We start from the raw sequence: 42,563 nt of genomic DNA, 5'->3' as shown, positions 1-42,563 counted from the left end.
GAGCTTCATGACACGGAACATGCCGCTCAGCAGCCCCTCGCCTGAGTGGCGGAATTGGTAGACGCGCCAGACTTAGGATCTGGTTGAGCAATCAGTGCAGGTTCGAGTCCTGTCTCAGGCACCACGCGGCGAGCGCTGGCAGTTCAGGCGTTTGCCTCAACTGGCAGCGGTTTCCCGATGCTGTACACCTTGAAGCCGATTTGGCGTAGCTTCGCATGATCCAGCAGGCTGCGGCCGTCAAACACCCAGGCCGGCTTCACCATGGACTTGTAAATGGCCTCAAAGTCGAGGGCGCGGAACTCATCCCACTCCGTGAGGATGAGCAACGCATGTGCGCCGGCGGCGGCCTGCGCGGCGCTGGTGGCAAATTCCACATTGGGACTGTCGGGCTGCACGCCCAAATCCTTGCAGATTTGCGGCACTCCCACCTTGGGGTCGTAAATGGACAGGCTGGCACGTTCCTCCAGCAGATCACGGCACACATAAATCGAGGCCGACTCGCGTGTGTCATTGGTGTCCTTCTTGAACGCGAAGCCCAGCACAGCGATGCGCTTCCCGGTCACCGTATTGAACAAAGTGCGCAGCACCCGCTCGGCAAAGCGGTGCTTTTGCCAGTCGTTCATCCGGATGACCTGGTCCCAATACGCCGCGACCTCGGGCAGGCCGAAGTGACCGCAGAGATAGACGAGGTTGAGCACATCCTTTTGGAAGCAGGAGCCGCCGAAGCCCACGGAGGCCTTTAGGAACTTCGGACCGATGCGTGAGTCGGAACCGATGGCTCGCGCGACTTCATCGACATCCGCGCCGGTTTTTTCACACAAGGCGGAGATGCTGTTGATGGAGGAGATGCGCTGGGCCAGGAACGCGTTGGCGACGAGCTTGGAGAGCTCTGAAGACCATAGGTTCGTGGTGAGGATGCGGTCGCGGGAGACCCAGTTGGCATACACACTGACGAGCGCCTCCACGGCGGCGAGACCGGCCTCGGTCTGCTCTCCACCGATCAGGATGCGGTCAGGATTGCTGAGATCCTTCACCGCCGTGCCCTCGGCGAGAAACTCAGGATTGGAGAGCACCTGATGCTTCAGGCCTTTCGAGTCGGCTCCAAGAATCGACTGAATGGCCTCGGCGGTTTTCACCGGAATGGTGCTCTTTTCGACAATGATCTTTGGATTCTCGGCCACTTCCGCGATGGTGCGCGCCACAGACTCCACAAACCGCAAATCTGCCGCCTTATGCGCCCCGACACCGAAGGTTTTCGTCGGGGTGTTCACACTGACGAAGATGATGTCCGCCGCGTGGATGCCCTCCTTCACCGCCGTGGAGAAAAACAGGTTCCGACCCCGCGCCTCGCGCACAAGGTCGTCGAGACCCGGCTCATAGACGGGCAGTTCATCGGAATTCCAGGCCGCGATGCGCTCGGCATTGAGGTCCACCACATCGACACGGATGTGCGGGCATTTGGCGGCGATCATCGCCATCGTGGGGCCGCCGACATAGCCGGCGCCAATGCAACAAATTCTCATGGCTGGGGTGAAAGGGTGGGGTTGGGGCTGTTTTCCGAAGAAATGGGTGATTGGCAGCCAATGAAGCAGGTGAATCCACCGCACAAAAGCACTTTCAACGCTTCTTTCGCGTGCCGAAAACAACGACATGCAAGCGACGAGATCGAAACACGTTCTCATCGCGCCATGCGCCCCTTGCTTTTGCTTCTCCTCGCTCTTTGCCCCGCGCTCTCCGCCGCGCCGCCCAACATCATTTTCATCCTCGCGGATGACTTTGGCTACGGAGACCTTGGCTGCATGGGCTGCACGGACATCGCCACGCCCAACATTGACCGTCTGGCGAAGGAAGGCGTGAAGTTCACCGACTTTTATGCCAACGCCCCCGTCTGCACGCCGACGCGCGCCGGGTTCATCACCGGCCGCTGGCAGCAGCGCTGCGGGCTGGAGTTCGCGTTCGGCTATCAGGTGGAGCAGTTCCGCCGTGTGAACGGTGCATGGGTGCCGGAGAAGGATATCCACGGCCTCGGTCTGCCGTTGGGCGAGGTCACCCTCGCGCAGAAGCTCAAATCAGTCGGCTACGCCACCGCTGCCTTCGGCAAATGGCATCTCGGCTTCAAAGACGAGTACAACCCGGTGAATCGTGGCTTCGACGAGTACTTCGGGGAACTGCTCGGTCATGCCGACTTCTACCGGCACGCCTACTACGACGGCACTTACGCGCTACGGGACGGCCTCCAGCCCGTGAAACGCGAGGGCTACTTCACCGACCTGATCAACGAGCGTGCGGTAAAGTTCATCCGCGATCACCAAACCAAGCCGTTCTTTCTTTATGTGCCTCATCTGGCCGTCCACTCCCCTTTTCAGCCGCCAGACGCGCCAGAAACGCCGATGGTCACCAAAGAGTCGATGCACCATGGCAGCCGCGCCATTTACAAGGCCATGGTTGAGCGCATCGACCTCGGTGTCGGCATGATTCTGGCCGAGTTGGAGAAAACCGGCCTCACGGACAACACACTCGTCGTTTTCTCCAGCGACAACGGCGGTGAACGCTATAGCCGCAACGCCCCGCTCTTCCATCACAAGGCCACCGTCTGGGAAGGCGGCATTCGCGTGCCCTGCCTCATGCGCTGGCCTGCCAGGCTGCCGAAAGGCAAGGTCACCTCTCAAATGGCGATCACGATGGACCTGCACGCAACATTTCTGGCAGCAGCCGGTGCCCAATCACCACCCGAAAAGCCGCTCGACGGCATCGACCTCGTGCCGTTGCTCCTCAGTGACGCCAACCCGCTCGAACGCACGTTTTTCTGGCGCATCGACCGCTCAAATCGCAAACAGAAGGCCATCCGCCACGGGAAATGGAAGTACATCAACGATGGCAACACGATGGACCTGCTCTTCGACCTCGACGCTGACATCGGCGAGCGCATGAACCTCGGTTACAAGCACCCCAAAGTGCTCGAAGACCTCAAAGCACGTCTCAAAACCTGGGAGACCGAGATGGACGCCAGCGAGCGCGAGATCTGGGTGCGCTGAAGCAGCTTACTTGAACAAGCGACGCACCGAATCGACGGCGCGGTCGAATGTCTTCTCCACGACGCTTTTCGGCGGTGGCGGCGGTGTCCTTTTCTTCACGGGAGCCGATTTGGACGAAGACGATTTCTTCACCGTGCTGGTCTTCGGTTTCGACGTTGGGATTGATTTGGGCTTGGCTTCAGCCACCACGGGCTTTTTGGGCTCCACTTTCGGTTCCGCCGGTTTTGCCTCAGTTTTTGGCTCCGGTTTTGCCTCAGTCACCTTCGCGACCGCTTTGCGCACTTCTTCCTTGGGAACCTCTGGCTTGACGACCACAACCGGCACCGGTGGGGGGGCGGGTGGTGCCGCGACCACCGGTGGCGCGGCAGGGAGCAGACCGGGCGCCGGGCCATAACCGTAAAACTTCGTCGGGCTCTCCGCTTTCGGCAGATGAAAATCAAACACGCTCACACCGCTGCGGCGCTGGCCCTCGTAACTGCGGCCGTCGCTGGCACCAAAGACGACACGCTTGCCGTTCTTCTTGAGTTTGCCGAGGTAGATCATGACATGGGTCACCGGCAGCTTGCGCTTCGTCTCCGTGGTGTTTGTCCAGAATAGCAGATCGCCGGGCTTTAAATCGGCGAATTCAGCGTCATCGAAGGCTGAGGCGGTGGGGGTCAGATGAAGCTGCGTTTTCTTTTCCACCCAGTTGCACATCTCATCCGATTGCCGCGGCACATCCTTCAGACCTTGGAAGCGCAGCACATGATACACGGAGCCGGAGCAGTCCATGCCGCCCTTGTTCGGTTCGTGGGAGCCGTAAAGGTACCCCAGCTCCAACCGCGTGAGCGCCAGGGCGCTTTGCACCAGGCTCTGAATCTGCTTGGGATAGTTTTCAAAGCCGCTGAGCTCGTCAATGCCAACGGTGGAAACGACCGGAAGCGGCGGCATGGGTGCTTTCGCGTCTCCCTTGACCGCAGGCTCGGATTTTTTCGTCACTTCGGCATGCGAGATGGAAATCACGCACAGCAGGATCATGGAAAGCCGAAGTGACGCAGACATAGGGTTGAAGAAGCAACCGTTTGACGCCTTTGCAGCCGATTTAATCAAAGGAATCACTTCATCCGGGCGATCACCGCGCAAACCACGCCTGCCATAAGCAGGGTAGCGGCGGCGATGCGGATGCCATACGCGCGGCCGGATTCGAGACGCTCATGGTTGCCCAACAACGGGCCGAGCAGGGCCACCACCGCCAGACTCCACATGCCGCGCGTGGCATAAACAACATTCACGCCGATGGCATCATGGTAGAACGCCAGCGCGATGCCCAGAGCCATCGCCTGCGCGGCGATCAGCACACTGCCGCCGATCGCCCACTGCGTCGCATGGTCCCATGCCAGCCGCGGCGCCTTCGGCAGCAGCGTCATGGTCAGCAGTGAAAGCAAACCCGTGGTGACGGACAGGAGCGCCAGAAACGTCTTCGCGCCGAACTCCGGCGCCCAGCGTTGTAGCAAAACGTCCGACAACGCGAAAAAAGCCGCGCTGATGAGCGCCATGACGACCGGACCGGCAAGGCGCGAGCCTTTGGGGGTCTTGAAATCCGTCGCGCTCATCAGAAAGATGCCCGCCGTGGTGATGATGGCCGCGACCCACATCAGCGGCTTCATGCTGCCAGCGATGAGGACGCTGGCACCCAGCGCCACAAACACGACTTTCGATCCCAGCACCGGCGTGACGAGCGACACATCTCCACGCTGCATCGCCAGGAAGGTGAACCAACCACCGATGTAGAAGAGCGCCCCCAACCCGGCCGGGATATACCACAGATGCCAGGCCACGGGCTGCGTTTCAAACAAGGCCAGCGGCAGGAACACGAGCGTGCCGGTCCAGTTGTTGATATGAAAGCAGGCCATTGGATGCGCGCCTTCGGTGAGCGCCTTTTTTAGCAGCAATGAGGCGATGGAATAACCGATGGCGGAGACCAGCGGGAGCAGCAGATACCAAGGCAGGCTCATTCGCCGACGAGCTTCAACCCCCAGGCGATGACCAGCGGTGTGGTGATGCAGCTCACGACCGTGGTCGCCATCACCACCTGCACCGCTGTGGACGCATGACCGCCGTAAAGCCGTGCGATCATGATGTTGAAGACAGCGGAGGGCATGGCCGCCTGCACAACGATGACACGCTTTAATTCCGTCGTGATCGGCAGAACATAAGCGGCCGCAAGGAAAACCAGCGGGATGAGGCCCAGCCGCAGCACCGGACTAAACACCGCCACTTTCCACTGCATCGCCCCCTGGCCCCACAGATCCGCGATGGACGCGCCGATGAGCAGCACCGCCAGCGGCACCGCACAGGCTCCGAGCATGGCAAAGGTGTTGTGCGCGATTTGCGGCACATGCACATGCAGGCCGGTGAAGTTCAGCAGCAGTGAGAACAAGATCGTCATCACCGGCGCGTTGAGCGCCAGGCGCCATGGGGCTTTGTCCAAACCGGTGAGCAGGCCCACACCGGCCGTCCAGCAGGCCAGCTCAACCCCGAGCGTGAAGGTGAACAGCACGCCGAGCGTGCCCTTGTCAGGAAACAGCGCCGTGACGATGGGGATCGCCACGAAACCGTAATTTTGCAGCCCACAGGCCACGCTGAACGTGCGGCGGCCCTCGCCTTTCTTCAGTCCGATCAGCGGAGACACGAAATAGGCGAACGCGATGCCGAGCGCGACGAGCGAGTAACCCAAACCGGCCGCGATCAGCACCGGCCCGAGCTTCATCACCGCCGGATTGCCCACCACGCGCTCGATGATCAGCGCCGGCGTCAGCATCATCACCGAAAGTTTCATCAGGCTCGTGTCCGACTCCGGCTTCAGCAGCCCCGTCTTGCGGGCCAGCACCCCGGCCGCCATCGTCAGATAGACGGGCACCGCCACGGAGAGAATGCTGAGGTAATCGAGCATGGAACGCCCTCCCGCTAGGTTGTGAATGGCCGGTGTGCAAGTGCCGCGACATTCAGCCGCGTTTCCACACCATCCACAGCTCTGGTGGCGCGGCGGCACGATTGATCGGCCGCAGGTGCTGCACCTCAAACCGCCGAGGCTCCAGCGCCACCGCCCATTCGGCGATGCTGCGCCCCTCCTCCGCCCCGCCTTCGTGTCCCGGATAAACCGCAATCGTGAGCAGTCCGCCCGGTTTGAGCAGCTCCAACGCCTCCCGCACCGCGACCATCGTCGTTTCGGTGCGTGTGATGAGTGTTTTGTCCGTGCCAGGCAGGTAGCCGAGGTTGAACATGATCGCGCTGATCTTCCCATGCAGCTCCATCGGCACATGCGCGCGCATCGTCTCGTGCCCGGAGTGAACCAACGTCGTCATCTCTGCCGGGACACGCTTCGCCGTCTCCACCAAAGCCGCCGCCTGCACATCGAAGGCAAACACATGCCCGCCCGGACTCACGCACTGCGTCAAAAACAGCGTGTCATGTCCATTCCCCATCGTCGCATCCACCACGACATCACCAGGTCGTAGCCGGTCCTTCAACATCAACTGCGCCCACAGCACTGAAGATGGCAGGCCGCCATTCGGGCTGGCGAGGAGGGGTTTGGGTTCGCTGCTCATATCGAATTCTGCTGCAAATCCATCTCAGCGTCGATGGTGGTGCCATCAAGCAGATGCTCAATGAGATGACGGGCCAGCCAAGGGCTACGGAGAGAGCCTTTGGAGCCGAGGCCGTTGAGGAAGGCGACGCGGGGATGGGTGGGATGCGTACCCATGAGAGCCTGGCGGTTTTTGATGATGGGGCGCACGGCGGTTTGCGCGGCGGTGATCTGAGCCGGAGCTTTGAGCAGGCTGTGCAGGGTGGCTTCGAGCTTCTGCACTTGATCGGCGGATGGCGTGTTTGGATCGTTGAACTGCCATTCGTAGGTGGAGCCGACGCGCAATGTGCCGTCATTGCGCGGCAGCAGCCAGCAGCCGCGATTAAGGATGCGTGTTTCGCCCCGGAGATCGGCTTTGACGGTCAAAATGGTACCGAGGGCAGACTGAAACGGCACCCAATGGAAGAGCGGATGCTTCTCCGCGCTCCAGCCCTGCGCCCAGATGACGTGGGAGAAGCGCTGGCCGCTCCATCCGACGCCCTCGGCATCGTCACGCACGTCGGAGGGCTTCACATCGGCGGTGGTGCATGAATTGAGGGATTCGAAGAAGCCGCGGCTGGCTTTTAGGTAGGCGGTGGTGTCGAGCCAAGCTGCGTGACGTTGTTGAAAGCCGTTTTGCGGATCGTGAAACACGTCGGAGTTCAATCCCGGCGCTTGGCGATGCAGAAATGGCTGCATGTCGGGATCGCGGCGACGTTTGTGCCATTTGGCGATCTCCGGCTCGTTCTTGAGCAGACGCACATAGCCGCGTGGGAAGAAGAAGCGCTGCTGCAATCGTTTGCCGCAGGCGCGGTAGAAGCGCAGGGCCTCACGATAAAAAACATCGTAGCGCCAGCTCACCGTGAGGCGCATGCCGGTAATGGGGGTGATCAATCCGGCGGCCACTTTGGAGCAGGTGACGGCCTCGTTGCGATCCACGATGAGAAACGGTACCTGACGCTCCCACAAACGCCACGCCAGCGCTGTTCCGGCGAGTCCCTGTCCGATGATGAGGAAGCGGGGTGACATTCTCGCGCCGACTCGAGATTACTTGGTGATCATCTCCTGCATCAGCCCTTTGAGCTTGTCATTGGTCTCGGCGGCCTGGGCCTGGGTGAGCGGTGTTTTGTCCGCGTCCTGCCAGAGCTGTCCGATTTCATGGATGAGCGCGCTGACACGCAGCATGAGTGCCTCGTCGCGTTTCGGAGCACTGATGTGGCTCCAGTCATCGCGCATGTCCCGCAACAGGGCGGGCGAAGTGCCGCAAAGAAGGCCGACATCCGCCTCCGGGGCGGCGACGATGATGGCGGTGGCGATCTCAAAAAGGCGCAGTCCGACACCGATGTTGATGAGCAGCGCGAGATCCTCGTCCATTTGATCACGCAGCAGTTGCAGTGCCTGCTGGTGGCCGTCCACGATCTCCTGGCGCAGATCCTTCCAGGCGTTTTTCTCGGCCAGGTTGCCTTGGGTCATGAGGCGTGGCAGAAGTTTTTCACCAAGGCCGAGCGTGCGGCAGTAGGTGAGCACGTCCTGGTTGTTGTTGCGGAACTGCTGCGCGTCGCCGGCCTGGAGCACAAGGAAGCTGTCTCCCATCAGGGTGCCGAGGATGAGCGCCGTGCGGCCGCGGTCGGTGGGCGGTGTGGGCGGCGGCGGGCGGAACAGCAGGCGCCAGCGCGCTTTGGTTTTTTGCGCGATCGAGTCGAGAAAATCGGCGGGCGAAGGATCTGAAGCGGCAACAACGACGGCTTTCGGCTCAGTCGTGCCCGCCTCGGCGGCGGCCGACGAAAGGCAGGAGCTGAGCACCACGAGGCCCAGCAGGCGGCTCAGGCGGAAGGAAATGGCAGACATGTGGGGTCGAGTAGTGATGACCACTATTACTCCACCGTGACGCTTTTCGCCAAGTTTCTTGGCTTATCGACATCACAGCCGCGCGCCAGGGCGGTGTAGTAGGACAATAGCTGCAGCGGCACCACATTGAGAAGCGGCGTCAAGTAGGACGGGCAGTCCGGCACATAGATCACATCCTCGGTCAGTCGCTCCAGCTCCGTGCGGCCCTCGGTCGTCACGGCGATGACGGGGCCTTTGCGGGCGAGCACTTCCTCAATGTTGCTCACGTTCTTGTCGAAAACGGCATCGTCAGGCGCGATGAAGACGCTCGGCATGTCCGGCTTCACCAAGGCGATGACGCCGTGTTTCAGCTCCGCGCTGGGATGGCCGCTGGCGTAGATGTAGCTGATCTCCTTCATCTTCAGCGCCCCTTCGAGCGCCACAGGGTAGTTGGCCTGACGCCCCAGGAATAGCATGCCCTCCACATGCGCGTGCTTTTCGGCGATGGCCTTGATCTTGTCCGCCTGCTTCAAGATAGTGGCGATCTTGTCCGGCAGCGCCTCGAGCTGGTCGATCATCTCCAAACCATCAACGCTGGACAGGTGATGGATGCGGCCGAGCAGGAGGCTGAGCAGTGTGAGGATGGTGACCTGCGAGGTGAAGGTCTTCGTGGCCGCCACGCCGATTTCCGGCCCGGCGTAGATGTAAACGCCACCGTCGCTCTCGCGCGCAATCGTGCTGCCGACGGTGTTGACGATGCCGAGGCAGCGGATGCCCTTGCGCTGGCCTTCGCGCATCGCAGCCAGCGTGTCGATGGTCTCGCCGCTCTGGCTCATGACAAACAGCAGCGTGTTTTTGTTGGCCGGAACGTTGCGGTAGCGGAACTCGCTGGCGATCTCGACCTCCGTGGGCACGCGGGCGAGCGTCTCGATCAAGTACTCGCCCACCATGGCCGCGTGATAGGCTGTGCCACAGCCGGCGAGTATGATGCGGTCGATCTGGGCCAGCTCACGCGGCGTCATGTTCAGCCCGCCGAGCACGGCGGTGCATTCATCGCGGGAAAGACGGCCGCGCATCGCGTTGCGGAGCGAATTCGGCTGCTCATAGATCTCCTTGAGCATGAAGTGCGGGAACTCGCCCCTTTCGGCATCATCCGCCGTGAACTCCACATGGCTGACTTTGACTTCAGCAGGTCGGCCCTCATGCGACTGCACACTATAACGCTCCTTCGTGATCGTGACGATGTCGTAGTCGTTCAGATAGACCACATCACGCGTGTGCGCGACGATGGCGGACACATCGCTGGCCAAGAAATGCTCCTGTGCCCCGAGTCCGATGATCAACGGGCTGCCCAGCCGTGCGCCGACAATGACGCCGGGCAGGTCCGCATGCATCACCGCGATGCCGTAGGTGCCTTTAATGCGGCCCAGCGCGGCCTTGACCGCGTTCACGAGCCGCACCGTGCCATCCTTCTCCTTGGATTCGTCAAAGTAGGTACCGACGAGGTGAGAAAGCACCTCCGTGTCAGTTTGTGAATGGAACGTGTGTCCCTTGGCGGTGAGCTGATCGCGCAAGGTCTGGTAGTTCTCGATCACCCCGTTGTGGACGAGCACCAGCTTGCCGCTCTGGTCGGCATGAGGGTGGGCGTTTTCATCCGTGGCCGGGCCGTGCGTGGCCCAGCGGGTGTGGGAGATGCCCATGGTGCCCTTCAGGTCCGCCTCTGTCACGGCAAGGCGCAGATTATCGATGCGACCGGCACGCTTCACGATGCGAAGACCCTGGCCGCCGCCATTGAGTGCCAGCCCCGCCGAGTCATAACCGCGATATTCCAAACGACGCAGCCCGTCCAAAAGGATCGGGCTGGCCTGACGATTGCCGATGTATCCAACGATGCCGCACATGTGAAAAGAAAGGGGTGAAAGCCATCCTGTCGAATGACAGGGCGGTACGATACCGCCACGAAGAACCCACGCCAGCAGTTCATTCCCTGGCTTTTATCTTTATTGAAAAGAAGTCCGAGCGGTCACGCCATGATCCCGCCCACCAGCTCTCCATGCACGTCCGTGAGGCGGAAATCGCGGCCTTGGTAGCGGAAGGTCAGGCGCTCGTGGTCGAGTCCGAGCAAATGCAGCACGGTGGCGTTTAGATCGTGCGTGTGGACCGGATTCTCGGCGACGTTGAAACCGAAGTCGTCGGTTTTGCCGTAAACCATGCCCGGTTTGATGCCGCCGCCTGCCATCCACATGGTGTACGCGTCTTTGTGATGATCGCGACCGGGTGAGGTCTTGGTGCCATCGCCATTGATGCCCTGGCGCAGCGGGGTGCGGCCAAATTCAGCCCCCCAGATGATAAGCGTCTCGTCCAGCAGCCCGCGCTGTTTTAAATCGCGCACGAGCGCGGCCATCGGGCGGTCCACATCCTTCGCTTTCGCGGTGAGTCGTTGTTTGAGGCCGCCGTGGTGGTCCCAGTCGGAATCAAAGAGCTGCACCATGCGCACGCCACGCTCCACAAGGCGGCGGGCGAGCAGGCAGTTGTTAGCAAAAGACGCCTTGCCTGGTTGCGCACCATACATGTCGAGCGTGGCTTTGTTTTCCTCTTTGATGTCCATCAGCTCCGGCACGCTCGTCTGCATGCGGTAGGCCATTTCATACTGGCTGATGCGCGTGGCGATCTCGGGATCGCCCACGACGCCGAGCTGCTGCTCGTTGAGCGCCTTGACCGCATCGAGGACACGGCGGCGGTCTTTCGTGCTGTGACCTGGCGGATTGCCGAGAAAAAGCACCGGCTCGCCACTGCCGCGAAATTGAATGCCCTGATACACGCTGGGCAGAAAGCCTGTGCTCCACAGCGTCGATCCCGCTCCGCCAGGCGGGCCGGAGAGCAGCACCACATAGGTTGGCAGATCGCGATTCTCCGCACCGAGGCCATACGTCAACCACGCGCCCAAGCTGGGCCGCCCCCCCTGGCCGAAGCCGGTGTGCAGAAACATCTGCGCCGGAGCGTGATTGATCTCGTTCGTGTGCAGGGACTTCACCATGCAAATGTCATCCGCCACACTGCCTAGATTCGGCAGCAGCTCGCTCAATTCGAGCCCGCTCTGCCCGTGGCGCTGGAATTTGAACTCCGTGCCCGCCAGCGTCATCTCGCCGCCGATGAAGGCGAAGCGTTTGCCCTTGGTCAGCTCCTCAGGACACTTCTGGCCGTCCATCTTCTGCAACAGCGGCTTGTAATCATAGAGATCGAGCTGCGACGGCGCGCCGATCATGTGCAGGTAGATGATGTTCTTCGCCTTCGGCGCAAAATGCGGCCGTGGTGCCACCGCAGCAGGCAAATCACGCGCCAGCAGCGATCCCAGCGCCGCCGAACCCAGTCCGAGACCGGACTGCCGGAAAAACTGGCGGCGGGAAACGTGGAGAAAATCAGGCGGTGTCATACACGGCGTCTAAACGCCATCCCAGGACTCAAATTTCCCTCAACTACTCGAAGACCCTGTCGGCGAAATATAAACCTCTGCTTAGTCGCGGCCCGGGAACTCCTTTTCAACATGCGTCGTGTTTGTGATGCCAGTCGGTCATAGAAACCTCCTCTTCGAAAGCCATGACAGCCACCTCTGCGATCAACCTGCTGCACCGAGCGCGAAACAAGGAACCAGTGGCCATGCTCTGTGAGGTTTTGAAACACCCTGAAGAATGGCAGTTGCAACCCGGCCGCCTGCGCCATCAGTCCGGCATGGAGCTGTGCCACCGGCTGGGTCTGGCGTATTTTTCCGAAAAGAGCCGGATCGTGTTTCCTCTGAGCCTGTGGGATCGCTGGCTTCTGGGTCGTGCCGCCCGAAAGCTCGTTTGCACAAACGTGGCGCAGGTGTTCATCAACGATGAGGAACGTTCGGCGTTCAGCGCGATGTGTCTTTCCATCCGGCTGAAACCCCAGGATTGGGAGGTCTGCTCCAGATCCGCCGTTCACCGCCCCAGCGGCACCGCGCTGGTCACCGGGGATGGGTTTTGGTTTCTGCGCTTCACGCCTGACAGCAGACTCCGTTTTCGACTGGGGCCGCTGAACCGCATCTGCCTTTGGGTTTTTCTCAAAAGGCTGATCCTGCGGGCCTGATGCCGGAAGATCAGATCTTCCAGTCCACCTTGGCAAGCTGCTCGCGACCGTTGCGGTCGTGATATTTCACATGGCCGTGCCTGGCACCGTATTCGTGCACGCATTTGGTCACCTTCACGTCGTAGCAGCAGTATTCGGCGATCTTCGCCACCTCGCCCTGCTGCCACCATTTGAGCGCGTCGAGACCATCGGCGGTCTTGCCCATGCCGAGCGTGGCGGCAGCCACGGCGTCGAGCTTGATGCGATGGCCGAGGACTTTTTCGAGATCGATGAGCAGATCCAGGCTGTGCGGCAGGTCGGCCGCGTCGAAGAGCAGGTCGTGCCCTTTGAGCACCTCGTAGTCGAAGCCGATGTGGTTGAAGCCGACGACTAGATCCGCGCCTTTGAGCTGCTTGATGAGCGCGGCGGTCTCGTCCTGGGTGTAGATGCTGTACTCGTTCTGCTTCGTGCTGAACGTGCAGGCCACGGAGATGCCCATCTTGTGCTTGTTGCCCCAGCCGCCGACGTCATTGGCCGTGCGGCGTGTTTCGAGGTCGAAATAAACAATGTCTCCGGCCATGATCGCGGTGCGTGGCGAAGAGATCAGCCGATACGGTAAACGATGCGCGCCTTGTCCATGTCGTAGGGGGACATTTCGATCTTCACCGCGTCGCCGATGACGAGACGGATGAATTTTTTGCGCATCTTGCCGGAAATGTGGGCGAGAACCTCGTGGCCGTTGCGCAGCTTGACGCGAAACATGGTGCCAGCAAGCACGGCGGTGATGACGCCGTCGAGCTCAATGGCCTCTTCCTTGGCCTTGCCCGGTTCCGGCTCCGGCGGACGTGGCGGGGGAGCAAAACGTTGCTGCGGAGGACCGCCGCGATTGGGAGGGCCGCCCCGTGAAGGGCCGCGGCTGGGGCCGCTGCGTGAAGGACCGCGATTGGGAGGACGAGACATGCTTGAAAAAAGTTGGGCGTGAGGATGCTGCCACACGAGGGGATTACAAGAGTAATTTTGCCCCGTGACAGGACTGAAACGCCCGGGCGGGTGATTCATGCAGACAAAAATCTCGCCGTCATGCGTCCTGTCCGTGAAACTGCCCACCGCATGCCCGCCGCACCGACACTGCCCGAACTCTACGAGTCCCATTCGGCGGGGCTGTTTCATTACTTCAACAGTTTCACAGGCAAGGAGGCGGATGCGAAGGATCTGCTGCAGGAGCTGTTCATCAAACTGTCCAAGCGTTCGATTCCGCATGGCATCGCAAACATGCGCGCGTGGCTGCTGCGACTGGCGCATCATCAGGCCATCGACTGGCTGCGGAAGCATCAGGCGCGCCGTCGTGCGGAGGAGGCCTCTTCGCTGGAGATGTTTGCCGTCCATGATGACCCTGATCAGGCGGAACTGGCGAAACGTCTCACCACCGCACTCGCACTGCTGCCGCTGGAGCAGCGCAGCGTGGCGCAGTTGAAACTGTGGGACGGCCTGACCTTTGAGGAAATCGCCGAGGTGCAGGACATTCCGCTGAACACAGCGGCCAGCCGCTACCGCTACGCGCTGGAGAAGCTGCGCAGCGAACTGAGGCCGCTTTACGATGAACTGAAACCCTCATGAACACGAACTTCGATACCTTTGAAAACGATCTGCAAGCCCTGCGGCGGTCCGAGCTTCCTGCCGCATGGCGTGACGCGATGTTCCCTGCCACGCGCACCCCGCGCTGGCTGCTCGCAGGCTGGAGCGCGGCCTGGGCGGCGATTTTGGTGATGTACTTCACCACACCAGCGGAACCGGACGCGCCGCCAAGCACGGCCCACGAAACTCCCACGCTGCGATGGGAAGAACGTGCCGCGCTCATTGAGAACCTCTTGGCCGCCAACTGAACTCTCAACCGCTCCTCCCCATGTTTCGTCGCATCACCTCCAAACGTGCCACACGCACTCTGCTGTGGATTGTCATCACGATCGTCACGCTCACCGTCCTGCTGTTTGTCTGGACGAACTGGAGCGGCAAACGCCGCTGGGCCGCCACGAAGGCCCTGATCGAGCGCGAGGGCGAAACGCGCGATTTCCACAAGCTCCTGCCCATCACACCACCGGAGGCGTCCAACCTGCTCGCCATTGAGCCGCTGGACGGCATCGCGGCGGACATCGAAAGCGACAACAACAAGGGCGGGCCGGGCGCGAAACGAAAGGCGTTGGTGGCGATGAAGTGGAACGGCGCCATGCCACCCGCTGAAGGCGTGACCCAAGGCAAAACAACAGACTTCCAGGAATGGGTCAAAATCCTGCGCGAAACAAATTTTATCGACCTGTCGGCAAATTCGCAGGCGTCCGGCAACGATGTGCTGACCGCGCTGGACGCAAAACTGCCGGTGCTGAAACAACTGGCAGACGAAGTGGTCACGCGACCGCAGGCGATGTTCACGCCGGGCCTGCGTGAGCGTGAAATGCCGGATCTGCTGTTCGCCCTGCGCCTGCCGCATTACAACGCCGGACAAAATCTGGCGAAAGCGCTGAGCCTGCGCGCTCGCGCGGCCGTGGCGTCGAAAGACAGCGTGGAGGCGACGCGCAGTCTGCTTGTCATCACGCGTCTGGCACAAGCGTGCAAGCAGGAGCCGCTGATGATCGGCTTCCTGGTCGGCAACACGCTGGAAATGATGGCGCTGGAGCCGCTGTGGCTCGGCCTGCGCGAGCATGTGTTCTCCGAAGGTGATCTGATGCGGTTACAGGACGCCTTTGCCACGGATGAGACCACTCCGGCGCTGCTACTGGCGATGCGGGGTGAGCTGGCCGCCGGTTTGAACGCGGTGGAGCATCTGCAAACGGCTGCCGAAGGCCAAACCAAGGATGGCAAGAACGTGGCGGCAACACTCTTCGCCAGCGGCAACAGCCTGGGCATGAACGTCTGGCGGATGCTGCCAAACGGCTTGTTCGACCACTGGAAAAGTGTGATCGCGAACATGGAACTACACCATTTGATCCAGCCGCTGAAAAACGGCGGCCTCCCGCAATCCGTCCGCGCAGGTGATGCTGTGGCGTCTGAAATCAAGAGCCGTGCCAACATGATCCTGCATCCTGACCATATCATGGTGAATCTCATGCTGCCTGCGGTGACCCAGATCAGTGTCAATGCCCTGCTGACCGAGACGCGGCGGCGACAGGCACTGGCAGCGGTGGCTCTGGAGCGGTTTCATTTGCGGCAGGCGAAGTATCCGAGACGTTTGGAAGAACTGGTGCCGTCCTTGCTGCCCGCCGCGCCGCTCGATCCGTGTGATGGGAAGCCCCTGCGCTATCGCCTGACAGAGTCAGGCCGTTTTATCCTGTGGTCCGTGGGTTTTGATGGCCGGGACGATGCAGGAAAAGTGACAGCGGGCACCAAGCTCAATAAACGGGAGTATGTCGGCGACTGGGCCTGGCAGTATGAACCGGCGAAGTGATCAGAAGAGATCGAGGGCCAGATCCAGCGCACGGGCCGAATGGGTCAACGCGCCGACGGAGATAGCGTTTACGCCGGTGGCGGCGACATCTTTGATGGTGTCGAGCGTGATGCCGCCGCTAGCTTCGAGCCAGAGCCTGCCGTTCACGAGTTTCACCGCTTCGCTTTGCTGATCGGTCGTCATGTTGTCGAGCAGGAGCATGTCCACGCCATCGAGCGTGAGGAAATCGCCGACTTGCTGCAAAGTCGCGGCCTCAAGCTGGACGCGGACACCGGGGCGCTCGGCACGCAATTTGTGAATGGCAGCTTGCAGTGATTTCAAATCGCTGTTGGCGGCGAGGTGGTTGTCTTTGACCATGGCGTGGTCATACAGGCCCATGCGATGATTGGTGCCGCCGCCGTGCTTGACGGCGGTTTTTTCGAGCAAACGCCAGCCAGGAGTGGTTTTGCGGGTGTCCCAGACCTGCACGGGATGCGGTTTCACGGCTTCGACATAGCGTTTCGTCTGCGTGGCGACGCCGCAAAGCCGCTGGAGGAAGTTCAAGGCCGTACGCTCGGCAGTGAGCAGGGAGCGCGTGCTGCCAGCGGCTTTCATGAGGATACTTCCACGCTCAAACGGGCTGCCATCCGGGATGCAGACCTCGACTTCGAGCGCAGGGTCGATTTCATGGAAGACGGTGGCAGCGATTTCGGTCCCGGAGACGATTCCAGGCTCGCGGGCGACGATTTCGGCCCTGGAACGCGAGTTTTCGGGGATAAAATAAAGAGAAGTGACATCGCCAGAGCCGACATCTTCGGTGATGGCGGCGCGGATCAGGGCAAAAACAGTGGATTCCATGGGTGGTGGGAGTTTAGGGAGTTATTGGACGGTTTCCAGCGCCAGGGAAAAACTGGTTGCCAAATCAGGTGAACTGTCCATCTTCCCCGCCCCTCGCCCCCGGCCTGACTGATTCACGGCCTGCGCAGCGCGGACACTTTAGGAGCGTGCCATGAGCAAAATCATCGAAAAGATCAACCAGGAACAAGTCAAAAAAGAAGTCACCGCATTCAATGTGGGAGACACCATCAAGGTGCACACCCGAGTCGTCGAAGGTGACAAGGAGCGTATCCAGATTTTCGCCGGCATCGTGATCGCCCGCAAAGGTCACGGCATCAACGAGGCCTTCACCGTGCGCAAGATCTCCTATGGTGAAGGTGTGGAGCGTGTGTTCCCCCTGCACAGCCCGAAGGTGGCGAAGATCGAGATCACCAAGACCGGCCGCGTGCGTCGTGCTCGCCTGCACTACCTGCGCCAGCGCCAGGGCAAGGAAGCCATGTCCGTGAAGGAGCAAGGACAGACCCAATCTGCCGAAGCCGCCTGATCAGATCAGTATTCCAAATGAGTTAAAAAAGGAGGGAGAGCCGTTTGGCTCTCCCTCTATTTTTGTGAGTTGAATTGAGAAAAGCCTGGCGGCAGCCAGGCCGAAGATCACTTTTTCTTCTTCCCACCGGACATGGCGACCACGAGCACCAGTACAACGACACCAATGCCAATCAGGATGAGGGTGTTGGTGCTGATGCCAGCAGACTCTTCCACGGGCGGCTGGATCGACATGGGAGCAGCCTGTTGTGGCTGGGCATAGGAGGGGGCGGCAGGAGCGACACCGGTTGGAGCAGCTACTACAGGCTGCACACCAGGAACGACGACTCCAGGCGTCGGCGCGGGGGCAGGCATCGCACCAGGAGCCACCGTCGGAGCGGCACCAGCAGCGGGAGCCACCGCCGGAGCGGCACCACCTGATGCAGCGGCAAGCGCGGCCGCCACACGATCATCCATGCCCGGGGTTCCCGTCCCTGCCACGGCGGTAGAACCGCCTACCGCTCCCGGAACCGAGCCGGCCTGCGTTTGCTGCATCGACTTCGCGGCAAGCTGTTGCTGGGCATAGGCATAACGTTGACGATAACCTTGAAACACGGTTGAATAAAACTGTCTGCTGGTGGCATCGGCCCCACCAGCGGCGGCTTCACCTGCGAGAATGGCTTCCCCCATCTTTTTGAGCGCCTCGCCATCTTTGCCTGCCGAGGCTTCCGAGCGCATGATGTCTGTAATAGCTTGATTGATCTTGCCAATGACAGCGGTATCAACTGCCTTGAGACGAGTTTTTTCGTCCACAATAGTTTTCGCAAGGGTTTTGAGGCTGGGCAGATCGTACTTGTACGGGGTGAACCAGCGGGTGGACTTGCGCTCCGCATCATAGCCGTCTTTCCACTGCTCATTTTCGCGCAGGATGGCGTCTTTCATGCGGGTCAGATCTGGCTCGACCAATTTCTTGATGCCTTCATCGCGCATTCTTTGCAATGCAGGCTGATCTTTGATCATCTGTTCGATCTGGCCCTCGTATTTGACCAATACTTCAAGAACAGCTTCGACAGCCTTGGGGTAATAAATGGAGGCAACGTATCCGCTCTGAGAGTTGGCTATTTTGTCGAATGCCCTGAGCGCGGCACCATAGTCCTTGGCTTCGACCTTCTCCAAGATTTCAGCATACACTCCATAAGCCTTGATATTGTAGCTGTCTGCCTTGGCTTCGTCAGGCGTCAGCCATTTGCCCTCGACCTTCATGCCGCCGGAGACGACTTTCTCCTTCTCCTCCTGCGCTGTAGCGATCATTTTCTCCACCTCGGCAGCTTCTTTGGTGCCGGGATAGCGGTTCACGAAGGGACGCAGACGGTCCTGAATGAGTGCCTCGTATTTTTCCGCCGTCATGAGGTCAGGCGTGGGGAGGAGCTTGCGCAACTCGATGACCTCCACCTCCTCCGGCTTTTGTTTGACGACTTCAGCGATCTCGGTGCGCGGAATGTCCTTCTCATCCCAGATCTTCGGCGTCAGCTTATAGCGCATGCGGATCGCCGCCGGTGTCTCGGACAAGATGTTGCCCTCCAGCTTCTTGCCGTCCTTGAGAGTCACGATGTCGGCGTGCAGAAATCCGGCGCTGCAGATCAACGCATAGAGGGCAGGTCGAAAATGGCTCAATTTCATGGGAGAAGCGGGTTTGGGATGATGGGGGGGATGACAAGAAACGGCTGCGCGGGAATTTGCGCGGGTTAAGAGAAATAACTCAAAACCGCTCCACGAGTAAAGAACGAAGCTGATTTTCCTTTCGGAACGTCACGCCGTCCGGCGCTTGAGGATGATGCGCTTGAAACGAACGTTGGCGCCTTCCTGGCTCACACTCATCACCGCCGGATCATTGACAAAGACGTTGTGGATCAGGCGGCGGTAGTAGCTGTTCATGGGCGGCAGGTCGGCGCTCTGTCCGGTAGCGCGGACGCGCTCGCCGAGTTCTTTAGCCCGGGCAATCATCTTGTCCTCCCGCATCGAACGGTAGAACTCGACATCAATGCGGATGCGCGGCGCGTCCTTAATGTGGCGCTGCAAAACACGGTTCACGAGGTACTGGATGTCATCCAGAGTCTCCCCACGGCGGCCGATCAGCGCGTCCGAGTCATCCGTGAGCACCTGAAGCGTGGGGCCATCCGGGCCGTTGTCTTCCTCAATCTGGACGACAAAGCCCAGGTAGCCGAGCATGGTGTCCAGAATATGGCGGGCGTGTTCGAGCGACGTCATGGCTGTCTAGCCTCCAAGTCGCGGGGGTTTGGGGCCTTTTTTCTTCTCTTTGTTGCTGCCCATCGGATTGAAGAACGGGTTCTGCGGCGGCGGACCTTTCACCACGGGCTTCTGCGCCACCTTCTCCAGCTTCGGCTCAGGAATGTAGAGCTTCATGATCCAGGTCTGGGCGATGCTGAAGATGTTCTGCGTGGACCAGTAAAGGGCCAGCGCGGCGGCGAAGTTGTAACAGATGAAGAGGAAGAAGACCGGCATGAGCATGAAAATGCGCTGCTGCGTCTTGTCCATGCTCTGCGGCTGCGGGGTGAGCTTCATCTGCGCCACCATCGTCAGGCCCATGATGAGCGGCAGCGGGTTGATGTCGAAACCGGCCCAGTTCGTCACCGTGTCGGCGGCGGAGAGATCGTTCACCCACAGGAAACTCTGCCCGCGCAGCTCGGCGGCGTATTCCAGAACGCGGTAGAGGCCGAAGAAGATCGGGATCTGCAAGAACATCGGCAGGCAGCCGCCGAGCGGGTTCACGCCATACTCGCGGTAGAGCTTCATCACCTCCATCTGCTGCTGCTGGGGATTGTCCTTGTACTTTTCCTGCAGCTCTTTCATCATCGGCCCCAGAAGGCCCATGCGCTTCATGGTGAAGGTGGACTTGGCGTGGATCGGCCAGATGCACAGACGCACAAAAATGGTCAGCAGAATGATCGCCACGCCCCAGTTCCCGGTCATGTCGTGCATCCAGCGCATCACCCAGGAAAGGAAGATGCTGATCGGCTTGAACCAGCCGTAGAACATCGCAAAACTGCGCTGCTTGCCGATCTTGCTCAGGCGGTCGTATTCCTTCGGCCCAAGGTAAATCTGGTAGGTCTGCGTCACCGAGGCTCCAGGAGCCAGATCGACCGCAGGGAGGCCCAGCGAGGCGTCATAGGCGTGGTCCTCGATGTCCGTCTTGCCCGCATGCACGGCGTCGATCGGTTGCGCAAGTTTGCGGCGGGTCGTCCAGAATTTTCCTGGTGCGTCCTTCTCCGCCACCCGCGTCACGATGTGCGTGTAGAAGCGCCCCATCACGCCAGCAAAGCGCAGCGCGTTGTAAGACTGACGGAACTCGAACTTCTGCTCGCTGAACCACGGCTTCGCATAGTAGTCAGACTGGTAGAAGTCCGCGTCTCCCGCGTCGTTCCAGAAAAAGCCCTCGTAGCGGGCGTCGTCGTGCTTCAAGGCGCTCGAAGCACCGGCGTAGAGGTAATATTCCTCGGAACGGTGCTGGGCCGTGCCTGTGTTTTTCAAGGTGATCGTCAAGTCGATCAGATGCTCGTCGCTCTCCTCGCCCTCGGTCAGGCTGTAAGTCTTCGTGACCACCACGCCCTCGGCGCTGGTGCCTTCAAAGGTCACGCTTTTGTCCGACTTGGCCGTCAGCTTGTAAGCCAGCGCGTCCAGTCCTGCTGCGTCACGACGCAACGCACCGATGGCTTCCAGCCCGTTCGTGTTCAGGGTCACTTTGTCCGTGCCCGCCAGCACCGCGCGGGCGATGCCGCCGCCTCTCGAAGTCAGTTCAAACGTGACGCTGCCGGTCTTCAACGCGTGTTTCTCCTCCGGCACGTTCACCACCGCCGGGGCTGCGAGTGCGGCAGGCGTTGTCGTTGCCGTGGCACTTGGGGTCGCACCAGGAGTCGTCGGAGTTGCTGCGGCAGTGGCCGCAGGCGCATTTTTTGCCTTTTCCGCCTGGGCGCGGGCCGCTTCGGCCTGCGCCAGCTTCTGGTTTTCCTGCATGTAGTGCCAGTTCACCCCCATGAGGATGACGCACAGCGTCACGATGATCCAACTTTTGCGGTCCATGAATTTTGAAGAAAGGGTTCGGGAGGTTTCTAAAGTTTAGCGGTGTTCACACGGCGGTACCGGATCATGCCCATGACCGCCCCACGGATGACAGCGGAAGATGCGTCGAAGGCCCATCCAGCTCCCGCGCAGCGAGCCGTGCGTCTCCACGGCCTGAAGAAAATACGCCGAGCAGGTCGGCGTGAAGCGGCAGCCGGAGCCGGGGCCGCCAAAGGCGTGTATGACGGGGGAGATGAACATCTGGTAGCCGCGGATGAAGATTCGGATGAGCCATTTCATGAGGCGGTGGCGGCTGATGCTGTCGGTTTGAGCAGATTCATACGCCGCGCCAGCCGCAGCCAGTCCTGCTCCAGTTCTGCCAGCGTGGCCTGCGGGGCACGCCAGCGGGCGATGATCACCAACTGCCAGCCGGGAACAACTTCCGCACGATGCGCGCGAACAATCTCACGTAGCAGACGGCGAATCCGGTTCCGCACCACGGCATTGCCCAGTTTACCCCCGGTGATGAGGCCAAACTGGAACTCCTTCAACGTTTCCGCGCGCAAAACACCCAAAACCAGAAATTTTCCGGCCTGGCTGCTGCCCTGCGCCTTCACCCGCGCGAAATCGCACGCGAGTTTCATCCGCAGGTTCGAGGGAAGGCGCATGGGGAGGAGCGCGCCGCAGCAGGTTTAGGCGTGCTGTTGGGTGTGGCGCTTGAAGTGCAGCTCCACGCCCTTCGGCAGAAGACGCTTGCGTCCGGCACGGCGACGACGGCGCAGGATGTCACGGCCGTTTGCCGTCTTCGTGCGGGCACGGAAGCCAAACTGCTGTTTGCGCGTGCGTTTGGAGGGTTGGTAGGTCCTGAATGTCTTGGGCATGGGCGTGTGGGGTGGTGAAAGTCAAAAATGTCACATCAGACCGGACAAATCACGGCCTCCCCTCGAAAAGGGGGCGCGAAACTAGCGGGAGACGCTCATTTGTCAACGAGGCGATCAAATCGCGCAAACTTCGGCCTTTTCACCGTTACATTCCGCCCATGAAGCCCCTGCCCATCCTCATCGCTCTCATCTTTCCCATTCTTTGCCACGCGGAGACGCCCCCTGCCCTCCCGCTGTGGGAAAAAGGCGCGCCCGGCTCCGAATCCCGCGCCGCCGAGCCTGAAAAAACCGAAGGCAGCAACGTTTGCAACATTCACAATCCCACGATCACGCCGTTTGTTCCCGCAGCGGACAAAAGCACCGGCACCGCCGTCATCATCTGCCCCGGTGGCGGTCATTCCAAGCTCTGCCTCGGCCATGAAGGCTACGCGCTTGCCGAATGGTTCCGCGACCATGGCATCGCCGCCTTCGTGCTGAAATACCGCCTCGCCCGCGAAAAAGGCAGCACCTACACCATTCAAGACCACGCCATGGCCGACACCCGCCGCGCCATCCGTCTCATCCGCAGCCGCGCCGCCGAATGGAACATCCAAACCAACCGTCTCGGCATCCTCGGCTTCTCCGCCGGGGGCGAACTCGCCGCCTTCGCCGCCATGAAGAACGATCCCGGCCAAAAAGACGCCGCCGACCCCATCGAACAGCAGTCCAGCCGACCCGATTTCCAAGCTCTCATCTATCCCGGCACCTCCGCCCTCTTCTCCGCTGAAAAAGGCATGCCACCGCTCTTCATCGCCGCCGGTTATCACGACCGCCAGGACATCTCCGAAGGCATGGCCACCCTCTACCTCAAATACAAAGCCGCCCAAGTCCCCGCCGAGCTTCACCTCTACGCCAACGCCGGCCACGGCTTCGGCTACAAACCCGACGCCAAACCCACCGCCGCCTCCCGCTGGCCCCAACGCCTCGTCGAATGGCTCACGGACACCGGTTTGCTGAAGTGATCCAGACTTCTATCAGGCACGATCACGCCGCCGCAGGGTGCAGCCGCACATGCACGGCCGCATGCACGGCACCCGCCAGCGCGTCCAAATGGGCTCGGTCCGTCAGTTTGCGGCCGTTTTCGTCCTGCACATAGATGGCGTCGATCGCGACCCCTTTTTCGGTGCTGATGCGTGCGTGCGTGACGCTGAACCCCAGTTTGCCGATGGCCATGAAGATGTCGTACAACAACCCGAGGCGGTCCACGAGCTGGAGCTCCAGCACGGTTTGATCCGGCGAGAGGTTGTTGTTTAAATAAATACGCTGCGGGATCTCGTCGCCGATCTCATCAAGCATGGTGATGGATTTTCCGAGCTTCTGGGCGATGGCGGTGCTGAAGTCGAACTGCGAGCCGCCGAAGGCCGTGCGCACGGACTCCTCCACGCGATGGCGGGCGCTTTTGGACGTGACGGCGGCGAAGTTCGTGTTGCAGACGCGGAAGGTGTCCAGCACGAGATGGTCGGCGCGCTGGTAGAGGTCGGCGCTGAGAATGTTGATGCTTTCGGCGGCAAGAGCGCCGGAAATGCGGGCGAGAAGGAGGTGACGGTCCCAGCAGACGACGGTGAGTTCACTGTAACCTTGGTCAGGGTGGTCCTCCCACGTCATGACTGGCAGCAGACCAGCGGCCGCCTCCTCGCGAATCAGTTGCTCAAAGAACTGGCGGAACTGGCGGATGTGCGCGGCGATGGCCTCGGCCTCGCGGAAATTGAAATACGAGGGAGGCATGTGGAGGAAGTGCGCCTCCACCTCCGCCTCAAAGGCGGCGCCAAGACGGCGTTTGACCTCGGCCTTGAGATCGTCCAGCGGCACCTGGACATTGCGCATGAAGTCCGCCGGCGCGTTCATGAAGCGTAGCGTGCTGTGGTAGAGCTGGCGGATGGAGGCCTCCTTGTAGCCGGACCAGCTCTTGTCACTCGTCCCCTTGGAGTCGGCGTAGGTCATGAGCAGGAGCGTGTCGAGATACTCCTTGGTGCGCACAATGGCGGCGAATTCCTCGATGACCTGAGGATCTTCCAGGCTCTTCGTCGTGGCGGTGCGGTACATCAGGAGATGATTGTCCACGAGGAAGAGCAGCAGGCGGCGGCGCTCGCCTTTGATCTGAAGACGGCGGGAGACGGCGGCGGCCAGCATGGTGCTTTCATCGCTGTGCGTCTTTTTGTTCGCGGCCCGGCCGGCATCATGCAGTAGCAGCGCAAGGTAAAGCACATACGGCTGCTGCAGGTCATGAAAGAGCTGCTGAAACAGCTCGGCACCTTTGAAGGTCGGATCGCCGAGTTCGTCGAGCTTGTCGAGAGTACGAAGCGTGTGCTCGTCAGCGGTGTAGAGATGGAAAAACTCGTGCTGCACGAGGTTGGTAAGCGCGCCGAACTCAGGCATGTAGCGGCCGAGGAAGCCGACGCGGTGCATTTGCCGCAAGGCGCGCGCGGCATCGCCTTTGTTCGAGAGAATGGCCTCGAAAGTCTCGCGGTTGGCCTTGTTGTAGCGGAAACTGGTGTCCACGAGGCGAAAGCTTTCCTGGATGAGCTGGAACAAATCGGGGCTGAGGCGGAGATGGCGCTTCTGCGTGTGCAGAAACAGGCGCATGAGCCGTTCCGGGTCGTCCTTGAACACGCCGGCGTCCTCCGCGTACACACGCTCGTGCTTGCGGATGAAGCCGTCGAAGCGCTCCTGCTGCTTTTCCTTCCGGCTGCGGGCCAGGAAGCCCATGAGCCGGCTCTTTTGGCTGCCTGTCTCGAGTTGTTGAAGGTGGAAGCGGTCCATCACCTCGCTGCTGCGCTGCAGCAGGTCTCGGGTGGCGGTGTAGTAATCATGCATCAGCGCCTCGATGCGGCGCAGCAGCTTTTTATGGCGGTAGCCCAAATTTGTGGCCACCGGCCCTTGCAAACGCAGCGTGAGGAGATCCTCGGCGCGCTTTTCGGTGTAATGCATCTCGCTGCGCACACGCAGGATGAAGTCATAGGCCTGCGCCACCTCCTTCCATCCGGCCTTGGAAATGAGTCCGAGGCCGACGAGATCCTTCGGGTTCAGCGTGCGATGCCGCGCATAGGTCATCCAGATAAGGTTCTGATAGTCGCGCAGGCCGCCGCAGCCGTTTTTCACATGCGGCTCCTGCACGAAGGGCGTGTCTCCCTGCTTGGTGTGACGCACGCTGAGATCAAGCTGGCGCAGCTTGAGAAATTCCTCCTCGCGCCCGTCCATGCACTCCTTGTCAAAACGGGATCGGAACTCCTCAAACGCGGTCGTCTGCCCGGTGATGAGGCGCGCCTCCATCAGCGCGGTCTTGGTCTCGATGTTATCGTTCGCCAGGGCGATGCACTCGCCCACGCTGCGGGCCCCGTGGCCCACCTTGAACTTCAAATCGTAGAAATAGAGCAGGTAGTCGCGGATCAGTTGCGCCACCTCGTTGCTCACCCTGCCGCTGTTGCCGGGAAACATGAACGTGAGATCCACATCGCTGCCCGGGCTCATCACGCGGCGGCCGTAGCCTCCATGCGCCACCACGCTCACATTCAGCTTCGCCCGCACCTCCGGGGCCAGCGCGGCCACGCTTTCCTCCCACAGCACCCGCGCCAGATGGTCGATCACGTCCGAGCGCATGCGGCAGATTTCCTTGCCGCTGAAACTGCCCGTGCGGTGCCGCTGCTTGATGCGCTGCTCCTTGATTTTCAGGAAGCGCTTCGCCTGGCGCAGCGTCTCGGCACGGCCGCGTGGCAGCTTGTCCTCCGGTGGGAAAAATTTCTGCGCGCTTTTGTTCAGGTGGCGCAGGTACTCGCGTTCCGTCATCGCTGCATGCCTCAGTAAGTGATCAAAGCGTGAACCGGGCCGGAGCCTGCGACCTTTTCACGACCGCCGAGGAAGGAAAGTTCGATGAAAAACGTGCTGCCCAGCACATTGCCACCTGCCTCGCGGATCAGATGCAACGCCGCGCCCGCCGTGCCGCCCGTGGCCAGCAAATCGTCCGCCAGCAGCACCGTTTCGCCAGGAGCGATGGCATCCAGGTGCATCTCCACCGAGTTCGTGCCGTATTCGAGCGCGTAATCGACCCCCCGAGTCTGCCACGGCAGCTTGCCCTTCTTCCGCACCGGAATGAAGCCCGCGCCCAGACGTTCCGCGATCAACGCGCCGAAAATGAAGCCGCGCGCGTCGATGCCCACCACCTTGTCCACCTGCGTGATGCCCGTGGCCTCGATCATGCCATCAATCGTCTGCGCCAGCAGCGACGGATTCGCCAGCACCGGCGTGATGTCCTTGAAGAGGATGCCCGGGTTCGGGAAGTCAGGCACGTCACGAATCGTGCTGCGGATGCGGTCGAGAATGTCAGGGGCCATGCGGTTTCGATCATGGAGGAGATGCCGGGATGCGCAAGCGATGGCAACATTGCCGCCGTAATTGCCTTCACCCTTGCGAAATCGCCCCGCGACCGCGAGTATCCGCGCCCTCCATGCCACTTTCCCAACAGCTCCTGCTCGCGGCCACGCTCACCTTTGTGGGCGCGGTGGTGCAGGCTTTGCTGGCGCTGAAATCCGGTGCCTGGAAGCAGGGACGGGCGCAGTTGATGCTCATGGCGGGCGGTTTCGTGCTGCAAACCGCCTTCATTTACCTGCGTGGACAAGAAGTGGGTCAGTGCCCGATGAAAAGCCTGTCGGACATCCTCGTGTTCATCGCGTGGAGCATTCTGTTGCTTTATTTCCTCGTCGGTCCCGCTTTTCGGCTGTCCTTGCTCGGCGTTTTCACCGCGCCGCTCATCAGCATCATGCAGATCATGGCGCTGGTCGGTGGTTTTGCGCCTTACGCGCCGAAGGGAAAAATCAACGCGCTGGTGGAGCTGCACGCCGCCGTGGCGCTCATCGCCTATGCCGCCTTCGCACTGGCCTGCATCACGGGTGTCATGTATTTGGTTCAGGAGCGCATGCTCAAAAAGCACCGGATCGGCGGCCTTTTCTATCAACTGCCGCCGATCCAAGGACTCTCGAACGCAATCCAGCGGCTCGTGAGGCTCGGTTTGCTGCTGCTGAGCATCGCATTGGGCATCTCCTTTGCGCTGCAAACCTCGGTCTCGAATCCCAAATTGGTGTTTTCGTGGGTCGTCTGGGCCTTGTATGCCGTTATCAGCATTCTGATGTGGAAGCACTTCACCTCGCCGCGCAAAACTGCCTGGCTGGCCGTCATCGGCTTCATACTGCCGTTCATCTCGCTCTGGATCGTGACGCATGCCTGAGCCGACTGACAACCGCGGCGGCCTCGTCTGTGTGGGCCTGAACTACAAAACCACGCCCGTCGAGGTGCGTGAGCGTCTCGCGTTCCCGGAAGCGCAGGTGCCGCAGGCCGTACAGCAGGTGCGCGGGCTGCCCGGCTTCGTCGAGAGCGTCGTGCTGAGCACTTGCAACCGCGTGGAACTCTACGCCACCCACGCGCTGCCCAGCGGCGATCACGGCCACGCCGCGCTGCGGGATTATCTGGTGGAGCATTTCCAGCTCCAACCCGAGCACGCCGAGGCGCTCGTGCTTTACAATCTCGACTCCGCCGAAGCCGCGCGGCACCTCTTTCGCGTCGTCAGCGGGCTCGATTCCATGGTGCTCGGCGAAACGGAAATCTTCGGCCAGGTCAAAGCGGCCTACAAAACCGCGCTCGACACCGGCGCGACGGGCAAGACGCTCAATAAGCTCTTCCAGCAGGCCTTCACCGTCGGCAAAAAGGTACGCAACGAGACCACCATCCAGCGTGGCTCCACCAGTGTCGGCAGTGTGGCGGTCGATCTAGCCGAAAAGGTCCACGATTTGAAGGAATGCCGCGTCATGCTCGTCGGCGCGGGCGAGATGAGCCGAACCTGCGCGCAAAGTCTGCTCTCGCGTGGAGCGAAAAGCATCATCGTCTCCAACCGCAGCTACGACAAGGCGGTGGAGCTCGCCACGGAGATGAAGGGCACCGCGATGAAGTTCGACGAGTGGGAACACGCCCTGCATGAGGTCGATGTCATCATCTCCAGCACCAGCGCCCCGCATTTCGTCATCAAGCCGGAGCAGATCGAGCAGGTCATGCGCAAACGCCGCTGGGAGCCGCTGCTGCTCATCGACATCGCCGTGCCGCGCGACGTCGATCCCGCCGTGAACGAGATTGAAGGTGTCTATCTCTACGACATCGACGCCCTCCAGACCATCGCCGACGAAGGCCGCCGCGAGCGCGAGCGCCAGCTCGCCGCCTGCGAGCGCATCATCGAGGAGCAGCTTGAAAAATTCGGCTTTCTCCATTCACCCGGCTCCACCCAGCACGGCTTTCTCACTTCATGAGCATCGAAAAAATCACCTTAGGCACCCGTGGCAGCGAACTGGCCCTCACGCAGACAAACATGGTCACGGCGGAGCTGCAAACCGCGTTTCCGCACCTGCGCATCGAGCGCCAGATCATCCAGACCAGCGGCGACAAGCGCCAGGACCTGCGCTTTTCCGAGTTCAGCGATGTGGCGCAGGTGGACAAGGGCATCTTCATCAAGGAGCTCGAAATCGCTCTCGAAAACGGCCAGATCGACGCCGCCGTTCACAGCTTGAAGGACGTGCCGAGCGATCTCGCCGCAGGATTCACCATCGCCGCCGTGCTGCCACGTGCCGCGATTGAGGACGTGCTCATCACCGCGCAGTCCTTCACGCTCGAAACACTGCCGAAGGGTGCCCGAGTCGGCACCAGTAGCGTGCGCCGTGCCGCGCAGCTCAAGTTTCTGCGTCCCGATGTACAGATTGTCGAGATTCGCGGCAACGTGCCCACACGAGTGAAGAAAGTGCTCGGGGAAAACGCGCTGGATGCCGTATTGCTCGCCGCCGCCGGTTTGCTGCGCCTCGGCCTGCTCAACGCGAACCTCAGTCGCATTCACATCGCTGAACAGACCTTGCACGCCTTGGTGCTCGATCCCACGAAATTCCTCCCCGCCGCAGGTCAGGGAGCCATCGCCATCGAATGTCGTGCGAACGATGCGGCATCCATCAAGACGATTCATGCGCTTAATCATGCGGAAACCGAGTCACGCGTCATCGCCGAGCGTGAGTTCTTGAAAATCCTCGGTGCAGGCTGCCAGACGCCCGTCGGTGCGCACACCTGGATCAAAGACGGCCAGCTTCACATGGCCGTGCGCGTCTTCAACGAGGCGGATCTCTCCGTTGCCCCGGTCGAGCGCGAGGCGCATCGCCCGGTGCATGAGGCCATTCAGCTCGCCGCTGATCTGGCGGCCATGCTGTGACGATGGCGCAACTAAGGCGATGAAGTCGCGTTACAGGGAGTATGAAACCAACCTCATTACGCATGTTTGCCCTCGTGGCAGCCCTGCTGCCCGCTGTGGCTTTTGCCGCCAAGGACGGCAAGCGTCCTCAGAAATCTGCCGCCCGCCCTGACGGTGCTGCTGCCGAAGTCCTCAAGACCTTTGACAAGAATGATAACCATCAAATCGATGCAGACGAGCTGCCTGCTGTGCAGAAAGCATTCGCCACGCTGAAGAACCTCGACAAGAACAACAACAGTGAAATTGAGCTGGCCGAGGTCGAAAGTCTGAAACCTCAGGTTCCCGATGATCGAAGAGGCCGGCTGCTCGCGGGCCTCAAGCAGGTGGACAAGAACGGCAATCACAAGGTCGACGCCGACGAGGTCGAAGGACTGCAAAAGATGATCGCAGGCGGCAGAATGATGGCGCGCCTGGATCGCAACGGCAATGGCAAGCTCGAACCCGAGGAGTTGGAGCGCCTAAACCAACATCTTGAGCATGGTCTGGGCAGAAAACGTGGTGCAACCAGCACGCCCTCGGTCCGTAAGGCCCTCGAGAAACCTGCTGAGACTCCGCCTGCGGCAGAATCGCCCAAGGCAGAGGAGAAAAAAGACACACCCGCTGAGCCGGCACCTGCGGCCAAACCACCGGGCAATTTCGGCAACTGAGCCGTTCTTTACTTCAGTTCGAGGACGTTGCTGGCCCGTTCTTGCCTGAGGGGAAGAAGCTGATGTCGATGCCTTCTTTGCGCAGAGCTTTCTTCACGTCCTCGCCTAGCTGGGCATAGGTACGCTCACGCATGAGATGTTTTTTCACCGCCGCCTGCTCCTCCTCGTTGGATTTCACGTTCTCGATCTCACGCAGGTAGGCGATGATGTTGGCTGCGTCGCCATTGCCGTCGAGATGGTAAAAGTAATAGGTCAGCAGTCCGGCGGAACCGTAGTTTTCGGTAGCCGCTCCGTCTTTGCCGAGGGCGGCTGCCCAGCGGGCGAAGTCGATGTTCATCAGCTCTTCCAGATCGATCATGGTGAAGCTCTTGCCGCCGCCTGAGTAGTTCATTCGCTTTGCGTAGCCTTGCAGTTGGCGGTTCAGGCCGATGAGGCTGAAGCCGCCATTGCGCTTGTATTCCAACATCTCGACGTATTCGGCGCTGCCTTCCACAAACCAGGTGGGCAGGCGGCCCATCCAGTGATTCATCATCTGGTGGGTGATCTCGTGGATGAGGGTGGCCATGTCGTCATCGCTGTTGTTTTCCAGGGAGACGCGGCTGCCGACCATTTTCACTCCGAGGCTGGAGAGCGGCACCATGAGCGCTTTTTTGGAGGTCATGTACACACCGGCGGAGCCTTCGATGCCGCCCGCCTCCATGTAATCGCTCTTGTTGGTGAAGAGGCGCGCCAGAAAGATTTCCCGCAGCTTTTCGGGCTGCGGCTTCAAGTCGAGCGGCAGCATGCAGTTCAGCATCCAGGTGGACTCAAAGATGCGCCCGAACTCGCGCACCACGTTGGAGCCGAGCTTCGAGTCGCACTGGAACTCGTAGTGCGGCGAGCGGTAGATGTACTCGTTCTTCTCGGCGTCTTCTTTGACGACAACGACCTCCGGCCGGTCCGGTAGCGAGAAGGAGCGCGGCCAGGTCTTGCTGGCGGCGACCTCGCCTGGCGCGGCGGCGGCAGTTGCAGGCGCAGCAGTCTGGCTTTTGGCAAAAGTCTGGTCTTCGGCGGACAAGCGTGCCAGAGGAACATCGACGGTGCTGCCGTTCGCCATGCGAACCTTCACCGCATCACCTTCGAGAGCGACGAAGGCCGCCTCCATCTTCCGTCCATCCGCGCTGGTCCAGGTGCGCAGGGCCGGGGACTGAGCGCGAAGGGCGGCGGCTGAGATCAACAGCGCGGCCAGGACGGGAAAAGAGGGCAGCTTCATGGTTGGAAGGGAGATTCTGGAGGAAACGCCCGGCAGTGTCGAGATTTTAGATGGAGGGTGTTTTCAGAAAAATGGGAGAACTCCTCATTTTTTACTCGCCAACAAACAAGCCGCCCGGCTAGGCTTGCCGAGTCTATTGTTTATTCAAACTCATGAAAACACTTGTCTCTCTCCTCATCATCCTCGCGCTCAGCCTGTCACTGAATGCCGCTGAAACTTCTGCTAAGAAGAAAAGCACCACCAAGCCGAAGGCTCCTGCCGCCGAGGCAGCCAAACCGTCCGCCAAGGTCGAGGCGGTCGCCAAAACGCTTACGGCATCGCAAAAAACCAAGCTGCTCGCCTTGCTGAACGAGGGTGATGATGCGGAATTGATGACCATCCCAAACGTGGGCAAAACCCGTGCCGCTGCGATCAAAAAGGCCCGTCCCTTTGCCGACGTGACCAATGTGACGAAAGTCGAGGGCGTTGGCGAGGCCACCTTTGCTGAAATGGTCGCCCATGCGAAGGCCGGCTTCCCGCAGCCGGAGAAAAAAGACGAGCCTGCGACCGAAAAGAAGAAAGCTCCGGCCAAGAAAAAGTCTCCCGAGAAGAAAAAAGAGACGAAGTGACCTTCTGTAAGGGTTTTTGCACCTGTCGGCCCTTGCCTGCTTCCCAGCGGCAGGGGCTGACTTTTTCATGCCCTCACTCGTGACTTCGACCGCCTTGAAGGCGGACCTTGTGAAATTTTTCACAAATAGCGGTTGCCGCTCTGCGGGAGACTTGGATAATCGCGCACCCCTCTTTCCCTGCGGTACCCGCGCAATGGCCACCATCATCGTACAACGCCCCAAGCTCGCCTGGCATGAACGCTGGTTCATTTCCACGCTCCTCAAGGGCCTGAAAATCACCGTCGGCCATGGCATCAAGACCTTCCTGCAAATCGCCGGGAAAAAGCCGAAGGTGACGATGGAATACCCGGAGCAGAAGTGGGACGAGCACCTGCCGGAATATTACCGCGGCGCCCCGGCCCTCGTCACGGACGAACAGAATCGCGAGCGCTGCGTGAGCTGCCAGCTCTGCGAGTTCATCTGCCCGCCGAAGGCCATCAAAATCACCCCCGGCGAGATCCCGAGCGACGATCCATGGGCCAAGGTCGAAAAGCGGCCCAAGGAGTTCGAAATCGACATGATCCGCTGCATCTACTGCGGCATGTGCGAAGAAGTTTGCCCGGAGCAGGCCATTTACCTGCGCAAGGATTACGCCATCACCGGTCTCTCCCGCCAGGAGATGGTCCACGATAAGCAGCGCCTCTATGAAATCGGCGGCCAGCGCGTGGGACTGGTAAACAAGTGGAACAAATTGAAGTGATGCCCCCGCTGCTCTTCTACCTCCTGTCATTGATCACCCTGGGCTTCGGCTTCATGGTCGTCACGGGACGCAACCCAGTGTCCTGCGCCTTGTCGCTCGCGGCCTGCTTCGTGGGCCTTGCGGCGCTGTTTCTGAGCCTCGACGCTTATTTTATCGGCGTGATCCAAATCCTCGTCTATGCCGGCGCGGTGATGGTGCTCTTCCTCTTCATCATCATGCTGCTGGACATCAAGGCGGAGGAAGGCAAGAAGCTGAACCTGCCCGCCATCGTCTCTGGCGTGCTTGTCGCAGTGCTGCTCGTCCTGCAAATCATCACGGTCGTGAGCAGCTCTGGTATCGCGAAGAAAAGCTCCGCCAACACGCCCCTGGCCCTCACCGAGGCCGCTGGCAAGCTTGGACGGGCCGCCGCGCTGCCCACGATCACTAACGACCTCAAAGAAGGCACGCTACCGGACGCCAAGCTCATCGGCTTCACATTGTTTGACCAATATGGCTTCCACCTCCAGGTCGTCGGCCTGCTGCTGCTAGTCGGCACGATTGGTGTCGTTGTCCTCAGCAAACGCGAAAGGAGCAGCGCACCATGATCACGCTCGGTCATTACCTCGTCGTCAGCGGCATGCTCTTCGCGCTCGGGCTGGCAGGCGTCATCGCCCGCCGGAACATCTTGATCGTTTACATGTGCCTGGAAATGATGCTCAGCGCCGCGAACCTCGCGCTGGTCGGATTCTCCCGCTTCCATCTCGTGAACGGCCTGCCAGACTACACTGCGCAGTCACTCGTGTTCTTCACCATCACCGTGGCCGCCGCCGAGGTGGCCGTGGGTCTTGCCATCATCGTGGCGCTCTTTCGCACGAAGCAGAGTGTCGATGTCGAGTCCGTCACCAAACTTCAGGGATAACGAGACGCCATGCACGCCAGCATCATCCTTCTGCTGCCATTCTTTTCGGCGCTCCTCATCCTCCTGGGGCATCGCCAGCTCAAAGGCGCCTCCGTCCTCATCTCGGTCGGCTCCTCGATCATTTCCTTCGTCGCCTGCCTGTTTTTCCTGGCGGCTGACGATGACAACCGCCTGCTGCTTCCCTTCATCGAAGTCGGAACCTTCAACGCGGGCATTGATGCGCTAATCGACAAGCAGAGCCGCGGCATGATGTTCATCGTCAGCTTCGTCGGCATGCTGGTTCACATCTTCTCCCTCGGTTACATGAAGGATGACGAGTCCAAGCCGCGCTTTTTCGGCTCGTTGTCACTCTTCATGTTCTCCATGACCGGCATCGTGCTGGCCGGAAACCTGATCATGATGTTCATCTTCTGGGAGCTGGTTGGATTGAGCTCCTACCTGCTCATCGGCCACTGGTATCAGAAGGCCAGCGCCGCCGAGGCCTGTAAAAAAGCCTTCCTCACCAACCGCATTGGCGATTTCGGCTTCATGATCGGCATCCTGCTGCTGTTCGGTGCGAACGGCGGCAATGTGAACCTGATCGACCTCGAAACGGCCTTCACCTCTGGTCCGCTGCGTCCGGACGCGCCGGGTTACAGCGCGGGTTTCACCACGGCGGCCGCTTTGTGCATTTTCCTCGGCGCAGTCGGTAAATCCGCCCAGTTCCCACTGCATGTCTGGCTTCCAGACGCGATGGAAGGCCCCACGCCGGTCTCCGCGCTCATCCACGCCGCCACGATGGTCGCCGCCGGTGTTTACATGCTCGTGCGCGTGAGTTTCCTCGTCACCGCCTCGCCGCTCGCGGCGGAAATCATCGCTGGCATCGGCTGCGGCACCGCGCTGCTTGCCGCGTTGATGGCGACGCAGCAGAACGACATCAAGCGCGTGCTCGCCTACTCCACGCTCTCACAGCTCGGTTACATGGTCATGGCCGTCGGTGCCGTGGCGATGGCCGCGCAGCACGGGCATCAGGGAGCGCACGCCGCCGACCCAGGTCATCCCGCGATGTTCCACCTCTACACGCACGCTTTCTTCAAGGCGATGCTCTTCCTCGGCTCCGGCGCGGTGATTTATGCCTGCCATCACGAGCAGGACATCTGGAAAATGGGCGGCCTGCGCAAGCACATGCCGGTCACCTTCTGGACCTTCGCCATCGGCACCGCCGCGCTGATGGGCGTGCCATTCCTGAGCGGCTTCTGGAGCAAGGAAGCCGTGCTTGGAGCCGCTTATGACAGCGGTTGCAAGGTGTTGTTCCTCGCTGGAGCGGCCACGGCGGCGCTGACTGCGTTCTACATGACGCGCCTGCTCATCGTGGCCTTCTTTGGCAAACCCCGCACCGATTCCGCGCATCACGCCACCGAGGCACCGATGGTCATGATCCTGCCGCTGGCGATTTTGGCGATCTTCTCCGTCCTCTCTGGCTACGACGTGCTCGCCACGCCGTTGCAGGCCATGAAACCGCCACACGTCGAGGGTCATCAGACCGTGCTGTTCGCCTCGCTCACCGCACTCATCCTCGGCGCTGGCGCTGCCATCTATCTTTACCGCGGCAAAGACAAGGATCCCGTCAGCATCAAGCTCTTCGCCAACAAGTTCTACTTCGACGAGATCTACGCCGTCATCGTTCGCGTCTGCCAGGACCGCGTGGCGTGGATCGTCACCGCGCTGGAGCGCGTGTTTGTCGATGGCATCGTCGCCCGCCTGCCTGCGGCGATCATCGCCCGTCTCGGAGCCGCCACCCGCATGCTGCAGGGCGGTCATCTGCAAGGCTACACCTTCCTGCTGGGCGGCGGCGTCATCGCCGTGGTCTATCTCCTTGTGTTTGTGCTGCCCCGCCTAGGTCATTGATGGAAAAATTGAATGAGCGTTCTTGAAATCATCATCGCACTCCCGCTGCTGGCCGCCCTTGCGGTCTGGCTCGGTGCGCCCGCCCGTGCCGCCTCCCTCGGGGCCACGTTCGTCAATCTGGCGCTCGTGCTCTACGCCACCGTGCAGTATGCCGCCAAACCTGCCGGACTTGCCTTCACCAACGCCCGCGTGGTGCTCGAAAATCCGGCCATCAGCTTCGCCGTCGGCGCGGATGGCGTCTCGCTCATCCTCGCACTGCTCACCTCGCTGGTGATGCTGGCCGCCGTGTGGCAGATCGAGGACCGGCCCAACATTTTCTACATCTCCTCGCTGCTGATCGGCGGCGGCGCGCTTGGAGCCTTCCTCACCACCGACGTTTTCTTCATCTACGCCTTCCATGAGCTGGCGCTGATCCCGACCTTCCTCATGATCGCGCTGCATGGCCGTGCGGATGCAGCGCAGCGCAAGGCCGTCGCTTGGAAAGCCACGATTTATCTCGGTGCGGGCAGTTTGGTGCTGCTCGCTGGACTTGCCTGGGTCGTTCTGGAGTTTAGCGGCGGTTCCAAGCTCACTTTTGATCTCGAAGCCCTGCGCAACCAGGCCCAGCTCACCCCGCTGCCGGTGGCCAAGCAGGCGCAGATCTTCTTCGTGCTGCTGCTCGGTTTCGGCACGCTCGTCAGCCTCTTCCCCTTCCATAGCTGGGCCGCCCCGGCCTATGCCACCGCGCCGACGCCGGTCGCCATGCTGCACTCCGGTGTGTTGAAAAAATTCGGACTCTACGGCCTCATCCGCATCGCCTTGCCGCTGCTGCCGCAGGGAGCGCAGGTCGAGTGGGTGCAAAACGCGCTGCTGCTCATGCTGCTGGGCAACATCCTCGTCATGGGCCTCGTCACCATCCATGCAAACCGCCTCGATGATACGCTCGCCAATTCCAGCGTGATGCACATGGGCTACATCTTCCTCGGTCTCGCCGCCGGCACCGAGATCGCGCTCAAAGGCGCGGTGCTGCTGATGTTTGCGCACGGCGTGTCCATCGCGCTGCTGTTTGGCCTCTGCGGCCGCATGCGCAACCAGCTCGGCACCCTGGAATACAACAAGCTCGGCGGTCTGGCCACCCACGCGTCTGCTTTCACCGTGTTGTTCGCCTTCGGAGCCTTCGCCAGCATCGGCCTGCCCGGTCTCGCCAACTTTGCGGGCGAGGTGATGGTCTTCGCGGGCAGCTTCACCGAGTTCAAGGCCGGTGAGCTTTCCAACCTGCACTGGACCGTGATCCTCGCGCTCTGGGGCGTCGTGATGAGCGCCGTTTACATGCTCCGCGCCTACCGCAACATCTTCCATGGCAGCGCCAACACCGGCCTGTTCATGATCGACCCCGTTTTCTCGCAGCGCCTGCCCTTCATCCTGCTCGCCGCCACGCTGCTCGTCACTGGCTGCTGCCCCTGGCTGCTGCTCAACCTCATGAAATCCGCGCTGTAAGCCCCTGCCATGAGCGTTTTCACCATCGAAGCCGGTCTCGCCCTCCTCGGGCTCGTTCTTCTGCTCGTCGAGGCCTTCAAGCCTGACATTTCCCGCCGCACCCTCGGCCTCACCGCCATCGCCGGCACCGCGCTGGCCTTTGTGCTGCTACTCGTCGTGAGACACGACGCTGCCAGCCTGCCCAGCTTCATGCAGCCTTGGCATCAGCTCGACACGCTCGCGCTGTTCTACAAAGGCTTCGCCCTCGTCATCACGCTGCTCGTGCTCTGGCTCACGCTGGAATGCGCGCCTTACCTCACGCGCTTCACGCTCGATGGCAAACTGGCTGAAATGTTCAGCCTGCCGCTCATCGTCTGCTCCGGCATGATGTGGATGGCCTCCGCGCGTGATTTGGTCACCGTCTTCGTCGCGCTCGAACTCGTCACCGTCAGCTTCTACGTCCTCGTCGCCTTCGCCCGCAAAAGCGCCTTCAGTCTTGAGGCTGGCGTCAAATACCTCATCCTCGGAGCTCTCTCGACTGGCATCCTCGTCTATGGCATCGCCTGGATCTACGGCGCCACCGGCATGATGAGCTTCGAAGGCATCGCCAAAGCGCTCGCCAATCCGGCCACCAGCAAATCCACCGCGTTGTTCGGTGCGGCGCTCATTCTCTGCGGCCTCGGCTTCAAGGTCGCCGCCGCGCCCTTCCACATGTGGGTGCCGGATGTGTATCAAGGCGCGCCGACTCCCGTCACCGCCTTCCTCTCCGTCGGATCAAAAGCCGCCGGTTTCGTCGTCCTCACCCGTGCCTTGGATGCCTTCCTCTCCCCCGGCTCGGTCATCAGCACCGAGATTCAGGCCTTCCTGCTCGTCATCGGCTCCCTCACCGTGCTGCTCGGCAGTCTTCCCGCCATGTTCCAGACCAGCGTGAAGCGCCTGCTGGCCTACTCCAGCATCTCGCACGCCGGTTACCTCCTCCTAGCGCTCGCCTGCCGCGAAACCGCCCGCTTTGAGCTCTCCTCCGGTGGCATCGTCGCCTTCTACCTCGCCACCTACCTGCCCATGACCGTCCTCGGTTTCCTCGGCCTCGGACTCATGCGCGCCAACGGCCTTGGCGAGGACATCAAGGACTTCACCGGTCTCGCCAAGCGCAATCCGACGCTGGCCTTGTTCATGACGGTTTCCTTCGCCTCCCTCGCCGGTCTGCCGCTCACCGCCGGGTTCATCGGCAAGCTGTTCGTTTTCCTCGGCCTCGCCGACCACGGCTACTGGGGCGCTCTCAGTTGCGCCGTCATCGCCGCCGCCGCCGGTTTTTACTACTACTTCAAGACCATCCTCGCGATGTACACCACCGAAGGCGTCGAAACCACCGCCCTGACCCTCAGCACCGCTTCCAAAGCCGTCGCCGGAGTCCTCGCCGTGATCATCCTCATCCTCGGCGTCTATCCCAAGCCGTTGCAGAAGGTGCTGACCTCGGGCGAAGCCGCTGTGGTGGCGAAGTAAACGCGCGAACGCCCCTGTCTGTGGGCTCAAAGGTGGTTGAGGCAAGAAGCCGCAACAGGTTTTGACCCACTGGACCACGGCGGCTCCTTCGAAATGGAGCGCACGGCTTTCATGAAGCCTTTCCGCACCCGCAGGCAGGTCTCATGAAGTCGTGCTTGGCTCAGGCTTGGATGATCGTCATCAGATCCGCCAGCTCATTGAAGTGGGCATCCTGGCAATAAAGCGGCAGACCATGGCTCTTGGCGGTAGCGGCGATCCAGAGATCGTTTTCGGGGATGGGCTTGCCTTTGGTGGCGAGGGCTTGCTTCAATTCCGCATAGACGGTGGCCGTGGCTTCATCGGGCAAGAGCACAACGACCTCGCGGGAGAAGCGCTCCCATTGTTCGATGGCGCGGCGGCTGTTGCCGGCACGTTGGATGCCGAAGCGCATTTCACCCAGAGCGGTGAGCGGGAGGTAGAGTTCCGTGGCAGCCTTGAGCCGGGCGGCTATCGCAGCATCCGCCGTCCGCATGTGACGGATGATCACGCTGCTGTCGAGGGCGAGGCTACCAGGCGTTTTCATCCACGATGCTGCATTCGGTCAGGGCGGTTTCGAGCGCCTCGCCTTCTTCGCCTGCGAGACTACCGGAAGTGGCATCGATCATGGACTCGCGGCGCAGACGACGTTCTTCCAGCAGCGTATGAATGAAATCCGCTGCTTCCTCCAGCCGGTCGGCAGGCAGGCGGCGCAGTTCGTCGATGAAGGGCAACGCGGCAGTCATGTGCGGATGATACCCTCAGGGTCCTGGATTGTCGAGAGGCTTGAAAGCGGGCGATTCAGCCGCAATGAAGATACCGTTGCCCCCAGAAAGGCGGGGTGTTAGCCTTCCCCACATGAGCACCAAACAGCAAACCTTGTCCTGGCTGGCCGAGCTGCCAGAAGACTCGTCGGCTTGGCGCGAGTTGCATGATGATGCCCGGCTGCTGCGGGACATCGCGGCGGCGGAGGACGATGTTCGGAACGGGCGTGAACGTCCTTTGGCGGAGGCCCGGGAGCTTCTGGAACTCAAATGGACTCAACGTCGTTCCAAGTCCGCCTGACCGACTCGGCGCTGAACGATCTCCACGAGATCGACGACTGCTCGAGCTGGATTGGGGCGAAGGCTGAAAGTGACTCGATCAAGCGGTGACTTTGTCAGCCAGATGCAGCCTGACGTCATTTCCCGGAACAGCAGCCTGAAAACCACCAGGAGCGCCGTCCGCGCTCCCATCCGCCCAGACCGCGCTCCCGAGCAGGCCAGTCACGGCTCCCCGGCTGCCAGCTCCCATTCCCAAGACTCCACGCCCCGCGCCCAGGGTTCCCACTCCCGCTCCCGGTTGCCCCGCCTCCGCTCCCAAGCGCCCAGCCTGCGCTCCCGTCCCACCACACCGCGCTCCCCACCCGCCAGACCACGCTCCGCGTGGAAAAGGTCCGAAACCCAGGAATCCCGCCAAAATCCCGGGAATCTGGTCAGATTCCCAACCTCCCCGCCACCGCTCCCAGGAGCGCCAGCCGGAAAAACTCAAGACCGAGCACCGTGCAAAACGTTCCCCAGAAGAACTGCCCTCAAAGCATGGAGCAGCGCAGAGGGACAAAGACTTTTCCTATTTGCCTTGAAGGCACGCGTCGTGCCTATTCACGCATGCAGAGACGTGTAGCAGAATTTTTTGCCGGGATCGGCTTGATGCGGATGGGTTTGGAGAAAGAGGGCTGGATGACCGCCTGGGCCAACGATCTCGACGAGAAGAAGTGGGAGATGTACCGCGCCAACTTCAATGAAGGGGCCTGTGAGTTCATTGTTGAAGATGTACACAAGATCGATGGCAAAGACCTGCCAGACATCGAACTCGCGACAGCCTCTTTCCCCTGCAATGACCTCTCACTTGCCGGCAGCCGCCACGGACTTGCCGGGACGCAGTCGTCGGCTTTTTGGGGCTTTGTGGATGTGCTGAAGACGATGGGGCATCGTCGGCCATCGCTGGTTCTGCTCGAGAATGTGGCTGGTTTTCTCACTTCGAACGACGGCAATGATTTCCGCGATGCCTTGGTCGCGCTCAATGAACTGGGTTACGCCGTTGATGCCTTCATCATTGATGCCGTCCGTTTTGTTCCCCAAAGCCGCCAGCGGCTCTTCGTGGTCGCAACAAAAGCTCCAGCAGTGAAAATGCAGGAGTTGAAGCTTTTACAAAGCGACAGCCGGCCCGCACCGCTGGCGGACTTCATTTTCATGAACCCGGATATTGGCTGGAACATCCGTAAGCTGCCTGCCTTGCCTCCCTCGTCCATGAAACTGGCGGACATCATCGAAGATGTGCCTCTGAACTCAGAGATTTGGTGGTCCAAGGAGCGCTGCGACTATCTTCTCAACCAGATGAGTGAGCGTCATCGCACCGAGGCTGAGAGGATGATGGCCGATTCAAAATGGTCGTATGGGACAGTGTTTCGCCGGGTAAGAAATGGACGCTCGATGGGCGAATTGAGAACGGATGGCATTGCGGGTTGTCTGCGCACTCCTCGTGGTGGCAGTGGTCGCCAGATACTTTTCTGTGGAGGCATGGGGCAATTCCGAGTCAGGCTGCTGACTCCAAGAGAGTGTGCGCGGCTGATGGGAGCTGGGACATACAAGATCAAAGTCCCGCTCAATCAGGCATTGTTTGGATTTGGCGACGCGGTTTGTGTTCCGGTGGTTCAATGGATAGCGCGTCATTACCTCAATCCAGTTCTCGCAGAGTTGCAGCAGATGCCTGCCGCCCTGCCATCTCTGAGGAAGTCTGTGGTGTATTCAGCTCCCCGAAAGACTCGAGTCTTGAAAAAATGAAAGTGCCCGTCTGGGCGCGGATACTCCCAACATCGTGTATGGTATCACAACTCGAAACCTTCCTGACCTCACACACCAAGAAAGCAGGCAAAGTCGTGCCTGCGAGGCTTCAGGCGGGCTTGGTTCTACTGGAGCGACTCCGGGATTTCCCATCGCTGACTCTTTCTGACCACCGTGCGCAAGGCAGTGCCGGGGCCATTTCCCACGAGACATACGGCAATCGTGTTCACGAGCGTATGAATCTCCAGCCAATCAACAAGAACCACGGGCGGCGCTCATCCAACCTGCCGGAATGGGGCCAGTATCTGCTGGATGCCATTGCTTCCGCTGGATTTGCAGATGCTTCTCCCAAAGAACGCGAAGCCATCATTTCCAAGGCACAAGCCGAACTCGCCAAGCCACTGCGGGCCATCATCGAACAGGAGCCTTTGGAAGCCCGGATCAAGGGAAGAAGCGCCGAAGCCATCATTCACAACCTCCTTCTTGATGCGGAACAGAAGGGCAAGTCAGGCGAGGTGGCGCAGTATCTGGTCGGAGCAAAACTTGCGCTGCGGTTCAAGCGTGACATCCCGGTTCATCCAGCAAACAAGAGTGACCGCAGATCACGATCCGACGTGAATGCGAAGCTGGGTGACTTTGAAATCGAAAATGCCGTGATCGAGGTTGCTGTTGGGCCGGTGGATCAAAAGCACCTCCAACAAATGGCGGAAATCCTGGAGAAGTCTGACAAGGAGGTCTGGCTCCTAACTCGCTCCGACCGTGTGAACGGCTGGAAGAATGAAGTGGAGGACTCTGATGACATCATGAGCGACAAAGTCGTCGTGACTTCCGTCGAAGCGTTCGTCGGTCAAAACATCACGGAGCTGGCGGAGTTTTCGATCAAGGGCAAAGCCACCCAGTTCGCCGCACTTTTCGAGCTTTATAATCGCCAATGGGTTGAGAAGGTCGGGACTCCCGGTATTCGCATCGTTTTGAAATAGTCGTGCGGTTCGCTTCAGGCTCACCGCTCGACTCAATCTAGCAGCCTGTTGAAAAAGAGGGGTTAAAAAGGCCAAAACTTGGGGGCCAGTCTTCTTCGCGGCCTGGGTGCTGTTGGTGGCCGATTCGCATGATGGAACCTTGTGGCGCTCTCAAGCGTGTCCAA

Annotated in this window: 43 protein-coding genes, 1 tRNA gene and 1 pseudogene; 22 read left to right on the top strand and 23 right to left on the bottom strand. The window is 60.6% G+C overall.

Annotated features, from left to right (window positions below):
• The first annotated feature begins 39 nt into the window (after positions 1 to 39).
• Positions 40 to 124 (top strand) — tRNA-Leu (locus tag ACILSI_RS19305).
• 19 nt (positions 125 to 143) lie between these two features.
• Here the strand turns inward: ACILSI_RS19305 and ACILSI_RS19300 are convergent.
• Positions 144 to 1,523: a UDP-glucose 6-dehydrogenase gene (locus ACILSI_RS19300; protein ID WP_395723544.1), complete on the bottom strand. Its 1,380-nt coding sequence runs from the start codon at positions 1,521 to 1,523 to the stop codon at positions 144 to 146.
• A gap of 165 nt (positions 1,524 to 1,688) precedes the next feature.
• Between ACILSI_RS19300 and ACILSI_RS19295 the strand changes: the two genes are divergently transcribed.
• Positions 1,689 to 3,035, top strand: a complete 1,347-nt coding sequence (locus ACILSI_RS19295; RefSeq protein WP_395723543.1) for a sulfatase — start codon at positions 1,689 to 1,691, stop codon at positions 3,033 to 3,035.
• A gap of 6 nt (positions 3,036 to 3,041) precedes the next feature.
• Here the strand turns inward: ACILSI_RS19295 and ACILSI_RS19290 are convergent, their stop codons facing one another.
• The 8 genes from ACILSI_RS19290 to ACILSI_RS19255 form a co-directional block, all read right to left on the bottom strand.
• A complete protein-coding gene (locus tag ACILSI_RS19290; protein ID WP_395723542.1) occupies positions 3,042 to 4,076 on the bottom strand; it encodes a C40 family peptidase in 1,035 nt (344 codons plus the stop codon).
• Positions 4,077 to 4,129: 53 nt separating this feature from the next.
• Positions 4,130 to 5,029: an EamA family transporter gene (locus tag ACILSI_RS19285; protein ID WP_395723541.1), complete on the bottom strand. Its 900-nt coding sequence runs from the start codon at positions 5,027 to 5,029 to the stop codon at positions 4,130 to 4,132.
• The gene (locus ACILSI_RS19280; protein ID WP_395723540.1) at positions 5,026 to 5,967 is read right to left on the bottom strand and encodes an AEC family transporter; all 942 of its coding nucleotides are present in this window, start codon (positions 5,965 to 5,967) and stop codon (positions 5,026 to 5,028) included. The genes ACILSI_RS19285 and ACILSI_RS19280 overlap by 4 nt, the downstream gene beginning before the upstream one ends.
• Positions 5,968 to 6,019: 52 nt before the next feature.
• Complete coding sequence (locus tag ACILSI_RS19275) at positions 6,020 to 6,622, bottom strand: class I SAM-dependent methyltransferase (protein WP_395723539.1); 603 nt, start codon at positions 6,620 to 6,622, stop codon at positions 6,020 to 6,022.
• Positions 6,619 to 7,668, bottom strand: a complete 1,050-nt coding sequence (locus tag ACILSI_RS19270) for an NAD(P)/FAD-dependent oxidoreductase (RefSeq protein ID WP_395723538.1) — start codon at positions 7,666 to 7,668, stop codon at positions 6,619 to 6,621. Before ACILSI_RS19270 ends, ACILSI_RS19275 begins: the two co-directional genes overlap by 4 nt.
• A gap of 18 nt (positions 7,669 to 7,686) precedes the next feature.
• Positions 7,687 to 8,487, bottom strand: a complete 801-nt coding sequence (locus ACILSI_RS19265) for a hypothetical protein (protein ID WP_395723537.1) — start codon at positions 8,485 to 8,487, stop codon at positions 7,687 to 7,689.
• Between the two features lie 26 nt (positions 8,488 to 8,513).
• Positions 8,514 to 10,367, bottom strand: coding sequence for a glutamine--fructose-6-phosphate transaminase (isomerizing) (gene glmS, locus ACILSI_RS19260; protein ID WP_395723536.1), 1,854 nt, complete (start codon positions 10,365 to 10,367; stop codon positions 8,514 to 8,516).
• A 122-nt stretch (positions 10,368 to 10,489) separates the two neighbouring features.
• Positions 10,490 to 11,899, bottom strand: coding sequence for a DUF1501 domain-containing protein (locus ACILSI_RS19255; RefSeq protein ID WP_395723535.1), 1,410 nt, complete (start codon positions 11,897 to 11,899; stop codon positions 10,490 to 10,492).
• Positions 11,900 to 12,063: 164 nt separating this feature from the next.
• Between ACILSI_RS19255 and ACILSI_RS19250 the strand changes: the two genes are divergently transcribed.
• Positions 12,064 to 12,573 (top strand): hypothetical protein, encoded by a 510-nt coding sequence (locus ACILSI_RS19250; protein WP_395723534.1) that lies wholly within the window; start codon positions 12,064 to 12,066, stop codon positions 12,571 to 12,573.
• A gap of 10 nt (positions 12,574 to 12,583) precedes the next feature.
• Here ACILSI_RS19250 and ACILSI_RS19245 read toward each other — a convergent pair whose 3' ends face one another.
• Positions 12,584 to 13,132, bottom strand: coding sequence for a ribonuclease H-like domain-containing protein (locus tag ACILSI_RS19245; RefSeq protein ID WP_395723533.1), 549 nt, complete (start codon positions 13,130 to 13,132; stop codon positions 12,584 to 12,586).
• Between the two features lie 23 nt (positions 13,133 to 13,155).
• A complete protein-coding gene (gene infA / locus ACILSI_RS19240; protein ID WP_294226979.1) occupies positions 13,156 to 13,356 on the bottom strand; it encodes a translation initiation factor IF-1 in 201 nt (66 codons plus the stop codon).
• 276 nt (positions 13,357 to 13,632) lie between these two features.
• On the opposite strand from infA, the gene ACILSI_RS19235 reads away from it, so the two are divergent.
• From ACILSI_RS19235 to ACILSI_RS19225, 3 genes are read left to right on the top strand one after another with little or no spacing between them, the layout of a single operon-like run.
• A complete protein-coding gene (locus ACILSI_RS19235) occupies positions 13,633 to 14,169 on the top strand; it encodes an RNA polymerase sigma factor (RefSeq protein ID WP_395723532.1) in 537 nt (178 codons plus the stop codon).
• Positions 14,166 to 14,435 (top strand): hypothetical protein, encoded by a 270-nt coding sequence (locus ACILSI_RS19230; RefSeq protein ID WP_395723531.1) that lies wholly within the window; start codon positions 14,166 to 14,168, stop codon positions 14,433 to 14,435. Before ACILSI_RS19235 ends, ACILSI_RS19230 begins: the two co-directional genes overlap by 4 nt.
• Positions 14,436 to 14,455: 20 nt before the next feature.
• Entirely contained in the window at positions 14,456 to 15,991 is a 1,536-nt protein-coding gene (locus ACILSI_RS19225; RefSeq protein WP_395723530.1) for a hypothetical protein, read from the top strand.
• On the opposite strand, the gene nadC is transcribed toward ACILSI_RS19225, so the two are convergent.
• On the bottom strand, positions 15,992 to 16,828 hold the full coding sequence (gene nadC, locus ACILSI_RS19220) for a carboxylating nicotinate-nucleotide diphosphorylase (RefSeq protein ID WP_395723529.1): 837 nt from the start codon (positions 16,826 to 16,828) through the stop codon (positions 15,992 to 15,994).
• Positions 16,829 to 16,979: 151 nt separating this feature from the next.
• On the opposite strand from nadC, the gene rplS reads away from it, so the two are divergent.
• Positions 16,980 to 17,351: a 50S ribosomal protein L19 gene (gene rplS / locus ACILSI_RS19215; RefSeq protein WP_395723528.1), complete on the top strand. Its 372-nt coding sequence runs from the start codon at positions 16,980 to 16,982 to the stop codon at positions 17,349 to 17,351.
• A 107-nt stretch (positions 17,352 to 17,458) separates the two neighbouring features.
• On the opposite strand, the gene ACILSI_RS19210 is transcribed toward rplS, so the two are convergent.
• From ACILSI_RS19210 to rpmH, 6 genes and pseudogenes are all read right to left on the bottom strand, one after another.
• Complete coding sequence (locus ACILSI_RS19210) at positions 17,459 to 19,009, bottom strand: PTPDL family protein (protein WP_395723527.1); 1,551 nt, start codon at positions 19,007 to 19,009, stop codon at positions 17,459 to 17,461.
• A gap of 129 nt (positions 19,010 to 19,138) precedes the next feature.
• Complete coding sequence (locus tag ACILSI_RS19205) at positions 19,139 to 19,597, bottom strand: protein jag (protein ID WP_395723526.1); 459 nt, start codon at positions 19,595 to 19,597, stop codon at positions 19,139 to 19,141.
• Between the two features lie 6 nt (positions 19,598 to 19,603).
• Entirely contained in the window at positions 19,604 to 21,427 is a 1,824-nt protein-coding gene (gene yidC, locus ACILSI_RS19200; RefSeq protein WP_395723525.1) for a membrane protein insertase YidC, read from the bottom strand.
• A gap of 36 nt (positions 21,428 to 21,463) precedes the next feature.
• Entirely contained in the window at positions 21,464 to 21,706 is a 243-nt protein-coding gene (yidD, locus tag ACILSI_RS19195) for a membrane protein insertion efficiency factor YidD (protein WP_395723524.1), read from the bottom strand.
• Positions 21,703 to 22,074, bottom strand: coding sequence for a ribonuclease P protein component (gene rnpA, locus ACILSI_RS19190; RefSeq protein WP_395723523.1), 372 nt, complete (start codon positions 22,072 to 22,074; stop codon positions 21,703 to 21,705). The genes yidD and rnpA overlap by 4 nt, the downstream gene beginning before the upstream one ends.
• A gap of 78 nt (positions 22,075 to 22,152) precedes the next feature.
• Positions 22,153 to 22,287 (bottom strand): annotated as a pseudogene (gene rpmH / locus ACILSI_RS19185) (50S ribosomal protein L34); the annotation flags it as partial.
• Between the two features lie 158 nt (positions 22,288 to 22,445).
• On the opposite strand from rpmH, the gene ACILSI_RS19180 reads away from it, so the two are divergent.
• Positions 22,446 to 23,288, top strand: a complete 843-nt coding sequence (locus tag ACILSI_RS19180) for an alpha/beta hydrolase (protein WP_395723522.1) — start codon at positions 22,446 to 22,448, stop codon at positions 23,286 to 23,288.
• A 22-nt stretch (positions 23,289 to 23,310) separates the two neighbouring features.
• Here the strand turns inward: ACILSI_RS19180 and glnD are convergent, their stop codons facing one another.
• Both glnD and ACILSI_RS19170 read right to left on the bottom strand, forming a co-directional pair.
• Positions 23,311 to 26,109, bottom strand: coding sequence for a [protein-PII] uridylyltransferase (gene glnD / locus ACILSI_RS19175; RefSeq protein ID WP_395723521.1), 2,799 nt, complete (start codon positions 26,107 to 26,109; stop codon positions 23,311 to 23,313).
• 11 nt (positions 26,110 to 26,120) lie between these two features.
• Complete coding sequence (locus tag ACILSI_RS19170; protein ID WP_395723545.1) at positions 26,121 to 26,642, bottom strand: adenine phosphoribosyltransferase; 522 nt, start codon at positions 26,640 to 26,642, stop codon at positions 26,121 to 26,123.
• A gap of 125 nt (positions 26,643 to 26,767) precedes the next feature.
• On the opposite strand from ACILSI_RS19170, the gene ccsA reads away from it, so the two are divergent.
• Genes ccsA through ACILSI_RS19150 form a run of 4 tightly spaced genes read left to right on the top strand, consistent with a single transcriptional unit; the run spans position 26,768 to position 30,240 of the window.
• On the top strand, positions 26,768 to 27,544 hold the full coding sequence (ccsA, locus tag ACILSI_RS19165; RefSeq protein WP_395723520.1) for a cytochrome c biogenesis protein CcsA: 777 nt from the start codon (positions 26,768 to 26,770) through the stop codon (positions 27,542 to 27,544).
• Entirely contained in the window at positions 27,537 to 28,613 is a 1,077-nt protein-coding gene (gene hemA, locus ACILSI_RS19160) for a glutamyl-tRNA reductase (protein ID WP_395723519.1), read from the top strand. The genes ccsA and hemA overlap by 8 nt, the downstream gene beginning before the upstream one ends.
• Entirely contained in the window at positions 28,610 to 29,554 is a 945-nt protein-coding gene (gene hemC / locus ACILSI_RS19155) for a hydroxymethylbilane synthase (protein ID WP_395723518.1), read from the top strand. Before hemA ends, hemC begins: the two co-directional genes overlap by 4 nt.
• Before the next feature lie 41 nt (positions 29,555 to 29,595).
• A complete protein-coding gene (locus tag ACILSI_RS19150; RefSeq protein ID WP_395723517.1) occupies positions 29,596 to 30,240 on the top strand; it encodes an EF-hand domain-containing protein in 645 nt (214 codons plus the stop codon).
• Between the two features lie 13 nt (positions 30,241 to 30,253).
• Here the strand turns inward: ACILSI_RS19150 and ACILSI_RS19145 are convergent, their stop codons facing one another.
• Positions 30,254 to 31,492 (bottom strand): SHD1 domain-containing protein, encoded by a 1,239-nt coding sequence (locus ACILSI_RS19145; RefSeq protein ID WP_395723516.1) that lies wholly within the window; start codon positions 31,490 to 31,492, stop codon positions 30,254 to 30,256.
• Positions 31,493 to 31,644: 152 nt separating this feature from the next.
• Between ACILSI_RS19145 and ACILSI_RS19140 the strand changes: the two genes are divergently transcribed.
• The 7 genes from ACILSI_RS19140 to ACILSI_RS19110 all read left to right on the top strand — a co-directional run bounded on the left by ACILSI_RS19140 (position 31,645) and on the right by ACILSI_RS19110 (position 38,582).
• Positions 31,645 to 32,100, top strand: coding sequence for a hypothetical protein (locus tag ACILSI_RS19140; RefSeq protein ID WP_395723515.1), 456 nt, complete (start codon positions 31,645 to 31,647; stop codon positions 32,098 to 32,100).
• A gap of 193 nt (positions 32,101 to 32,293) precedes the next feature.
• Positions 32,294 to 32,839 (top strand): NuoI/complex I 23 kDa subunit family protein, encoded by a 546-nt coding sequence (locus ACILSI_RS19135; protein ID WP_395723514.1) that lies wholly within the window; start codon positions 32,294 to 32,296, stop codon positions 32,837 to 32,839.
• On the top strand, positions 32,839 to 33,423 hold the full coding sequence (locus ACILSI_RS19130) for an NADH-quinone oxidoreductase subunit J (protein ID WP_395723513.1): 585 nt from the start codon (positions 32,839 to 32,841) through the stop codon (positions 33,421 to 33,423). The genes ACILSI_RS19135 and ACILSI_RS19130 overlap by 1 nt, the downstream gene beginning before the upstream one ends.
• Positions 33,420 to 33,737: an NADH-quinone oxidoreductase subunit NuoK gene (gene nuoK / locus ACILSI_RS19125; RefSeq protein WP_395723512.1), complete on the top strand. Its 318-nt coding sequence runs from the start codon at positions 33,420 to 33,422 to the stop codon at positions 33,735 to 33,737. The genes ACILSI_RS19130 and nuoK overlap by 4 nt, the downstream gene beginning before the upstream one ends.
• A 9-nt stretch (positions 33,738 to 33,746) precedes the next feature.
• A complete protein-coding gene (nuoL, locus tag ACILSI_RS19120) occupies positions 33,747 to 35,624 on the top strand; it encodes an NADH-quinone oxidoreductase subunit L (protein WP_395723511.1) in 1,878 nt (625 codons plus the stop codon).
• 12 nt (positions 35,625 to 35,636) lie between these two features.
• A complete protein-coding gene (locus ACILSI_RS19115) occupies positions 35,637 to 37,100 on the top strand; it encodes a NuoM family protein (protein ID WP_395723510.1) in 1,464 nt (487 codons plus the stop codon).
• A 9-nt stretch (positions 37,101 to 37,109) separates the two neighbouring features.
• Positions 37,110 to 38,582 carry an NADH-quinone oxidoreductase subunit N gene (locus tag ACILSI_RS19110; RefSeq protein WP_395723509.1) on the top strand — a complete coding sequence of 491 codons (1,473 nt, stop codon included), beginning with the start codon at positions 37,110 to 37,112 and terminating at the stop codon, positions 38,580 to 38,582.
• A gap of 160 nt (positions 38,583 to 38,742) precedes the next feature.
• On the opposite strand, the gene ACILSI_RS19105 is transcribed toward ACILSI_RS19110, so the two are convergent.
• Both ACILSI_RS19105 and ACILSI_RS19100 read right to left on the bottom strand, forming a co-directional pair.
• A complete protein-coding gene (locus ACILSI_RS19105) occupies positions 38,743 to 39,144 on the bottom strand; it encodes a PIN domain-containing protein (protein ID WP_395723508.1) in 402 nt (133 codons plus the stop codon).
• Positions 39,128 to 39,343 (bottom strand): hypothetical protein, encoded by a 216-nt coding sequence (locus ACILSI_RS19100; protein WP_395723507.1) that lies wholly within the window; start codon positions 39,341 to 39,343, stop codon positions 39,128 to 39,130. The genes ACILSI_RS19105 and ACILSI_RS19100 overlap by 17 nt, the downstream gene beginning before the upstream one ends.
• A 112-nt stretch (positions 39,344 to 39,455) precedes the next feature.
• Here ACILSI_RS19100 and ACILSI_RS19095 point away from each other — a divergent pair, with 112 nt between their 5' ends.
• The 3 genes from ACILSI_RS19095 to ACILSI_RS19085 all read left to right on the top strand — a co-directional run bounded on the left by ACILSI_RS19095 (position 39,456) and on the right by ACILSI_RS19085 (position 42,399).
• Positions 39,456 to 39,662: a hypothetical protein gene (locus ACILSI_RS19095; RefSeq protein WP_395723506.1), complete on the top strand. Its 207-nt coding sequence runs from the start codon at positions 39,456 to 39,458 to the stop codon at positions 39,660 to 39,662.
• Between the two features lie 476 nt (positions 39,663 to 40,138).
• On the top strand, positions 40,139 to 41,419 hold the full coding sequence (locus ACILSI_RS19090; RefSeq protein ID WP_395723505.1) for a DNA cytosine methyltransferase: 1,281 nt from the start codon (positions 40,139 to 40,141) through the stop codon (positions 41,417 to 41,419).
• Complete coding sequence (locus tag ACILSI_RS19085) at positions 41,416 to 42,399, top strand: DUF4928 family protein (protein WP_395723504.1); 984 nt, start codon at positions 41,416 to 41,418, stop codon at positions 42,397 to 42,399. Before ACILSI_RS19090 ends, ACILSI_RS19085 begins: the two co-directional genes overlap by 4 nt.
• Positions 42,400 to 42,563 lie beyond the last annotated feature (164 nt).

The organism is Prosthecobacter sp., assembly GCF_044232965.1.
Taxonomy (GTDB): domain Bacteria; phylum Verrucomicrobiota; class Verrucomicrobiia; order Verrucomicrobiales; family Verrucomicrobiaceae; genus Prosthecobacter.
Note: the sequence above shows the minus strand (reverse complement) of the source record. Positions and strands in the feature narration are given on the sequence as shown.

What these genes read in the sequence shown, in the direction of transcription:
- ACILSI_RS19300 (WP_395723544.1), bottom strand. Translation starts at nt 1,523, where the DNA reads ATGAGAATTTGTTGCATTGGCGCCGGCTATGTCGGCGGCCCCACGATG.
- ACILSI_RS19295 (WP_395723543.1), top strand. Translation starts at nt 1,689, where the DNA reads ATGCGCCCCTTGCTTTTGCTTCTCCTCGCTCTTTGCCCCGCGCTCTCC.
- ACILSI_RS19290 (WP_395723542.1), bottom strand. Translation starts at nt 4,076, where the DNA reads ATGTCTGCGTCACTTCGGCTTTCCATGATCCTGCTGTGCGTGATTTCC.
- ACILSI_RS19285 (WP_395723541.1), bottom strand. Translation starts at nt 5,029, where the DNA reads ATGAGCCTGCCTTGGTATCTGCTGCTCCCGCTGGTCTCCGCCATCGGT.
- ACILSI_RS19280 (WP_395723540.1), bottom strand. Translation starts at nt 5,967, where the DNA reads ATGCTCGATTACCTCAGCATTCTCTCCGTGGCGGTGCCCGTCTATCTG.
- ACILSI_RS19275 (WP_395723539.1), bottom strand. Translation starts at nt 6,622, where the DNA reads ATGAGCAGCGAACCCAAACCCCTCCTCGCCAGCCCGAATGGCGGCCTG.
- ACILSI_RS19270 (WP_395723538.1), bottom strand. Translation starts at nt 7,668, where the DNA reads ATGTCACCCCGCTTCCTCATCATCGGACAGGGACTCGCCGGAACAGCG.
- ACILSI_RS19265 (WP_395723537.1), bottom strand. Translation starts at nt 8,487, where the DNA reads ATGTCTGCCATTTCCTTCCGCCTGAGCCGCCTGCTGGGCCTCGTGGTG.
- glmS (WP_395723536.1), bottom strand. Translation starts at nt 10,367, where the DNA reads ATGTGCGGCATCGTTGGATACATCGGCAATCGTCAGGCCAGCCCGATC.
- ACILSI_RS19255 (WP_395723535.1), bottom strand. Translation starts at nt 11,899, where the DNA reads ATGACACCGCCTGATTTTCTCCACGTTTCCCGCCGCCAGTTTTTCCGG.
- ACILSI_RS19250 (WP_395723534.1), top strand. Translation starts at nt 12,064, where the DNA reads ATGACAGCCACCTCTGCGATCAACCTGCTGCACCGAGCGCGAAACAAG.
- ACILSI_RS19245 (WP_395723533.1), bottom strand. Translation starts at nt 13,132, where the DNA reads ATGGCCGGAGACATTGTTTATTTCGACCTCGAAACACGCCGCACGGCC.
- ACILSI_RS19235 (WP_395723532.1), top strand. Translation starts at nt 13,633, where the DNA reads ATGCGTCCTGTCCGTGAAACTGCCCACCGCATGCCCGCCGCACCGACA.
- ACILSI_RS19230 (WP_395723531.1), top strand. Translation starts at nt 14,166, where the DNA reads ATGAACACGAACTTCGATACCTTTGAAAACGATCTGCAAGCCCTGCGG.
- ACILSI_RS19225 (WP_395723530.1), top strand. Translation starts at nt 14,456, where the DNA reads ATGTTTCGTCGCATCACCTCCAAACGTGCCACACGCACTCTGCTGTGG.
- nadC (WP_395723529.1), bottom strand. Translation starts at nt 16,828, where the DNA reads ATGGAATCCACTGTTTTTGCCCTGATCCGCGCCGCCATCACCGAAGAT.
- rplS (WP_395723528.1), top strand. Translation starts at nt 16,980, where the DNA reads ATGAGCAAAATCATCGAAAAGATCAACCAGGAACAAGTCAAAAAAGAA.
- ACILSI_RS19210 (WP_395723527.1), bottom strand. Translation starts at nt 19,009, where the DNA reads ATGAAATTGAGCCATTTTCGACCTGCCCTCTATGCGTTGATCTGCAGC.
- ACILSI_RS19205 (WP_395723526.1), bottom strand. Translation starts at nt 19,597, where the DNA reads ATGACGTCGCTCGAACACGCCCGCCATATTCTGGACACCATGCTCGGC.
- yidC (WP_395723525.1), bottom strand. Translation starts at nt 21,427, where the DNA reads ATGGACCGCAAAAGTTGGATCATCGTGACGCTGTGCGTCATCCTCATG.
- yidD (WP_395723524.1), bottom strand. Translation starts at nt 21,706, where the DNA reads ATGAAATGGCTCATCCGAATCTTCATCCGCGGCTACCAGATGTTCATC.
- rnpA (WP_395723523.1), bottom strand. Translation starts at nt 22,074, where the DNA reads ATGCGCCTTCCCTCGAACCTGCGGATGAAACTCGCGTGCGATTTCGCG.
- ACILSI_RS19180 (WP_395723522.1), top strand. Translation starts at nt 22,446, where the DNA reads ATGAAGCCCCTGCCCATCCTCATCGCTCTCATCTTTCCCATTCTTTGC.
- glnD (WP_395723521.1), bottom strand. Translation starts at nt 26,109, where the DNA reads ATGACGGAACGCGAGTACCTGCGCCACCTGAACAAAAGCGCGCAGAAA.
- ccsA (WP_395723520.1), top strand. Translation starts at nt 26,768, where the DNA reads ATGCCACTTTCCCAACAGCTCCTGCTCGCGGCCACGCTCACCTTTGTG.
- hemA (WP_395723519.1), top strand. Translation starts at nt 27,537, where the DNA reads ATGCCTGAGCCGACTGACAACCGCGGCGGCCTCGTCTGTGTGGGCCTG.
- hemC (WP_395723518.1), top strand. Translation starts at nt 28,610, where the DNA reads ATGAGCATCGAAAAAATCACCTTAGGCACCCGTGGCAGCGAACTGGCC.
- ACILSI_RS19150 (WP_395723517.1), top strand. Translation starts at nt 29,596, where the DNA reads ATGAAACCAACCTCATTACGCATGTTTGCCCTCGTGGCAGCCCTGCTG.
- ACILSI_RS19145 (WP_395723516.1), bottom strand. Translation starts at nt 31,492, where the DNA reads ATGAAGCTGCCCTCTTTTCCCGTCCTGGCCGCGCTGTTGATCTCAGCC.
- ACILSI_RS19140 (WP_395723515.1), top strand. Translation starts at nt 31,645, where the DNA reads ATGAAAACACTTGTCTCTCTCCTCATCATCCTCGCGCTCAGCCTGTCA.
- ACILSI_RS19135 (WP_395723514.1), top strand. Translation starts at nt 32,294, where the DNA reads ATGGCCACCATCATCGTACAACGCCCCAAGCTCGCCTGGCATGAACGC.
- ACILSI_RS19130 (WP_395723513.1), top strand. Translation starts at nt 32,839, where the DNA reads ATGCCCCCGCTGCTCTTCTACCTCCTGTCATTGATCACCCTGGGCTTC.
- nuoK (WP_395723512.1), top strand. Translation starts at nt 33,420, where the DNA reads ATGATCACGCTCGGTCATTACCTCGTCGTCAGCGGCATGCTCTTCGCG.
- nuoL (WP_395723511.1), top strand. Translation starts at nt 33,747, where the DNA reads ATGCACGCCAGCATCATCCTTCTGCTGCCATTCTTTTCGGCGCTCCTC.
- ACILSI_RS19115 (WP_395723510.1), top strand. Translation starts at nt 35,637, where the DNA reads ATGAGCGTTCTTGAAATCATCATCGCACTCCCGCTGCTGGCCGCCCTT.
- ACILSI_RS19110 (WP_395723509.1), top strand. Translation starts at nt 37,110, where the DNA reads ATGAGCGTTTTCACCATCGAAGCCGGTCTCGCCCTCCTCGGGCTCGTT.
- ACILSI_RS19105 (WP_395723508.1), bottom strand. Translation starts at nt 39,144, where the DNA reads ATGAAAACGCCTGGTAGCCTCGCCCTCGACAGCAGCGTGATCATCCGT.
- ACILSI_RS19100 (WP_395723507.1), bottom strand. Translation starts at nt 39,343, where the DNA reads ATGACTGCCGCGTTGCCCTTCATCGACGAACTGCGCCGCCTGCCTGCC.
- ACILSI_RS19095 (WP_395723506.1), top strand. Translation starts at nt 39,456, where the DNA reads ATGAGCACCAAACAGCAAACCTTGTCCTGGCTGGCCGAGCTGCCAGAA.
- ACILSI_RS19085 (WP_395723504.1), top strand. Translation starts at nt 41,416, where the DNA reads ATGAAAGTGCCCGTCTGGGCGCGGATACTCCCAACATCGTGTATGGTA.